This window comes from Rhodanobacter sp. FW104-R8 (assembly GCF_001617365.1).
Classification (GTDB): Bacteria; Pseudomonadota; Gammaproteobacteria; order Xanthomonadales; family Rhodanobacteraceae; genus Rhodanobacter.
In genome coordinates this window covers 1-56,600 of record NZ_LVJR01000015.1, presented here as the reverse complement: position 1 = coordinate 56,600, position 56,600 = coordinate 1, and the positions used below count along the sequence as shown (strand labels likewise).

Here is a 56,600-nt window from a genome sequence, read left to right as displayed (position 1 = left end):
GGGAGGAGCCAGAAGCGCGGCACCGGGCAACAAGAGGCCTGCACCCTGCTCCCTCCCCTGCAACGCAGGGGAGGGCTGAGGCTGGGTGCTCTTGCACTCCTGCTTCTGCTCGCCGTCCCGGTCGTCGCCGCCCAAACCGCCAACCCAACCTACGACAAGATCGTCGACGCGGCGATCGCCCGCTACCACCTGCCCGGCATCGCCGTCGGCGTGATCGAGAACGGGCAAGTCGTCTACGTGCGCACCGCCGGCGAAACCGTCGCCGGCTCGGGCCAGCCGATCACCCCGCGCACGCTGTTCAAGATCGCCTCCAACAGCAAGGCGATGACCACCGCGTTGCTCGGGCGTCTCGTCGATGCCGGCAAGCTGCGTTGGGACGACCCGGTGACGAAATACCTGCCGGACTTCCGCATGCACGACCCGTGGGTCACCGCGAACATGCGCGTGGCCGACCTGCTCACCCACTCCAGCGGCCTGCCCGAAGGCGGCGGCGACCTGATGCTGTGGCCGGAGCCGAACGCGTTCACCCGCGCCGACATCATCCACGGCCTTGCCTACATCAAGCCCGGCTACAGCTTCCGTTCGCAGTACCAGTACGACAACCTGCTCTACGTGGTGGCCGGCGAAGTGGCGGCCGCCGCGGGCGGCGCGTCCTACGAAACGCTGATGCGCCGCGAGGTGTTCGAGCCGCTGCACCTGGATCGCTGCCAGGTCGGCGCGTGGAACCGCGACACGGTGGGCGACGTGGCCACGCCGCATCGCCGCGACGGCGGCCGCAACGTGGCGATCCCCGAGGCCGCCGCGATTCCCGCGATCACCTCGGCCGCTGCCGGCGGCATCCGCTGCGACCTCACCGACATGCTGGCGTGGGCGCGCAACTGGCTGGCGCCCACCACGGCTCAGCTGAAGTGGCTGTCGCCGGTGCAGCGCGACGTGCTGCAGGCGCCGCACATGCTGATTCCGGTCTCCACGCAGCGCCGCAAGCGGGACAACACCCACGTGATGGCCTACGGCTACGGCTGGCGCATGGCCGACGCCGACGGCCAGTGGAGCGTATGGCACACCGGCACGCTGAACGGCATGTACTCGATGCTGGCCCTGCTGCCGGATCGCGGCAACGGCTTCGTGTTCATGATCAACGGCGACGCGGGCGACGCGCGCACCGTACTCGGCGAAGTGCTGATGAAGCACTTCACCGCACCCGGCGACCGCCGCGGCGTGGACTGGTACGCCGGCGCGCTGGAGCAGCAGGCGAAACAGCGGCCGGCCGCCTCGGGTGCGCCGGACACCTCGGCGCAGCAGCCGGCCTCGCCGGCCGAACTGGCGCGCTGGAGCGGGCAATACCGCGACCCGTGGTTCGGCGACATCACGCTGTGCCCGCGCGACGGCAGGATGCACTTCGCCGCCGCGAAATCGCCGTCGCTGGCCGGCACCATGATGCGCCTGGGCGAGCGCTATTTCGTGCACTGGGACGATTCGGCTGACCTCGACGCGTGGCTGGATTTCAACGCCGCGACCGGCGACCAGCCGATTACCCTGCGCATGGCCAAGCTCGACCCGCTGGGCGACTTCAGCTCCGACTACGAAGACCTCGACTTTCGCCGCGTCGGAACCTGCCCATGATCACCCGTCCGCCCATGACTACCCGTAGGAGCCCGCTGGCGGGCGATGCTCTTGCGAACTCCGAATCCCGGCTCTCAACGGACGAACGTCTGGTCATCCCGGCTTTCAACAGACGAATGTCTGGTCATCCCGGCAAAAAAAGCATCGCCCGCCAGCGGGCTCCTACGACAACCGGGTATCTGTTCGTGCTCGCCTTGCTCGCCGCCGCCGGCGGAATCGCCCACGCGGAGCAGGCGCCCGTGCTGTCGCCCGCCAAGACCGCCGCCGCCGCGAACCTGGTCGACATCCGCACGCTGGTGCCGGACATCGCCGAGGACATCAAGTACGCCGGCCACGACAACTTCGTGGGCGCGCCGGTGGACGGCTACCTGGCGCCGAAGTGCCTGCTGCTGCACCCGGTGGCCGAGGCGCTGGCGCGGGTCGAGCGCGAACTGCGCACGCAACACTTGCGCCTGAAGATCTGGGACTGCTATCGCCCCGCTCGCGCAGTGGCGCATTTCGTGCGCTGGGCACACGATCTTGGGGACCAGCGCACCAAGCCGCAACACTACCCCACGCTGGACAAGTCGAAGCTGCTCGGCGACTACATCGCGCCGGTCTCCGGCCACAGCCGCGGCGCCACCATCGACCTCACGCTGCAGCGCTGCGCCGCCGACGGCACGCGTTGCGAGCCGCTGGACATGGGCACCGACTTCGACTTCTTCGACGTGCGCGCGCACACCGACGCACCCGGCATCACTGCCGCGCAGCGCGCGAACCGCCTGCTGCTGCGCGATGCGATGGCCCGCGAGGGCTTCCGCAACTATCCGATGGAATGGTGGCACTACACCCTCGTGCCGGAACCCACGCCGCACACGCTCTACGACGTGCCGGTGCAATGACGCCAACACCGACATTCACACACCTGAACCGTAGGAGCCCGCTCGCGGGCGATGCTTTTGCTTTTGCGAATCCCGGCTCTGAGCAGACGAACGTCTGGTCATCCCGACTCCAAAAGCATCGCCCGCGAGCGGGCTCCTACGGGTGTTTGGCCATGACGAGGGAGTTTTGCCGTGTTCAAGAGATCTGCCATCTTCGCCGTGATCCTGCTGCTCGGCGGCTGCGCCTCCGGCACCAGGCCGGTAGACCCCACCGGCGCGATGATGCAGCGCTACGCCGGCGACGTGCCCGGCGCCTCGCTGCTGGTACTCAAGGACGGCAAGCCGGTCGTCCGCCGCGGCTACGGACTAGCCAATCTCGAGGACAACGAGCGCGCCACGCCCACGACCAACTACCGGCTCGCCTCGGTGAGCAAGCAGTTCACCGCCGCGGCGATCCTGCTGCTGGCCGAGGACGGCCGGCTCCGCCTGGACGACCCGGTGCGCCGCTGGCTGCCCACGCTGCCGGAGAGTACCGCGGCCGTCACGCTGCGCCAGCTGCTCAGCCACACCGGCGGCCTGGTCGACTACGAGGACCTGATCGCCCCCGGCACCACTGCGCAGGTCAGCGACGACGATGTGCTGCGCCTGCTGTCGGCCACGCCGAAGACCTACTTCACGCCAGGCACCGCGTACCGCTACAGCAACTCCGGCTACGTGCTGCTCGGCCTGGTGGTGGAGCGCGCCTCCGGCATCAGCCTGCCGCTGTACCTCCAGCAGCGTATCTTCCAGCCGCTGCACATGGGTCACACCCTGCTCTACGAGCACGGCAAGGGACCGGAAGTGGCGAATCGCGCCTACGGCTACAGCGAGGAAAACGGCCGCTGGACGCGCACCGACCAGAGCGTCACCAGCGCCACCCGCGGCGACGGCGGCATCTACTCCTCGATCGACGACCTGGCCAAGTGGGACGCCGCGCTGTACGACGACCGCCTGCTCAGCGCGGCCTCGCGCAAACTCGCCTTCAGCCCGCACGTGAAGGTCACCGGCGAGCCGTACGAAGCCAGCTACGGCTACGGCTGGCGCATCACCGGCGACACCCTGTGGCACTCCGGCGAGAGCATCGGCTTCCGCAATGTGATCGTGCGCTGGCCGCAGCAACACCTCACCGTGATCCTGCTCAGCAACCGCAACGACCCGGAACCGTACCGTACCGCGCTGGCGATCGCGGCGCCGTATCTGCAGTGACCACCCAGGGAGCCGCTGATAATGCGTGATCCGTTTTCCCGCGTGGCCCTGCTGGCGCTGCTCGCACTGCTCGCCGCCTGCACGCCGCTGCCGCCGCGCAACCCGCTGGCGACCTGGGTGCCGTCGCCGAACCACGACATCCGCCGGCCGGTGCTGATCGTGCTGCACTTCACCAACCAGCACTCGGTGCAGGAGAGCCTGGATACCCTGCGCACCGCCAACAGCGGCGGCCCGGTCAGCGCGCACTACCTGGTCGGCGCCGATGGCCGCATCTACCAGCTGGTGGCCGACCAGTTGCGCGCCTGGCAGGCCGGCCCGGGGCGCTGGGGCACCATCACCGACCTCAACTCCGCCTCGATCGGCATCGAGCTGGACAACGACGGCGCCGCGCCGTTCGCGCAGCCGCAGATCGACAGCCTGCTGCGCCTGCTCGCCGACCTCACCACGCGGCTGCACATCCCGCGCACGCAGATCATCGGCCACGAGGACCTCGCCCCCGGCCGCAAGGACGACCCCGGCCCGCTGTTCCCGTGGCGGCAACTGGCCGCCGCCGGCTTCGGCCGCTGGCCGCAGGGCGCGCTGGCCGATCCGCCCGCCGGCTTCGACCCGTGGCTGGCGCTGGCCGTGGTCGGCTACCCGCTGGAAGACCGCCCCGCCGCGGTGCGCGCGTTCCGCCACCACTTCCGCGGCATCGAGGGCGATGCGCTGGACGACGAGGACCTGCGCATCCTGTACAACCTGGCGCTGCAGATCACGGGGCGCAACTAGCCGCGGTCGGCCCGGCAACCGGACCTCACAACCCCTTCGCCGCCTGCGCCACCGCGCGGAACAGCGCGCGGCCCTTGTTCATCGTCTCTTCCCACTCGGCGGCGGGGTCGGAGTCGAACACGATGCCGGCGCCGGCTTGTACGTGCAGGCGGCCGCCGTGGATCACCGCGGTGCGGATGGCGATGGCGGTGTCGGCGTCGCCCCACCAGCCTATCCAGCCGATCGCGCCGCCGTAGATGTTGCGCTTGGCCGGCTCCAGCTCCTGGATGATCTCCAGCGCGCGCACCTTGGGTGCGCCGCTGAGCGTGCCGGCCGGAAACGTAGCCTTCAGCACGTCCATGTAGCCGAGCCCTTCGCGCACGGTGCCCTGCACCTGCGAGACGATGTGCATCACGTGCGAGTAGCGCTCGATCGCGAACGAGTCGCTCACTTCCACGCTGCCGGTCTCGCTGATCCGGCCCAGGTCGTTGCGGCCCAGGTCGATCAGCATCACATGTTCGGCGCGCTCCTTCGGGTCGGCCAGCAGCTCGGCTTCCAATGCCTGGTCTTCTTCTTCCGTGGCGCCGCGCTTGCGCGTGCCGGCCAGCGGGCGCACCACCACCTTGCCGTCCTTCAGCCGCGCCAGGATCTCCGGCGAGGAACCCACGATCTGCGTTTCGCCGAGGTCGACGAAGTACATGTACGGCGACGGGTTCAGCGCGCGCAGCGCGCGGTACACGTCCACCGGCCGCGCGTTGAAGCGCACGCTCAAGCGCTGCGACGGCACCACCTGGAAGATGTCGCCGGCGCGGATGTATTCCTTCGCCTTCTCCACCATCGCCTCGAACTCGTCCTTCGTGAACGAGGATTTGAAGTCACTCTCGTCCAGCGCGATCGACTGGGTCAGCTGCGGGTATGAGGCGCCGCCCTGGCGCAGCCGGTAGACCAGCGCGTCGAGCCGGCGCTGCGCCGCGGCGTAGGCCTGCGGCTGCGCGGGGTCCGCATGCACGATCAGGTACAGCCGGCCCTTGAGGTTGTCGAACACCGCCACTTCCTCGGCCAGCATCAGCAGCACGTCGGGCGTGCCCAGCTCATCAAAGCGGTCCCACCGCGCCAGCCGCGGCTCGATGTAGCCGATCGTCTCGAAACCGAAATAGCCGACCAGGCCGCCGCTGAATGCGGGCAGCTGCGGCAGCCGCGGCACGTCGTACTGCGCGCGCAGCTTTTCGACTTCCGCGAGCGGGTCGTCCAGATGGCGGCGCTCGGTGACCTCGCCGGAGTCCTCCACTTCCAGCTCATGCCCGCGCAAGCGGTATACGCGCTTCGCCGGCAGCCCGATGATCGAATAGCGCCCCCAGGTGGCGCCGCCCTCGACCGATTCGAACAGGAAGGTGTACGGGCCGTCGGCCAGCTTCAGGTACACCGACAGCGGCGTGTCGAGATCGGAAAACACCTCGCGCACCAGCGGGATGCGCGTATGCCCCTGGGCAACCAGCGCGTCGAATTCGTCTAGGGAGATCACGGATAAGCCATCTGTACGGGAACGGGCTGCCCAAGATAGCAGGCTGGAGCCGCGCGGGTATGGACGTCCAGAGCCAAAGCGCCCCTCACCCTCCACAAGGGATTCCCTCCGGTCACAGCCCTCTTCCCCGACTGCGCCGGAGGAGAGGAATATCAGAGCCGCTGGCGCGGCATGCCGCGCAGGCGCAGCGAGAACGCCACGCCGCTGCCGTCGTCGAGGTTGCGCGCGCTGGCCACGCCGCCGTGGCGTTCGGCGACCAGCCGCACCACGTACAGGCCCAGGCCCAGGTGCGGGGCGTCGCCGGGGGTGGCCTTGTCGCGCAGGCTGACCAGCGAGTCGAACAGCCGGCCCTGCATCGCCACGGGCAGCAGCGGGCCCTGGTTGGCCAGCTCGATCTCGGCGCCGTCCGGCGTGCTGCGCAAGGTAAGTCGCAGCCAGCCGTCAGGCGGGGTGAACGACAGCGCGTTGTCGAGCAGCTTGTCCAGCGCCTGCGCGATCAGTTCGGGCGCGCCGTGCAGGTACAGCGGCACGTCGGGCAGCGTGCAGTCGAGCCGGCGTGCGCCGACCAGCGGCCGGTAGGCTTCGGCGCAGCCGCGCACCACGTCGCGCAGGTCCACGTCCTCGGGTTCGGCGGCCAGGATCGAGCGCTCCATCCGGCTCGACTCGCTCATCGCGCGCACCAGCGCGCCCAGCCGCGCCACGCCGTCACGGGCACGCGCCAGGTACGGCTGCGCCTCGGCCGGCAATGCGGCATGCTCGAGATTGTCCAGTGACGACTTCACGATCGCCAGCGGCGTGTTGAGTTCGTGCGAGAGCTTCGAGGCCAGCGTGCGCAGGTAGTCGGTGTAGCTGCCGACCACCTCGAACAGCCGCTCGAAGCTGCGCGCCAGGTCGCCGATCTCGTCGGGCGCGTCGGTCATCGGGAACTTGCCGTGCTCGAACGAGCCGTCCAGACGCCCATCGTTGAGCTGCGCGCGTTCGGCCGCGTTGCGCAGGCGGCCCAGCCGGAGGCTGAGCCGGGTGGCGAACGCGAGCAGGATGCCGCCGGCCACCAGCAACACGCCGAAGCTGGTCAGCAGCAGGCCGAACAGCGCGCGGTTGGCCAGCAGCGGCACCGTGCGGCTGGCCTGCTCCAGCAGCAGCACGCCGTCGATCCGGCCGGCGTGCCCGATCGGCACCGCGGCGGCCAGCACCACGCTGCCGCGTTCCTCGCCGCTGCGCCATACCGATACCGGCTTGCCGGCGCCCGCCTCGGCCACTTCGCGGGTGTCCAGCCGCGGCACGTCCTGCGACCACAGGCCGGCATCCTCCAGCCGTGTCGCCAGCAGCGAGCGGTAGACCAGCGCGGCGAACCAGCCCGGCTGGCCGTCGCTGCCGGGCGCCGTGTTCAGGCGGCCGCTGCGCGCCAGCAGCCAGCCCCGCGACGCCAGCACGCGCGCCTGTACGCGATCGGGCACCAGCTGCGCCAGCTCGCCGGCGAGCTTGTCCGAATAGCCGAGCAGGGGCCGCGTGTCGGCGGCCATCCGGTCGCCACCGGCGGCCGCGTCGTACACGCCGACGCCGAGCGCATGCAGATGGAGATCGCGCGGCAGGCGCAGCTCGACCCGGTAACCGCTGCCGTCCTCCTGCCATTGCGCGGCGATCGTCTCCGGCAGACCGTCGACCGGCGGATCCAGCGGCCGCGCGGCGAACGGCCCCGGCGCCGCGCTGGCCAGCAGGTAGCGGCGTTGGCCGTTCGCGTCGCCCAGCGCAAGGATCAGGTGATCGGCCGCCAGCGCACCCGCATCGTCCGCATCGGCGCGGCTGCGCCGGGTGGCGCGCACGTCGGCGTACAGGTACAGCCAATCGTCGTCCGCGGCCAGCAGCAGCTTGCCGCGCGAGCCCAGCGGCTGGCTCCACGGCGTCAGCGGCGCCCAGTCGTCACCGTAGCCGTCCACGGTGATCGGGTTCGGTGCCTGCTGCACGTACCAGCCGGGGCCGGCGGATTCCGGCGCCACTGCGCCGGTCACCACCAGGCTGCGCGCCACCGCATTCGCCGACGCCAGCAGCGCCTGCGACTGCCCTTCGCGCAGCAGCGTTTCCATCTGCCGCACGTACAGCCAGCCGGCCACCGGCAACGCCAGCGTGCACAGCGCGACCAGCAGCAGCTTGCGGCGCAGCGTCATCGGGGCCGGCGCTCAGCGGCCATGCGCGGGCGCGGCGGCGTCCTTTGCCCAGCGCGAGGCCACCACCACGCGCATGAAGTCGTCGAGCAGCGCGCGGCGCGACGAGTCGGCGTCGTCGAACGCCATCGACCAGCTCAGCCGCACGCCGCTGGCCGCGCCCGGATCGCAGAACACCAGCACGTCGTCGACATGGTCGCTGCCCTGGTAGACCGAGGCCTCGCACGGCATGGCCGGATGCCGCACGGCGAAGCCGGACACCTTGCCGGCCGGGTCGTGCTGCAGGTAGCGCTGGTGGTCGGCCTGCACCTCGTCGGCCAGGGCGGGCAGCTGGCGCGGCCACACGTTGAGCACCATCACCCGCTGCGGCTTGCCGCTCCATTCGCCCTGGTACAGCACGGCGTTGACGCCGATCGCACGCGCATAGGTGCAGCAGTCGCGCGTCCAGCCGGCCGGCGTGGCGGCGCTGATCGCCCAGGCCGGCGCATTGCCGTCGCGGGCGCCGCGCGCCAGCACGCCGTCGTCCTTGCCGGCGGCCTGCGCCAGCGCGGCGAACGCGCACAGCGCCAACGTCAACCCGATGCGCAAGCTCACGGCTTCCACCGGTAGCCCACACCGTGCACCGTCTCGATCGCGTCGAACTCCGGCGCCACCGCGATGAACTTCTTGCGGATGCGCTTGATGTGCGAGGTGATGGTGGCGTCGTCCACTACCAGTTCGGCCTCGCGCATCAGCTGGTCGCGGTTCTTCACGTGCCCCGGGAAGCGGATCAGCGTGTGCACCATCCAGAACTCGGTGACGGTGAGCGGGATCTCCTCGCCGTTCCAGGTGATGCGCATGCGCTCGGACTCCAGCTTCAGCGGGCCGTGCTCGATCACCGTCTCGCTGCTGGCCGGCACCTTCAGCGATTCGATGCGGCGGAACAGCGCGGCGATGCGCGCGGCGAGCTGGTGCAGGCTGGTGTCCTTGCTGAGGTAGTCGTCGGCGCCCAGGCGCAGGCCGGAGATCACGTCGAAATCCGAGTCGCGCGCGGTGAGGAAGATGATCGGCAGCGTCGCCGACTTCGCGCGCAGCTCGCGGCACAGGTCGAAACCACCCTCCGGCTCGTCGCCCAGGCCGATGTCGATGATCACCAGCTCCGGCAGGCGCATCGCGAACGCGCCGGACGCCTCCTGCCGCGAACCGTAGCCGCGCGCGTCGTAGCCGAAGCGGTTCAGCGCCTCGACGTAGTTGGCGCGGATCAGCGGTTCGTCCTCGACGATGGCAATGCTGCGGCCCATGGCGCACTCCCTGATGACGGTGCGCGCAGCGTGCTATGCGAATCGCATGCGCGCAAGCCGCGCGGCGCGCTTGCCCGCGTTTTGCCACATGCCGGCAGCCGGCCGGCCCGATTGCGCCGGCGCCAGCGCCCGTGCCGGCGGTTTGATAGGCCCCAGGTAGCCGACCGGGAATGCCGCGATGCCCAGAACCGAATCCACCGAACGCGACCCCAACGCCGAACTGCGCGGCTTCGAGCCGCTGCGGGTGGCCCTGGCGCTGGGCGCCCTGCTGCTTGCCCTGCTGCTCAGCCTGTGAGGTGGACGCCAATGGACCCGCTCCGTCCCGACCCGAATTCGCTCGACCGGTTTGCCGTGGAAGGCCGCGTTGCGCCCGGCGCGAAGGGAACCGCGCCGGGCGCGGGGCAGGACGACCCCGACCCCGACTGGCAGCCCCTGTAGCGCCGCGCCTCCCATTCCGTCCGACATGGTGGTTCCTTTCCCCTCCCCGCGAGGGGATTTTTTCGGCCCTGGACCGGACAGGCTGCGGCTTGCGCCCGTTCATAATTCCGCCGGGAACCAAACCGGACCACCCCGGTCAGTATTACTGATTGGTACCGTTCCTCTTGCCGTGGAACGTGCCGGCACGGCAGTCGACTCTCCCCTGTAAAGCGGTCGTGCCGGCACACCAATCAATGGTGTTCCCTCTCACGTCCACGACGACGTTTGTCCCGGCGCAGCCCCCGCTGCGTCGGGATTTTTATGTGCGCGACCGGCCGGTCGCACGGCGGCGGGCTTGCCTAGCCAATCGCCTTGCGCATGGCGGCGGGATTGCCTATCCAATCGCCTTGCGCATGGCGGCGGGATTGCCTATCCAATCGCCTTGCGCATGGCGGCGATTTCGGCGCGGTAATCCTTCGCGTGGAAGATCGCGGAACCGGCGACGAAGGTGTCGGCGCCGGCCGCGGCGATCGCGCCGATGTTGTCGGCGGTGACGCCACCGTCGATCTCCAGCCGGATCGCGCGGCCACTGGCATCGATGCGCGCGCGCGCCTGGCGCAGCTTCTCCAGCGCGCCGGGAATGAATTTCTGGCCGCCGAAGCCGGGGTTGACCGACATGATCAGGATCAGGTCGAGCTTGTCCATCACGTAGTCGAGATAGTCCAGCGGCGTGGCCGGGTTGAACACCAGCCCGGCCTGGCAGCCCGACTCCCTGATCAGACCCAGCGTGCGGTCGATGTGCTCGCTCGCCTCCGGATGGAAGCTGATCAGGCTGGCGCCGGCCTTGGCAAAGTCCGGCACGATGCGGTCGACCGGCTTCACCATCAGATGCACGTCGACCGGCGCGGTGATGCCGTACTTGCGCAGCGACTGCAGCACCATCGGGCCGATCGTGAGGTTCGGCACGTAATGGTTGTCCATCACGTCGAAGTGCACCCAGTCGGCGCCGGCGGCGAGCGCCGCGGCGGTGTCCTCGCCGAGCCGGGCGAAATCGGCGGCGAGGATGGAGGGGGCAATGACGGGAGCTTGCTTGGGCATGGCTGATACCAAAAGGTCGAATGTGCCTATTGTAGGAGCCCGCTGGCGGGTGATGCTCCTCGGGTCGCATCAGAGCAGGAGCATCGCCCGCCAGCGGGCTCCTACTTGAAGCCGCGGGCTTCCTTGATCCGGTCGTACGCGGCGTTGATCTCGCTGGCGCGCGCCTCGGCGCGCTTGCGCATGTCCTCGGGCAGGTCGCCGAGGCGGTCGGGGTGGTGTTCGGAGATCAGCTTGCGGTAGGCGCGCTTCACCGCGCGGTCGTCGGCGTTGCGGTCGATGCCGAGCACCGCGTACGGATCCGGCCCCTGCGCGGCGCGCTGCGGCGGCACGTAGCCGCCGGTGCCGTAGGCTTGGCCGTAGCCGCGCGATCCGCCGGGGCCGGCGTTCCACGCGTAGCCCTTCATCGCCATCAGCGCCATCAGCTCCATGTCGCTGATCCGCAGCGCGAACGCCAGCTGGCGCAGGATCGCCATCTTCTCCGGCGGCGGGTTGCCCTCGGCCAACACCGTCTCGATCACCACGTCGAGCACCGGGAACGCGTGGTCGCGGCGCAGGCCGACCCAGTTGCGCAGCGCGGCGATGGTCTGGGTGACGTCGAACTCCGGCTGCTTGCCGGCGTTGAAGCTGGCCACCGCCTGCTTGCGCAGCTCGGCGTCCAGGTTCATCCGCGTCATCAGGCGTTCGGCAACCGCGATCTCCTGCTCCGACACGCGCCCGTCGGACTTCGCCACCGCACCGAGCAGGGTGAACAGCGGGCCGACGAAGCCGCCGGCTTCCGGCGTGGCGTTCTTGCGCTGGCTGTAGCGCATGTTGTCGAAGATGAAGCCGATCACCGCGCCGGTGATGGCGCCGGGCAAGTGCCCGATGATCAGGCCGAAGAACGCGAACCACAGCGTATAGGTATAACTCATGGGTTCCCCTGCGGCTGCGGCGACTGCGCGCTGTACCAGCGCGCCAGCGCGTCGAGTTCGGCGTCGCTGACCGGGCCGATCGCGGCGCGCATCACCGGCATGTTGCGGCGGCCGTCGCGGTACTGCTTCAGCGCGTCGCGCAGGTAGTCCAGCCGCTGGCCGGCCAAGTGCGGCACGCCGGGCACGCCGGCATGGCCGTTGGCCCCGTGACAGGCCGCGCACAGGCCCAGGCGGGCGGGCTGTGCCGGCGTCTGTGCGCGGATCGGGAGGGCGGCGAGCAGGCAGAGCGCCGCGATCAATGGAATACGCATCGGCAACAGATGGGGCCAGGGATCGCCAATTCTAGCAGCGCCCCCGGATTTCCTCGGGCGGCGTTTCCGGCGCCGCGGCCGCAGCGGCTAGAATGGGCGCTTCCCCACCACGTGGAACCCGCCGCCGTGCCCACCACCCTGCCGCAATCGAACCTGCCCGGCCTCGAGCTGATCCACCGCGGCAAGGTGCGCGATGTCTACGCGTTGTCCGACGATCGGCTGCTGATGGTCGCCACGGACCGGTTGTCGGCGTTCGACGTGGTGCTGCCCAACCCGATCCCGGGCAAGGGCGAGATGCTCACCCAGATCTCCAACTTCTGGTTCGGCAAGACCGCGCACCTGGTGCCGAACCACCTGCTCGACGTGCCGCTGGCCGAGGTGCTGCCGCCCGGCACCGACCTCAAGCTGTACGAGAAACGCGCGGTGGTGACGCGGCGGCTGAAGCCGGTGCCGGTGGAGGCGATCGCACGCGGCTACCTGATCGGTTCCGGCTGGAAGGACTACCAGGCCAGCGGTTCGCTGTGCGGCATCGCGCTGCCCCCCGGCCTCCAGCAGGCGCAGCGGCTGCCCGAACCGATCTTCACGCCCTCGACCAAGGCCGCGGTGGGCGACCACGACCAGAACGTCAGCTTCGACGCGGTGGTGGGCGTGGTGGGCGCCGGCCTGGCCAACCAGGTGCGCGACGCCACCCTGGCGATCTACCGCTGGGCCGCCGCCTACGCGGCCGAGCGCGGCATCATCATCGCCGACACCAAGTTCGAGTTCGGCACCGACGCCAACGGCAAGCTGTATGTGATGGACGAGATGCTCACGCCGGATTCCTCGCGCTTCTGGCCTGCCGACGAATACAAGGTGGGCATCAGCCCGCCCAGCTACGACAAGCAGTTCGTGCGTGACTGGCTGGAGACGCAGCACTGGAACAAGACCGCGCCCGGCCCGGTGATTCCGGACGAGGTGATCGCGCGCACCGCCGCCAAGTACGCCGAGGCCTTGCAGCGGCTGGCCGGCATCCGGCTCGACTGAAGCGTCCACTGAGAGGCTGTGACACCACAGCCTCTCAGCCCGGCCACGGATGGCCGGTCGCGAATTTGGCACGCAAGTGCCTGATTCGCGTGAGCGAGTCCGGACATGCGCCGGACTCGCGATTGAAAAAAACCACAGGAAGTGGTTTTTTTCACAAGCATCCGAAAGGGGAACGCCCATGCGCACCATGCAGGACTGGCTCGACAGCTACAGCGGCGACCATCAGAACCCGACCAACCAGGTGTTCCACTGGTTCTGCGTGCCGCCGATCGTGTGGTCGGTGATCGCGCTGCTGTGGGCGATCCCGGTGCCGGTCAGCCAGCTGCGCCCCGGTTCGTGGGCGGTGCTGGTGATGGTGCTGGCGTTCTACTGGTACTGGAAGCGCTCGCACCGGCTGGCGATCGGCCTGCTGATCGCATTCGCCCTGCTCGGCCTGCTCACCCACTTCCTGTACGGGCGGCTCGGCGCCGCGCAGTTGTGCTGGCTCGCGGCCGGCGTGTTCGTGGTCGCCTGGATCGGCCAGTTCATCGGGCACAAGTTCGAAGGGCGCAAGCCCAGCTTCCTCACCGACCTTTCCTACCTGCTGATCGGCCCGGCCTGGCTGATGGCCAAGCTGCTGCGCAAACTGGGATTCAAGCAAGTCACATGACCACCCTGCTCACCGTGATCAGCACCCTGCTGTGGTGGGTGCTGTACAGCAGCATCGCCGCACTGGCGTTCGCCCTCGTCGGCTGGTGCGTGCTGCGCTGGACCGAGCGCTGCGCGGTGGTGTTCAACCGCATCTACCTGGCCTGCCTGCTGTGGGCCATGGTCGGCCTGCTGCTGGTGGCCGGCGTGGCCGCCTACGAGGGCCACCTGCATCCGCCCTACGCCGCGCTGCTGAACTCCGGCCTGCTGCGCGCCGCGCTGGTGCTGGACATGCTGATCGGCAGCGTGCTGCTGTGGCGGCTGGTGCCGCGCATCGACGCCCATCGCATCCGCCCCGGCAGCGCGTGCATGGCGGTGGCGGTGATCACGGCGCTCGGCTTCGGCGTGGCCACCAGCCTGGCCTGAGCCAGCGGCAGCCCGCACGAACCGGGCGGCATGCAGCCGCCGGGTTTCGCATCCGCAGCGCCACGGCGCGCGGCTCCGCTCAGTGCATTCCCCATACGGCTGCGCCGAACAGCATCATCATGAGCAACCCGATGATCATGGCCACCACGGCGCCGATCACTAGATAGACCACCTCCACCAGGCACGCCTTGCCGAACCCGATCCGGCCGCCGGTCTGCGACGGCAGCCGGTGGTCCCTGAGACCTTGCCTTTCAACGGCCCGACGCACGCTCCGCCGGCGGCCGGCCCGGCTCACCGAAGTCGGGCCAGCCGCCGGCCGTCCAGCCGATCGGTTGGATCCGCGGCGCACGGCGCGCAGTGCACTTCCAGTCTGGCCCGCCATTGGCGTGATAGATGATCCAGTCGCGACCGTCCGGCCCTTTGAAGAAGCCATTGTGGCCAGGCGCATAGATGCCGCTGCGCAACGAGGTGGCGAATGACGGCCGGGGCGATTTGCGCCAGGATGCCGGGTCCAGCAAATCGGCACCGCTGTCGGCATGTAACAGGCCGAGGGCATAGTCGTCGGACCAGCATGCACTGGCCGAATAGCTGAGGAATACCTTGCCGTCCGGCCCCTGCAGGAACTCCGGCGCTTCGAGGATCCGGCGTCCACCCCGCATCTCCCAGGCGTATGTCGGCCTGGCGATGTCCACTTGGGGCGCCGCCAGCGTCCACGGATTGGCCATCGGCGCAATCACCAGGTCGCTGTGGTCGCCGACGTAGGCGGAGTAGACGAAATACCAGCGGCCTGCATGCTGGAACACGGTGCCGTCGATGCCGGTATGCGCGGTCTTGAGCATGCCGCGCTCGACCCAGTGGCCCTGGGTCGGATCGGGCGAGGCGCTCTCCAGCACGAACACGTGGCGGTGGGCGTCGTCATTGTGCCGCACGTCCGCCGCGGTGAAATACAGGTACCACTTGCCCTCGATGTAGTGGAGCTCGGGCGCCCAGACCGCGGTCGACGCCGGGCCGCTGGCCGGTGCGCGCCACACCACCACGGGCGCGGCATCGGCCAGGTGCCACAGGTCGATGGTCCTGCGCAGTTCGATACGGCCGCCCGAGGTACTGGTGTAGTAATAGACCCCGTCGCGCCGGATCACCCATGGGTCGGCCCCCGAAGGCAGCAACGGGGTAGCGTAGTCCTGCGTGTCGGCCGCGAGTGCCTGGATGCTGGCGAGCAGAAAGATCAGGCTTGCGAGCATCGGGCGGCAGTGCTTCGTGGGCATCGCGTCTCCAGAGCAGGCCCGCGCCGGCGCATGGCGCGGATGGAACGGCGGGGACCACCCGCCGCTCCGGCGGTGGCTTACTGCAGCACCCACTGCTGGGTACCCAGGCCGTTGTCGGTGTAGATCTGCAATTGGGTGCCGGCGGTAGTCGAGCCGGCAGGGTCGTCCAGCGCCAGCTCGCCCGAGGCCTGGGTCAGCAGCTTGTAGCTGCCATGGCCGACGTCGACCACCTGCCAGCTCTGGTTGGCGTTGCCGACGCAGCCCCACAGCGTGACCAGGTTGCCTGGTGTGGTGCTGCCGCCGGTGTTGTCCAGGCATAGACCGGTGGCTTCGTTCCGGAGACTGAAGAACCCGTTGCCCTGCGCGCGGAAGGTCCAGCGCTGCACGCTCAGCCCATTGCAGGTCCACAACTCCGCGCTGGTGTTGTTGGCGGTCGACCAGCCGGTGTTGTCCAAGCACAGGCCACGCGCGAACACGCTCTGCACGGCGTAGGTCGAGCCGTCGGTCGGCAGCCGGTTCCACGGCATGTGCCCGAAGTAGGTGATGCAACCGCCGTTGAGGTAGTCCGAGGCGAGTTCCAGGATGCCCGAGCCGTCGGCTTCGGGCAGCAACGCCGAGGAATAGTTCGGGCAGTAGTTGTCGTAGGCGCCCGGCACCTGCACCGGCGCATCAATCGTGAACCAGTGGCCCACACCATCGGCCTGCGTATTGACGAACAGGACCTTGCCGTTGGACGGCGAGACGCTGCCGTTGGATTCGTACATTACCTGGCTGACCAGCAGGATCGCGCCGTTGGCGACGGACAGCACCGAAGGCGTCCAGTGGTTGAGCGGCGCATGCTCCAGATACTGCCCGGTGGCGGTCTGCACCTTGGTGCCCATGTTGGTGGGATCGCCGAAATACCAGCCGTCCACCGACACGCGCGAGAACACCGTGCACGCCGCCGGTCCGCACAGCTCGTAGCTCATGAAGAAGTGCCCGTTCGGCAGTTGGCTGACCGTGATCATGCCGGGCCGGTCGCCCGGAATCGCGCTGCGCACCGTATCGGTCGGGTTCTGCCAGCTCACGCCATCGTAGCTGCGGATCTGCGCCAGCTTCTGGCTGCAGCAGGGATCGGTCTCGTCGGACCAGAACATCGCCAGCGCGCCGTCATTGGCGACCTCGAACTCCGGCTCCCACAGACCGTGGCTTGCGTCGCCCGCGCGCACCGGCGTGCTGTGGTAGCTCCAGTGCGCGCCTTGGTCGGTGCTGGTATAGACCTCGATCGCCGGCATGCCGCCGGAGAAGTAAGAGGCGGCGGACAACAGCGTTCCCGCGGCGAGATTGCCCACCGCGCGCGGCAGCTCGTACAGCGTCGCGCAACAGCGTTCGCTGCTGCCGCCGATGGTGGGCACGGGCCCAAGCGCGCTCCAGCTCGCGCCGTCGTCGACGCTCTGGAAAATGATGCCGTTGGTGCTGGCGATCAGGCGCCCGTTGACACCCGCCGGTCCGTGCGCCAGGCGCACCACGCGCGGGTATAGCGTACTCCCCTGCAACACGGTGCCCGAGGCCGCCCACGCGCTGTGCGCGATGACCATCGCGCACAGCGCGAACACCAGCCGTACCAGGGCTTGTCCGAAAATCCGATCCAACGCTTGCATGTCTCCTCCCAGGCCGCGCTCGCGGCCGCGATGGCGCCGGTAGCGCCGGCGTGCGCTTTCCCCTGTCGCAACAATCGCCCGCATCAGCCGCCCGGCGTTGCCGGGTCGAGCTGCACGTAGTCCACGTCGGCCGCATGCCGGGCGCCCTCAAGCACGACTGTGTTATCGCCCTTGCGCAAGCCGCCGCTGGCGGTGGCCACATGCCAGCCGTCGCGGTCGGGGCGATCGGTCGTTTTCCAACCGGTGCCGTTGACGCGCAACACCGGCAGCGCAGGCCGGAAGCCCAGGTCCTGCCAGCGGACCGTGGCGCGATACATGCCGCCGGCTTCGACGTGCACCGGGAAGGAAAGGCGCCCGCCCGGCGCCGAGGCCATGCGCGCCTTGGCGCCGTTGGATGCCGTCGGATCACCGATGCGCACCGCCCATTGCCGCACGGCGTCCTCGGCTTCGTAGCGATCGAACCGCGCAGGTGCGCCGGCATGCATGACCACATTCCTGCCCGCGTCGGCGGGGGCGGCGGCGATCGATGAGGTGGTCGCATGCCAGAGGAGGTCGCCAGGCATGTCCAGCAGGGCCTGGGTCCAGCCGGCGTGGATATTGCCGGTAAGTTTCCGCACCGGCGCTTCGGCCTCCCACCACGGCCCGCGCCCGCCGGTGTTGTTCCAGTACAGGCCGCGCCCGGAGGGATCGCCGTCGCCGCCAGCGCGTTCGGCCAGCACCGCCACGACGCCATGCCCGCCACGCCAAGGCAGCCAGCGCACGAACGGCGAGGCAGCCGGCCACGCCCCGGCCGGCGTGTGCACCGGTGTGCCGCGATCGTGCGGATCGCCCCAGTGCATGCCGTCGGTGCTGAATTTCAGGTAGACCTGCCCGTTGCGGGGACCGTCGATGTCCTCGTAACTCATGACGTAGCTGCCGTCGGGCAGGCGGTCGACCACCGCCATGCCCGGACGCTCGACGCCACCGGAGATCGCCACGTCGACCGTCTCCTCGCCCCAGCTTCGGCCGCCGTCGGCGGAGACCTTGTGCGCGAGCAACTGGTTGTAGCCGGCCTCCTTGTGCCCCTCGCTGGAGTAATAGGCCACCAGTCGCCCGTCATCCAGACGATGGATGTTCGGTTCCCACACGCCGTGGTTGTCCTTGTCGCCGGGGTTGCCTCCGCCCTTGACGATCGAGCCCCGGTAGCGCCAGCTGCGGCCGGCGTCGGTGGATACGTAGAGCTGCAGGTCTTCGGCGACCAGGCGTCCCTGCGCGTCGTTGCCGGTGGCGTTGGCGGCCAGCAGCAGCGTGCCGGCCTGCAGGTCGGCACTGGCTTTGGACAGCTCGGAAAGGTGTGGCTGCCAGCGCAGTTGCCAGCGTGCGTCGCTGGCGTGCGCCTGGTCGGTGACGTTGGCAACGAAGCGCCAGCACGCACCCTGGTCGCGGCTTTCGTAGAGCGGCAGACCGCCCATGCCGTCGCGCTCGAAAGTCATGAGCATCCGTCCGGACGCCCCGGCCTCCGACTGGTGGGCCAAGCGAACCACTGAGACGTAACCGACGCCATCGGCCACCACCTCGCCGCACATGGCGGACGGCGCCGACGCCGCATGGCTTGCCACGCCGGCATAGCCAAAGGCCACGGAAAGACCCAGGAGCAAGGGACGCATCATGGAACACCTCCGGATCCGGGACGGATATACGCACCCGCGGCATCGTGCGGCCGACGCCGGCATCGAGCGGTGCCGGGGCCGCCGCACCCCAGTACGGCACGGAAGGCCCCGCCGCCGCCCGGCATGCTCATGCGCGCACGCCACCAGGCACGGATGAGGAGGAGGCGACGACGGCAACGGGGAGGGGTGCTGCCATCGTCGCCTCCGCTCAAAACTTGAAGCGCACGCCCAAGCCCACGGTACGGTCCTGGTAACGGATATCGCGCGGCCGTGTGTTGCCGCCGCCCCAGTACTGGTGCAGATCCTCGCCGGTCAGGTTGGTCGCCGACAGCACCATCGTCGTATAGGGGTTGACGTCATAGCCGATCGACAGGTCCAACTGGTTGGCCGGCTTGATCTCGTCGTGGTTGCCGGCCACGGTCGGCTGGGTGAAGAAGTCGATGAACCGGCTGCGGTAGTTATAGGCCAGCCGCGCCGAGAAGCCGTACTTCTCGTACATCAGCACCGCGTTGTAGTTGTTCTTCGACACGTTCTGCAGCGGCGAGGCCACTTCCGGGCCGCCGATATACTGCGGCGAGCGGGTCGAGCCGTCGATGTAGGTGTAGTTGAGCTGCACGCCCAGGCCGCTGAGCGCGCCCGGCAGGAAGTCGAAGAACTGCTGGTAGGCCACCTCGGCGCCGTTCAGGTGACCGCTGCCGGCGCTCTGCGGCGAGGACAGCTGGTAGGCCGCGCCGTTGATCGTCACGTTGGTCACGTAGTTCTGGATGTAGCCGTTGATGTCGCGGTAGAACACGCCGCCGCTGATATAGCCGGAAGGCGCGAAGTACCACTCCAGCGAGGCGTCGTAGTTGTTCGACTTGATCGGCTTGAGGTTCGGATTGCCGCTGGCGGCCGCACCCGCCCGGTTGATCGTGCCGGGATTGAGCGAGATCGACGGGTTGAGCTGGCCAAAGCCCGGGTAGGTCACGGTCTTGGCGGCCACCAGGCGCAGTTGCAGGGCATCGGTGAAGTGCAGGTTGAAGCTCAGGTTGGGCAGGTACACCGGTTTGCTGGTACCCACCGACAGGGGCGAGTAGAGGCTGGTGGCGGCGTTGAAGGAGAACGCGTCGAGGTTGCGCTTGGTGCGCTCGATGCGCACGCCCATCAGGCCATCCACCGGCAGGCCGAACAGCGTAGTGTCGTAGCCCGCCTGCAGGTAGCCGGCCAGGGTCTTCTCGTCGATATGGTAGAAACGGCCCGGGTTCTCCGGCGCCAGGCCCGCGGGCAGTCCGTACAGGTTGCGAATCGCGTCGGCGTTGGCGGTGAGGTAGTTGAAGCAGCCGGTCAGCCAGGACACCGGGATCGCCGAGGTGGTCGGCATAGCGCAGAAATAGCTGTCCGGGAAACGGGCGGTGACCTGATTGGCCGGATTCGGCGTCTGCACGATGTTGCCGGTGCCCGCGCCGCCCGGCGGCGGCGTGGAAACCTCCACGCTGCCGGTGTACCTGGCCTTGTGGTCGGCATAGCGCAGGCCGAAGTCCAGATAGCTGAAGAAGCCGCCGTTGATGTCCCAGGTACCATCGCCGCGCCAGGCGTACTGCTTGCCGCGCTCGGTATGCCAGGTCTGGAACAGTCCATTGAGGTAATAGTTGTTCGGGTTGAGCTGCTGGTTGCCGCCCAGCGACCAGTTCTGCTGGTCGCCGGAAGTGCCGTTCCAGACCGTCGTGACCGGCCCCTTGAGGAAGGTGTCGATGATGAAGGTGTGGTCCTTGAACGACGTCGATCCATAGGACAGGTCCGAACTCAGGCGCAGTCGGTCCCCATGCCACTTCACGCCGATCGCGTGCTGCATGTCCTGGCCATGCTGCAGGTGGGCCTGGGTGCTGGTCGCCGCATAGGTGTTGCCGGTCCAGGTGCCGCTGGCGGCATCGCAGATGGTCTGGCCCTGGAACGGCGAGCCGGTGAGCTGGTCGGCGTAGCAGTGGTTGCTGACGGTGAGGTTGCTCGGCGTGACCGCGCCCACCGGGAAGGAGAAGTAGAACGGCTGGTTGTATTTGTCGGACACCCAGTCGTACAGCCCCTCGGCATAGAACTCGGTGTTGTCGTTGGGCTTCCACTGCAATGCGTAGTTGAGCTCCGGGCGCTGGCGGTAGCCGATGTTGTAGTCGGCGCCGAAGCCGTTCGGCGCCGCGATCAGGTTACCTGTGCCGGTGCGCATCGGCTGGCCCGTGCCGTCGGTCAGCACCTTGGGAAAATCGCCCCAGACCGCGTTGTACTGGTAGTGCTGCGCCATGAAACTGGCGTTGACCAGCGCGCCGACCTCGCCGATGCCAGTCTGCCAGCGATCGCTCGCCAGCACACTGAAGTTGGGATCGGTGCGGCCGCCGTACTTGCTGTGCGTGGCGGTATAGGTCACCGCAGCCTTCGGCCCGTCGAAATCGAACGGCCGATACAGCTGCATGTCGACCACGCCGGCGATGCCGCCGTCGGGCAGGCTCGCTTCGCTGCTCTTGTAGACCTGCACCGTCTTGACCGCGGTCGCCGGCAGGTTCTGGAACGCGAAGGCGCGGCCCACGCCACTGAAGATTTCGCGGCCGTTGAGCGTGGTGATCACGTTCGGCAAGCCGCGCACCACTACCGAACTGGTCTCGCCCTGGAAACCCTGCGCCACCTGCACGCCGGTGATGCGCTGCATGGCGTCAGCCACACTGTTGTCCGGCAGCTTGCCGATGTCCTCGGCGACGATCGAGTCGACCACCATGCGCGAGTCCTGCTTGAGGGACTGTGCGCTTGCCAGGCTCTGGCGAAGCGGCGTCACGGTCATCTGCGAGAGATCGACCACATGCTTCTTGGCGTCGTGGTCGGCGATACCTTTCTTGCGTGTCTTGGCCTGACCATCCTGGGTCGAAGCCTTGGCGGATTGCTGCGTTCCGGTGCCTTCGGTCGCCTGCGCGTCCTGGGCATGCGCCGGGGCGAAGGCAGCAGCGATCGCGGCCGCGAGGATCGTCAAGGAAATGCGGTTGCGGTACATGAATGGAAACCTCCCGTCAGAAGTGGGTTGGCCACCGGCCCTGCCGGCGCCATCGTTGGGTCATGCCGTCGGCGGGTTGGCCGCGCGGCTGGAAAACCTTGGGTGCGTGTCGCTCTAGGGGCGTGGCGCATCGGCCGGTGCGGGGAAACTGACTGCCGCTGCCGGAACCACGCCGCGGGGCGCATGCGAGAGCGCGCGCAGAATGTCGGCCTCGCGCTGGCGATACGGCGTGCCGTCCCCGTGCAGCAGATCGTGGAACCAGAGCGTTGGCGGCTGCAGCGTATAGGGGCGTTGCCAGGAATCCCACGGCAGCGTGGTCTGCGTGCGTCCTTCGACGAAACCCCAGTTGACCATGCCCACGTCGAGCTTCTTGGCCAGCGGCAACACGCCGTCGATGGTGGAACCGGCACCGCGTGCCATGTATTCGGTGCAGATCAGCGGGCGGCCGTAGCGGGCGAGCTGGCGCACGCGGCCGGCGAACTCCTCTGGCCAACCGTAGCTGTGGAAGCTGATCACGTCGGATTGCTCCAGCTGCGTACGCTCGACCGCGTTGAGCTTCGCGGGATCGGACCAGTCGTCGTCGTGCCAGAGGCCACTGGTGAGCGGCTGCATCGGCGCTGCGCTGCGCGCCCAGGCGAACACCTGCGGCAGCAGCCCGGCGACCAGCGCCACTTTGTTCTTCGGTTCGCGGGCGTCGTAGTCGCCGCCGCCGGGATTGTCCGGCTCGTTCCACACGTCCCAGGCGAGTACGCGCGGGTCCTTGGCAAAGCGGCCGACGACATCCTTCACGTAGTGTTCCAACCGCGGGTACTGGCCGGGATCAGCGAGCGCGACGCCAGGGCTCTGCACCCACCCGGAGTTGTGCACGCCGGGAATCGGCGGATGCTGCGGACCGAGCCTTGGCTCGGGATCCCAGCATGAATCGAACAGCACGAAGATCGGCTTGATGCCGTGCCTGCTCGCGATCGCCAGGAACTGGTCGACGCGGCGCTTGAAGCCTTCCGGATCCTGCTTCCACAGCAGATCGTGCAGGAATACGCGCATGGTATTCATGCCCAACTGCTGCGCCCAGCCCAGCTCCTTGTCGATGCGCGCCGGGTCGAAGGTGGGCGCCTGCCACATTTCCAGCTCGTTGATGGCATCAGCCGGAACATAGTTGCTGCCCAGCGGCCAGGGCTGATGTTCGTACCAGGCATGCGCCTGGGCCGGCGTCCAGCGCGCCGGGGCGTCCGCAGCCGGCGCGCGCGCGGAGAACAATGCGCTCACGCCGAATGCCAGGGCCAACAGTGCGTACTTCATGCGATCTCCTCATAGTGTGCGGACGCTTGCGCGGGGCAAGCGCTTCCCGTGACACCCGTTCCGGGCGCCGTGCAGCGCGAGCGGCCGGGTCAGCGCGCGCCGCGCGCCGGCTCGGCGGTGAAGCGATAGACGATCAAGTTGCGGTAGATTTGGCCGGGATCGAGCCGGGCCGATCCGAAGCTCGGGTGATTGGGAGTGTCCGGAAACAGTTGCGGCTCGAGCACGAACGCGTCGCCCTGCCGGTACACGTGCCCGCCGGTGCCGACCGTGGTGCCGTCGAGGAAATTGCCCGAGTAGAACTGCAGGCCCGGCTGCGCCGAGCTGAGCGTGAGCACGCGGCCCGAATGCGGATCCTCCACCCGCGCCACGGTGCGCGGCGCCGACGCCGGTGCGCGACTGATCACCCAGTTGTGATCGTAACCGTGGCCGTCGAGCAGTTGCGGGTCGTTGACGCGTATGTCGTGGCCGATCGGCTTGGCCTGGCGGAAGTCGAATGGCGTGCCGTCGACCTTGCGCTGCTCGCCGGTAGGAATGGAAGTGGCGTCAACCGGCAGGAACACGTCGGCCGGGATGGTCAACCGCTGGTCCATCACGCTGCCCGAGCCCTCGCCCGCCAGGTTCCAGTAGGCGTGGTTGCTGAGGTTGACGATGGTCGGCCGGTCGGTGGTCGCGCGGTAGCCGATCGATAGTTGATTGTCGTCGTCGAGCGTGTATGTCGCAGTGACCGACAGCTGTCCCGGATAACCCATGTCGCCGTCCGGGCTGGTGTAGGTGAGTGTCACGCTCGCCTTGCCCGCGTCATGGCTGACCTCGCTGATGCTCCACAGCACCTTGTCGAAGCCGCGGGTACCGCCGTGCAGTGAATTGGGGCCGTCGTTTACAGGCAGCTGGTAGGCATGACCGTCGAGTACGAAGCGCCCCTTGGCGATGCGGTTGGCGTAGCGACCGACCGTGGCGCCGAAGTACTGCGGCCTCCCCAGGTAGCCCTTGAGCGACGGGTAACCGAGCACGATGTCGGCGAAATGGCCCTCCCGGTCGGGCACGCTGAGCGACTGCAGGCTCGCGCCGAGCGCGATCACCCGTGCCGACAGTCCGTGCGCGTTGGTCAGCACGACCGCATCCACGCTCCGGCCGTCGGGCATCGCACCGAAAGTCTCCCGTCTTGCCATGGTCCCGGCGTGAACCGTCATCGACAGTGCCGCCAGGCCGAGCATCGAACCCATCCATCCTGCACGCTGCATGTCCCCCGAACCCCTTGCCGCCATCGAAGTGCAACCATGCAAACACATTGTATGATTATCGTGCAAGTGTCCGCAGGAATGAATTTTTTCTTTGTGCGGCGCGACATTGCGGGGGCGCCGGTCTGCAAGAGAGCATTCCCGGCATCGCCACGCCGCGTGACCGGTGGACAACGACGCTGCCGCGAGCCCAAACATTGAGTGCAATTCCTGCAGCGCATCATCGATGCTTCTGCGAACTGCTGCGGAGGAACGAAAAAAAGTTCTGCTGCACCTTGGCAGGACACGTGCCAAGTGCTTATAGTGATTTGTATGACAAACAATCAGGGCTCCAGCAGAGCCCGGCAGCATGGTTCGACCAACGCCACCTGGGGCCGCAGTACATGAGGAAGCCAATCGCAGTCCGCAGCCTGTACGGGCACGTCATGCACGAGCTCGGGCAACGCATCGTTGGCGGCAAGGTCAAGCCCGGCGAGGTGCTGCCCCGCGAGGAGACGCTCGCCGAAAGCCTTCAAGTGAGCCGCACTGCATTGCGCGAAGCACTCAAGGTGCTCTCGGCCAAGGGGCTGATCGAATCACGCACCGGCGTCGGTGCCCGGGTGCTGGAGAAACGCTGCTGGAACCAACTGGACGCCGACGTGCTTGCCTGGCGCTGCGCCTCAATGCCGACTGACGATTTCGTCGACAAGCTGGTGGAGATGCGCGAGGTCATCGAGCCGGCCGCCGCCGCCAGCGCCGCGCGCCGCCGCACCGCGGAGCAGCTCGCCGCGATCGATACCGCCTACCGCGCGATGGACGAGGCGCAGACTCTCGACGACTGGACCGTGGCCGATCTGCAGTTCCACGACGCGGTGCTGCAAGCCACCGGCAACGAACTGCTGCAGTCGCTGTTCTCGGTGGTCGAGACCGCGCTGGGGACATTCTTCACCCTGTCCGCCCGTACCGCAGCCAACTTCAAGTACTCGCTGCCGCATCACCAGAAGGTACTCGAGGCGATCCGCCGCAAGCAGCCGGAAGTGGCACGCAAGGCGATGCAGGCGATGATCGCCGACTCCCAGGCCAACCTGCAGCAGAGCCGCGGCCGCCGCCGCAAGAAGGCCGGTTCGTGAGTACGCCGTTGCTCGGTCTGGATTGGGGCAGCACGCGACTGCGCGCGTTCCGTTTTGGCGTGGAGGGTCGCGTGGAGGAGGCGCGCGCGCTGCCCTGGGGCAGCCGGCACCTGCCCGAAGGAGGCTTCGCCGAGGCATTCGAACTCGCGGTCGATGGCTGGCCCCGGGCGCCTGTACTGGCATGCGGTATGGTCGGCAGCCGTGGCGGCTGGCATGAAGTGCCTTACCTCGACACACCGTGCCGCCTCGAGCGGCTGGCGGACGCGCTGACCACGATCGACGCGCCCGGCGGACGCCAACTCCACATCGTGCCGGGCCTGCGCGATCCGGCGGGGCCGGACGTCATGCGCGGCGAGGAGACCCAGATCGCCGGCCTGCTCGCGCAACGGCCCGCCCTGTCCAGCCAGGCCCGCCTGCTGCTGCCCGGCACGCACAGCAAATGGGTACGCGTGCACGACCACGCCGTCACCGGCTTCAACACTGTGATGACCGGTGAGCTGTTTGCCGTGCTGCGCAGGCATTCGATCCTCGGTGCTTCCCTTCCTGACGGCGCGGCCGACGACGACAGTGCCTTCGCGCGCGGTGTCACGGCATCGCGCAACGCTGGTGCGGCCGGCGCCCTGTCACGCCTGTTCTCCGCACGCGCCTTGATGCTCGAGGGAGCGCTCGCGCCGTCCGCGGTCGCCGATTTCCTTTCCGGCCTGCTGATCGGCGACGAATTGCGTATGGCGCTGGCCGCAAGCTGGGCCTCGCCGGACGAGCCCGTACAGGTGATCGGCGAGGACGCGCTGTGCGCGCGCTACCTGCAGGCGGCCGGGCTGCTCGGCCTTTCCTTCCTCGCCACCCCCGGCACGACCACGGCGCACGGCCTCTGGCAGGTCGCCGTGGCGGCCGATCTCACCACCGGATACGCCTGTCCATGACCGACTTCAAGACCTGGCTCGACCCGCTTCCGCTGGTCGCGATCCTGCGTGGCCTGAGCCCCGACGAAGCGGTTGACGTCGGCAACATGCTGGCCGACGCGGGCTTTCGCGTCCTGGAAGTGCCACTCAACTCGCCCGCACCACTGGATAGCATCCGGCGGCTGGCCGAGCGCTTCGGCAGCGAGCGCCTGATCGGCGCCGGCACCGTGCTCGACCCGGCGCAGGTGCGCGGCGTCGCGGACGCCGGCGGACGGCTGGTGGTGATGCCGCACGCCGACGTGGCAGTGATCCGCGCCGCCAAGCGGGCCGGTCTGTACTGCGTGCCCGGCGTGGCAACGCCGACCGAAGCGTTCGCCGCGCTCGCCGCGGGCGCCGATGCGCTCAAGCTGTTTCCGGCCGAGCAAGCCTCCCCGGCCGTGCTCAAGGCATGGCGCGCGGTGTTGCCCGCCGGTACGGCGGTACTGCCGGTCGGTGGCATCGCACCGGACACCATGGGCCCATGGTTGGCCGCCGGTGCGGCCGGCTTCGGCATCGGCTCTTCGCTCTACGCGCCGGGACGCGCGGCCGACGATGTCGGTGCGCGCGCCCATGCCTTCGCCAAGGCCTGGCGACGCCACCTCGATTCGCAAGGATCCCACGCATGAAGATCACCCGCCTGACTACGTTCATCGTGCCACCGCGCTGGCTGTTCCTGCGCATTGATACCGATGCTGGCATCAGCGGCTGGGGCGAGCCGATCGTCGAGGGTCGCGCCCACACCATCGCCGCGGCGGTGGGCGAACTCTCGGACTACCTGGTCGGCAAGGATCCGCGCCACATCGAAGACTTGTGGAGCGTGATGTACCGCGGCGGCTTCTACCGCGGCGGCCCGGTGCTGATGAGCGCGATCGCCGGCATCGACCAAGCATTGTGGGACATCAAGGGCAAGCATCTGGGCCAGCCGGTGCACGCGCTGCTCGGCGGACCGGTGCGCGAGCGCATTCGCGTGTATTCGTGGATCGGCGGCGACCGGCCGGCCGACACCGCGCGCGCCGCGAAGGACGCGGTGGCGCGCGGCTTCACCGCGGTGAAGATGAACGCCACCGAGGAGATGCAGTACGTCGATACCCACGCCAAGGTCGAGCAGGTGCTGGCAAATGTGCAGGCGGTACGCGACGCGGTCGGTCCGCATGTCGGGCTGGGCCTGGATTTCCACGGCCGGGTGCACAAGCCGATGGCCAAGGTGCTGATGCGCGAACTGGCTCCGTACAAACTGATGTTCATCGAGGAGCCGGTGCTGTCCGAGCACCTGGAGGCGTTGCCCGAGCTGGCCGCGGTCTCGCCGGCGCCGATCGCACTGGGCGAACGGCTGTACTCGCGCTACGACTTCAAGCGCGTACTGGCGATCGGCGGCGTGGACATCCTGCAGCCGGATCCCTCGCACGCCGGCGGCATCACCGAGACGCGCAAGATCGCGGCGATGGCGGAAGCCTACGATGTGGCGATCGCGTTGCACTGCCCCCTCGGCCCGATCGCGCTGGCCGCGAACCTGCAGCTGGACGCGGTCTGCCACAACGCCTTCATCCAGGAGCAGAGCCTGGGCATCCACTACAACGCCGGCAACGACCTGCTCGACTATGTCAGCGACCGCAGCGTATTCGCCTACCAGGACGGCTTTGTCGCCATCCCCGGCGGTCCGGGCCTGGGCATCGAGGTCAACGAAGCCTACGTCGCCGAGCGCGCTTCGGCCGGTCACCGCTGGCGCAATCCGGTGTGGCGGCACGCCGACGGCAGCGTGGCGGAGTGGTGAGCATGTCCATGTTCGCCACCTACCCCAGCCTGGTCGACCGCACGGTATTCGTCAGCGGCGGCGCGACCGGCATCGGCGCCGCCTTCGTCGGGCACTTCGCGCACCAGGGCAGCCGCGTCGCGTTCATCGACATCGACCGGGAGCACGGGGAACAGCTCGCCTCGGAGCTTGGCGACGCGCGCCACCGTCCGTTGTTCCTTCCCTGCGACGTGACCGACCTCGACGCACTCGCCGCCAGCATCGCAAAGGCACGCGCCGCGCTGGGGCCGATCGGCGTGCTGGTCAACAACGCCGCCAACGATGTACGGCATGCGTTCGGCGACACCGGTGCAATCGAGTTCGACCGCAGCATGGCGGTCAACCTGCGCCACCAGTACTTCGCCACGCAGGCGGTACGCGAGGACATGCAGCGACTGGGCGGCGGCTCGGTGATCTGCCTGGGCTCCACCGGCTGGATGAAGAAGAACGCGGGCTATCCGATGTATGCGATGGCCAAGGCCGCCGTGCGCGGCCTGGTCAATGGTCTGGCGCGCGAGCTGGGGCGCGACCGCATTCGCATCAACGCGCTGGTGCCCGGCTGGGTGATCACCGAGAAGCAGCAGCGCCTGTGGCTGGATGCCGACGGCGAGGCGGAAATCGCTCGCGTGCAGTGCCTGCCGGGCCATCTGATGGCCGACGATCTCGCCCGCGCCGCACTGTTCCTGGCCGCCGACGACAGCCGCATGTGTACCGGGCAGGACTTCATCGTGGACGGCGGCTGGGTATGAACGTGCACGCCACGGTCGTCTTCCAGGCGCGCAACACGCTGGGCGAAGGCATCGTGTGGTGCGAGCGCGAGCAGGCGCTGTACTGGACCGACATCCATGCCGCGACTCTTTGGCGCTACCGTCTGCTCGACGCCCGTGCGGATCAGTGGCCGATGCCCGAGCGGCTGGCCTGCCTGGCACTGTGCGAGGCCGACGGCTGGCTGCTGCTAGGATTCACTTCGCGACTGGCGTTTTTCCACCCGGTCAGTGGCACGTTCGCGCCCATCACTACGGTGGAAGCCAGCCTGCCGACGCGCCTGAACGACGGCGCCTGCGATCGCCAGGGCCGCTTCGTGTTCGGCACCCTGCACGAACCGCCCGCGGGCAGAGCCCGACAACCGGCCGGCAGCTTCTACCGCCTCAACGCGGAACTCTCGCTCGAGCGCCTCGATCTGCCCGGTGTGGCGATCAGCAACAGCATCGCGTTCAGCCCCGACGGCCATACGCTGTATTACTGCGATTCGCCCGCCCGCACGATCCAGTGCTGCGACTACGGCGAGCGCTGCGGTCCCTCGCGCACCTTCGCCCGCCTCGACGATCCGCGCGGCGAGCCGGACGGCTCGGCGGTGGACGGGGCCGGCAATCTGTGGAATGCGCAATGGGGGCTGGGACGCGTGGCGTGCTACACGCCGGACGGCCGACTGGACCATTGCATCGACATGCCCGTCTCGCAGCCGACCCGCCCGGCCTTCGGCGGCCCTGACCTTGCGACGCTCTACATCACCAGCGCGCGCGATGGCCTCGATGCCGGGGCGCTCGCCACCGAACCTTCCGCCGGCGCGCTGTTTGCAGCACCGGCGGGCAGCACCGGCCTGCCGGAACCACGCTTTGCCGGCACGCCGCCGCGAATATCCACCACATAGGCGGCACCAGCCGCCGCCCTCCATACCGCCTACCGGGGAAACACACCCTATGAACACCCACGTCATCGCAGCTCCAGCCATGCAGTCCAGGACCACGGTCGTCTTCACCTGCGTGCTCGCCGCGCTGGCGGGGCTGATGTTCGGTCTGGACATCGGCGTCATCTCGGGCGCCACCCAGTTCATCCAGAACGATTTTTCCGTAAGCGACCACGTCATCGAATGGATCGTGAGTTCGATGATGTTTGGCGCGGCGGTCGGCGCAGTCGGGGCCAGCTGGCTATCCGCCGCGCTGGGGCGCAAGCGCTCGCTGATCCTGGGTGCGGTGTTGTTCGTGCTGGGTTCGCTGCTGTCCGGCCTGGCCTGGTCGCCCGACACGCTTATCGCCGCACGCCTGGTGCTGGGCCTTGCGATCGGCGTGGCCACCTTCACCGCACCGTTGTACCTGGCCGAGGTGGCACCGGAACGCATCCGCGGCGCAATGATCTCCACCTACCAGCTGATGATTACCATCGGCATCCTGGTGGCGTTCCTCTCCGACACGGCGCTGAGCTACACCGGAGCCTGGCGCTGGATGCTCGGCGTAATCGCGATCCCGGGCGCATTGTTCCTGCTCGGCGTGCTGCTGCTGCCGGATAGCCCACGCTGGCTGATGATGCGCGGCCGCCGCGATGAAGCCATCGGCGTGCTGCGTCGCCTACGCGGCGACGAGGCCGTGGTTCTGCGCGAGGCGGCCGACATCGAGGAGCAGCTGAGGACGCCCCAGCGCGGCTGGCACCTGTTCCTGGAGAACCGCAATTTCCGCCGTTCGGTCGGGCTCGGCGTGTTGCTCCAGCTCATGCAGCAGTTCACCGGCATGAACGTGGTCATGTACTACGCGCCGCGGATTTTCCAGACGATGGGCTACGACACGGCCGCACAGATGTGGTTCACCGCGCTGGTGGGCCTGACCAACGTCCTGGCCACTTTTATCGCCATCGCGCTGATCGACCGCTGGGGCCGCAAACCGATCCTCTACACCGGTTTCGCGGTGATGGCCGCGGGCCTGGGCGTGGTCGGCGCAATGATGCATGGCGGCATCGGCAGTCATGCCGAGCAGATCTTCACGGTGGCGATGCTGCTGATGTTCATCGTCGGCTTCGCCATGTCGGCCGGCCCGCTGGTGTGGACGCTGTGCTCGGAGATCCAGCCGCTCAAGGGTCGCGACTTCGGCATCGGCTGCTCCACCTTCACCAACTGGATCGCCAACATGATCGTGGGCGCCACCTTCCTGAGCCTGCTCAACGGCATCGGCAACGCCCATACATTCTGGCTCTATGCCTCGCTCAACATCCTGTTCATCGGCCTCACCCTGTGGCTGGTGCCGGAGACCAAGGGTGTGACGCTGGAGCAGATCGAACGCAACCTGATGCACGGCAAGCCGCTGCGCGAGATCGGTCGCTAACAGGCTGTTGAAATTCGCCGTTGTCAGGCCTGGTGTTGCGGTATGCGAATGCGCGGAGCGGGTATCACCCGGGAATCGTTGTTCACGATAGCGAAGCAGGACGATTCCGTACCGGCGCACCATCCGCTGCGCGGCGTGCGCGCACCGGTTGATGCCGCACACGAAAGAAGCGATTCATGGTGCAAGAGTCACGCGCGATGACACCCCATCGCGGCGAACGGCGTGCCACCCTGCCTCCACCACGCGAATTTCGACGGCTTGCCAGGGGATGCAACCGCCAGGCGGCATTCCCATGCCGTCGCTCTCCCCAGGGAGCGCCAGCGTAGCCGGCTCCGCCGCAACCGGCGCGGCGTCTCCCACAGCGAGATCCGCCCGCGCTATATCATCGGGCCGCTTACGAGACGTGCCATGAGCCTGCGCAGCCTGTTCGTCGACTTCAACAGCTACTTCGCCTCGGTCGAGCAGCACGAGGAGCCGTCGCTGCGCGGCCGCCCGGTCGGCGTGGCGCCGGTGGCCGCCGAAACCACCAGCCTGATCGCCGCCAGCTACGAGGCCAAGGCATTCGGCGTGGGCACCGGCACCATGGTGCGCGAAGCGCGCCGGCTGTGCCCCGGCATCGTCATCCGCGTCGCGCGGCCGGAACGCTATGTGGTCTGGCACCACCGGCTGATCGAGGCGATCGACCACGCCATTCCGATCGCCCGCGTCGGCTCGATCGACGAGGTGGCCTGCGAGCTGGTCGGCCGCCAGCGCCGGCGCGAAGTCGCCGAGCAGATCGCGCAACAGGTGAAAGAAGAGATCGCACTGGCCGCGCCGGGCGGCGCGATCCGCTGCTCGATCGGCATCGCCCCGAACGACTTCCTCGCCAAGACCGCCTCGGACATGCGCAAGCCCGACGGCCTCACCGTGATCGAACAAGCCGACCTGCCGCACGCGCTGCATGGGTTGGCACTGCGCGACCTGTGCGGCATCGGCCCGTCGATGGAAGCGCGCCTGCATGACGCCGGCATCACCACCGTGGCCCAGCTCACCGCCGCTTCGAAGCTGGTACTGCGCCGCGTCTGGGGCGGCATCGAGGGCGAGCGCATGTGGGGCCTGCTGCGCGGCGCCTGGCTGCCGACCGCGCCCACCGAACGCGGCTCGATCGGCCACTCGCACGTGCTGGGCCCGGAACTACGCACCCCCGACGGCGCCCGCGCGGTCCTGAAGAAGCTGCTGGTGAAGGCGGCCATGCGCATGCGACGCGAAGAGATGCTCAGCGGTGCGATGGCCGTGCGCATCCGCTTCATCGGCCACGACCAGCGCTGGGAACGCGACCTCGCCTTCGACCCCACCGACGACAGCCGCGAACTGCTGCGCCTGTTGAACGGTATGCTCGACAGCGGCAATCGTCGCCGGCCGCTACCGCTGGGCATGGATGCCCGAGTGCCACGAGCGCAGGATGCGCGGGAGTGGCCTGGTCCGGTGAACACCACGCCATTATCGGTCAGCGTGACTTTGATGCGTCTGGTGCCGCGCACGCAGAGCAGTGGCTCGCTGTTCGCGCCGACGCACGACACAGGTCGCGTCGACGCGCTCGTCGACCGCATCAATGCGAAGTTCGGCTACAACAAGCTCTACTTCGGCAGCATGCAGCTGGCGCTGGAACACGACGCCGCGCCGATGCGCATCCCGTTCAACCGCGTGCCCGATGCCGGCAGCGAGAACGAGGCCAGCCATGACGCACTGTGGCTGCAATCACTGAATCGGTTCAAGGCGATGACCGAGCAGACGCACCGGCAGCGCGAACGTTCGCGCCACGGACCAGACAAATCATCACCGTGATTACCCGCGGCACAACCGATACCAGCTGATATAGCACCCAACATTCGCACCCAGTCACTTGCTCAAATAGAGTTCGTGGACGACCTGATGGATTGCCTGTATGGAACAAAATGCCTGCCCCCTCAGATATTCAGGAAGCAGCATAATGTGCTCTCGATCTTTTCTTGGATGGAGCGTTCTGTTGCCTGCCTCGACAATCTGCTCCATTGCGTTCTTGAGCTCAGGCCGACTTTCGGCAACTTCTTCCACCAACCTGCCGAGTCTTTTGTATTCTGGTTTCTGTTGATCCTGCTTCTTTGGGTTGATCCCAAGTTTCGAAGCTCGATCAATGAGGGCGTACTCAAGAATCGCCCGAGCAAGCGCAATGACCGAAAGGTGGTTGTCGAACAGGTAGCACCGAGTTAGCTCCTCGATTCGAATGCGCAAGGAACTAGGCATCACCTGTTTTGCTTTTGGGCCTAATACCGGCAAGACCTTGGAAGCATTCTGAATCCAACGATCAGGAGCAAACCATGGAGCCTGAAGCACCTGTTCAACCTCATCGAGCTCCTGTTCCGTGTACTCGCTGTCATCCAAGCGCCAATAATCAAGGCCACTGAATAGGATATTAGCGACCTTGTCGCCCTTGCCGCCCAACTCGATGTGTTCTTGCCTGATGTCATAGCCGATGGCTTGCAATATGTCAGATGCTAGCCGGGCGATATGACTCTTATTGGGCTCAATGACCTCCCGATAGAACTTCCATGGTCCCGACGCCACTTCACCTATTGCCTCGGATAGGTTCTTGGCGACAAGGAGGCGGCCCAAAGCGATGAGGGCAAGAGAGAGACTACAAACGTCATTGGCAAACGCAACGCGTCGATCCGTAGGGATGTCCGAAACCCTTAGGCCAGCCAAGTCCCCTGCCATGCCAATCACTCGTTGGTAAATCTGCTGGCACTCTTGAAGCCGGCTGTTCAATTCGGCTATCTGGGTCACGCTTTGCCCCCTTGAGATCCAAGCAATATCAGACTCACTTTACTCCCACGACACACTGCAGACCGCCTCGCTGAGTACCCCTGGTCATGGTCGCACTCGTCGGTTCGCCAGCGTCACCGCCTCCACGAACCCGCCGAACGGAATGTCGGTGATGCCCACCAGGCCGATATGCGAATTCTCGCCATCAAGCAGGCGCCCGGTGACCGGCTGATCCACGTAGTCGAACCAGTGCGCGCCGACGATGACGGGATCGCTTGCCGCCGCGGCGATGAACTTCGCATAGGCTTCACCGCGCTGCTGCTCGTTCCATACCGACACCACGCCCTTGCCGAACGGGCCGCGATCATCGGAGCCGAAGTGGAACTCGCCGATCAGCACCGGCTTGTCCAGTTGACGCATCGCCACCGCGTCGAAGCCGTGCTGCGGCAGGTCGGCGTAGACGTTGAAGCTGACCACGTCGCAGTACTGCGCGCAGGCCGCGACGGCTTCGGGCGTGTTCACCGCGAAGCGGCCGCCGAGGAACAGGTGGTGCGGGTCGTGGCGGCGGATCGCTTCCGCCACGGTGCGGAAATAGGTGTCGGCGTAGCGGCGCAGCCACGCGCTGTAGTCGCGCTCGATCGCCGGGTGCGCCTCGTTCGGCGCGGGTGCGGCGAAGCCGGTGGCGTCGAGCGTGTCCCATGAGGTGAGTGCGATGCCCCACGCCGCGGCCAGCGTTTCCGGCGCCACGTACTGTTGGCGCAGCAGCGCGATAAAGGCCTGCTTGGCGGGACTCTTCGCGTCGCCAGCCAGCGTGCCCAGCGCCAAGCCCCAGCGGCCTTGCGGGCCGCTGCCGGCCCAGGCCAGTTCGTTGTCGGCGAAGTAGCCGAGCAGCCAGGGATCGTCGCGCACGCCTTCGCTGGCCTTGACCGCTGCACGCTCGGCGGCCTGCACGAAGCGCGGGTCGAACGGATCGGGCATGCGGCCCCAGTAGTCGTAGCCGCTGGCGACATTGGCGTAATCGCCGGCGACTTCGATCGAGCGCGTGTACGGCAACCGGTGCGCCTGGCCCAGCGCGTCGTCGCTCCAGTTGCCGATGGTGTTGAAGCCCCAGGCCTGCAGCCGGTCCAGCGTGCGTGTGCGCCATGCGGCGAGCCAGTTGCTGCCATCGACGCGATACAGGTTCGCCGCGTAGAAATCGAACCAGCGGCCGTGGTTGTAGCCGATGCCACGGCTGGCGCCCTGCTCCTGGCGGCGGCTGTCGTCGCTGCCGTAGAACGCGGCCCACCCGCCACGGTCGGGCGGCAGTCCGTCGAACATGAACCCGCGCCCCTCCACGTAGCTGCGCCCGCCGTCGGTGATGGCCACATTGACGCCGAGCGAGAAGAAGGCGTGGCCGCCGGGTGTCACCAGGCGCCAGCGGCCGTCCCGCTTCTGCGTGTGGAACCAGCCGGTACGATCGAGGCTCTGGACGTCCAGACGTCCTCCATACGCATCCAATCCGGCGTTCTGCACCACGGCCGGCTTCGCCTGCACCGCCGTGCGCAGCGCGGCGTCGGAACCGATCTTCTCCGGCCAGCGGCCGCGGGTGTATTGCCCGTAGCGGTCGACGATGCCGGCGTAGGCGTCGCGCAGGGTGGCCGCGCCCGGCGCCACGTCGATGCGGCCGAACAGCAAAATCTGCGCGGCCTGCGGCGCCGGCACGCCGAGCCGGATCGCGCCGACCTTGCGCAGGTCCAGCCTGCCCTGCACCGTGGTCGCCAGCAGGGTCGGCCGGCCGTGCTCGTCGAACGGCATCGGCGGCCCCACCTGCATGCCTTCGCCGCGCGGCGACGTCGCCTGCAGCGGAACCACCAGCGTCTGCGCCGGCCCGGCCGGCACGCCCACCGTCGCGTGCAACTGCTGGCCCGGCGCCGCGCCGTCGATCGCCACGTCGAGCGTCACCGCCCACGGCATGGCGTTCTGTACGCGCAGACGAAGTTCGCCCTGCCCCGACCAGTCCCATGCGCCGCTCGTCGGCGCGATCACGACCTGCGGATGCGCCGCCGGCTGGAACGCGTAGCGCTGCTGCGCCACGCCGTCGCCGGCGCGCTCAGTGTTGCCGACGCGCCGCACGTGCTCGAGAGTGACACGGGTCGCCGCATCCGGCGCTGTCAGATCGGCCACGCCCGGCGCGGTCGATGCGTGGCAGGCGCCGAGACCGCACAGGCACAGCCAGATCCATGCATGGCATTTCTTCATCAGCATCCTCACGTGGACCCGCTTCGCAGGGCGGGCACCGCCCGCTGGCCTTGGGCCGCATGGCGCAACAGCGGCGGGCAGTGCCCGCCCCACAAAGCTGGTCACCTTACGCCGGGCGATTCCGCGTCCAGCGCTGCCATCCGTAGTACACCGGCACGCCGAGCGCGATGATCAGCAGGCTCATGCCGGCGTCGCCCGGCGCGTGGATGGCGCTGGCCACGATCACGCCGAACACGGTGATCACGAAGACCAGCGGCAGCAGCGGGTAGAACGGCACCCGGTACGGCGCCGGATCGTCGATGAAGTGCTTGCGGTACCAGAACAGCGTGCCGATGCCGAACACATGGCCCAGCCACTCGCCCACCGTGGTGTAGTTGAGCAGTTGGTTGAAGCTGCCTGACACGGTCAGCACGATTGCCCATGCGCCGAGTACGGCCAGCGCGATCTGCGGCGCCCGCGTGCGCGGATCGACGCGCCCGGTCGCGCGAAAGAACACGCCGTCGGCGCCCATCGTCTGCAGCACGCGGGCGCCACCGGCGATCGCGATGCTGCAGTAACCGAAGGTGGAACAGGCGATGCCGACCTCGATCACGGTAGCGCCGTGCGCGCCGAACAGCTTCTGCATCAGGTCCGCCGCCGGCGCGATGCTGGTGGCGAGGCCGGCGTGGCCGAGCCCGGCCAGGTACGCGAAGTTGACCAGCACATAGCACAGCACCACGCCGGCCATGCCCATGCCCAGCGCCCGCGGCAGGGTGCGTTGCGGGTCGCGCACTTCGCCGGCGAGGTCGTTGAGGTAATGAAAACCGCCGTAGGCGAACAGCACCGGCAGCAAGGCGCCGGCAAAGGCCCACGGCGACACCGGATGCGTGGTATCCGGCGCCAGTGCCACTCCGAACTGGCCCTGCGCCAGCACCAGGCCGGCCACCACCAGCAACGCGATCGCCAGCACCTTCAGCACGGTGAAGATGTTCTGCATCCATGCACCGGCGCGGATACCGAACAGGTTGATGCTGACGATGAACACGATCGCACCGACCGCTACCGGCATTTCGTAGAGCCGGCTGAGGCCCAGCGCCCGGCAGAAATAGACGGCGAATTTCGTCACCACCGCGGCCACGCTGCCGGGGTAGTTGATCAGCGCCATCGTCCAGCCGAACAGGAACGCCGGCAGCAGGCCGAACGCCTCGCGCAGGTACACATAGATGCCGCCCGCCTGCGGCCGCCGCGCGCCGAGCTCGCCATAGCACAGCACGCCAGCCAGGGTCAGCAGGCCGCCGATCGCCCATAGCGCCAGCACCTGCATACCGGACGAGGTGTTCTGCGCCACCGTGGCCGGCGTGATGAAGATGCCTGCCCCGATCACGCCGCCGATGACGATCATCGCAGCGTCCCAGGTGTTCAGGCGGCGGGCATAGGCGTTGGCGGGTTCGATCGGCATGGCGGCTACCTTGCCATTGTCCGTGCGGTTTCCACCAGTCCCGCATGGCGCATGGCCGTGCCCGGCGGCATGCCATCCGGCAAATTGACAAGCCGCAGCCGCACCGGAAGACTGTCGCCGGCAGTGCGTCATGTGCTGCCGGTTCATGGCGCCGCGACGATCGCGCGGCGCCATCGCTGCCGAGGGGTGCTGCAGCGGACGCCGTCCGCCACGCTCGGCCTGCGATTCCGTCGCAAGGGCGCCCTTTCCGCCTGCTGGAGATGCCGCCATGCCCGTTCCCGTCGCCCCTCGCCGGCTCGCCCTCGCCACCTCCATCGACCATGCGTCGATCCAGCCCGACGACGCGCACCTGGCCGCCACGCTGGAACGGCTCGGGCTGCCGCCGGTGGTCTGCGTGTGGAACGACCCGACGGTGGATTGGTCGGCGTTCGACGCGGTGCTGATCCGCACCATCTGGGACTACTTCAAGCATCAAGCGGCATTCCTGCACTGGCTGGACCGGCTCGATGCGCTGGGCGTCCCCACCATCAACGACAGCGCGCTGCTACGCTGGAACAGCGACAAGCGCTACCTGCTCGAACTGGCGCAGCACGGCGTCGCCATCATCCCCACCCGGCTGGCCGGCGCGGCCGCGCTGCCCGACACGCTGGCGGCGATGGCGGGGCAATCGGTGGTGATCAAGCCCAGCGTCAGCGGCAGCGCCTGGCACACGCTGCGCGGCACCGCCGGCGACGCGGCGCTCACCGATGCCGCAGCGCAACTGCCGCGCGAACGCGACTACCTGGTGCAGCCGTTCGTGCCGGAGATCGTCAGCGACGGCGAATGGTCGCTGCTGTACTTCGCCGGCGAGTTCAGCCACGCGGTGATCAAGCGCCCCGCCGCTGGCGACTACCGCGTGCAGGGCGAGTACGGCGGCCGCACCGAGCCGGCGCAACCCGACGCCGCCATCCTGGCCGCCGCCGACCGCGCACTGGCCGCGCTGGCGGCGCTCGGCCACGGCGGGCACGCCTACCTGCGCGTCGACGGCGTGGTCAGCGGCGGCCGCTTCCTGGTGATGGAGCTGGAACTGATCGAACCGTTCCTGCACCTGGCCGCGCACCCGGCGGCGGCGGAGCGGCTGGCACGAGAGGTGGCCGCGCGGATCGGCCGGCCGGATGCGGCCGCAATGGCCCGTGCGCGCTGAGCCGCCGCGCCGGCACGACGATGCCGCACGTTCCCCGCGCTGGCTGCGCCTGGCCTCGTGGGGCGGATCGCTGGCGGCGTTCGCGCTGGCGGCGTGGCTGCTGCGGCGCTACGTCACCGGGCTGTCGTGGCGCGAGGTGGCGGCCGCCTGGGCGCAGCTGCCGGCGCGGCACATCGCATCCTCGGTCGCCGCCGCGGCGGTCAGCCTGACGATGCTGGCGCTGTTCGACGTGCTGGCGGCGCGCACGGTGGTGGGCGATCGCGTCTCCGCACGGCTGGCGGCGTTCGCCGGCGCGGTTACCCAGGGCATCTCGAACACGCTGGGCTTCCATGCGATCACCGGCGCCGCGCTGCGCTACCGCATCTACGCCACCGCCGGGCTGGGCGCCGGCGACATCGCGCGCATCGTGGCCCTGGCCGGGCTCGGCGTGGGACTGGGCTTCGCCGTGGTGGTCGCCGGCGCGCTGTGCTGGCAGCCGCAGATCACGCAGGGCTGGGGCCGCTGGCCGGGCATGGCGCTGGCCCTGCTGCTGCTCGCCCTGCTCGGCTGGCTGGCCCGGCCGCGCACGCTCGCGCTGGGCCGGCTGACGCTGCCGCTGCCGGGCGCCGGCACCGCGGCGGCGCAGATGCTGATCGGCGGCGTGGAGATGCTGGCCGCGATCAGCGCGCTGTACGTGCTGCTGCCGGCCGGCGCGGCGCCGCCGTTCGTCGATTTCCTGCCGATCTACGTCGGCGCGGTACTAGCCGGCATCGTGAGCCACTCGCCGGGCGGGCTGGGCGTATTCGAGACGATCATGCTGGCCTCGTTCCCGCCCGAGGCACGCGCCGACCTGCTCGCCGCGATGCTGTGCTACCGGCTGACCTACAACCTGCTGCCGTTCGTGCTGGCCAGCGCAGCGCTGGCCGGCTTCGAATGGCGCCTGCGGCGGTCGGCGCGACATCACTGCTGACACCCGCCGGCGGCGCGCGCCTCTAGAATCGGCGCATCGCCCCGCCATGGTTGTCCGCGTTGTCCGCCTCGCCGCGCAAGATCCTCCACGTCGACATGGACGCGTTCTACGCGTCGGTGGAGCAGCGCGACAACCCCTCGCTGCGCGGCAAGCCGGTGGCGGTGGCCTGGCGCGGCGCGCGCTCGGTGGTGTGCGCGGCCAGCTACGAGGCGCGCGTGTTCGGCGTGCGCTCGGCGATGCCGGCGATCCGCGCCGAGCGGCTGTGCCCGCAGCTGATCTTCGTGCCGCCGGATTTCGCGCGCTACAAGGCGGTGTCGCGGCAGGTGCGCGAAATCTTCGCGCGGCACACCGAGCTGATCGAGCCGCTGTCGCTGGACGAGGCCTACCTCGATGTCACCGTGACCCGCAGCGGACTGGGTTCGGCCACCGCCACCGCCGAGGCGATCCGCGCGGCGATCCGCGCGGAAACGCAGCTGACCGCTTCGGCCGGGGTGGCGCCGAACAAGTTCCTGGCCAAGATCGCCTCGGATTTCCGCAAGCCCGACGGCCTGTTCGTGATCCGGCCGCACCAGGTCGAGGCCTTCCTCACCCCGCTGCCGGTGGGGCGTCTGCCCGGCGTGGGCAAGGTGATGGAGGCGAAGCTGGCCGCGCTCGGCATCGCCACCGTGGGCGAGCTGCGCGCGTTCGCGCAGGCGGAGCTGGAGCAGCGCTTCGGCCGCTGGGGCCGGCGCCTGCACGAGCTGGCGCGCGGCATCGACGAGCACCCGGTGCAGCCGGAACGGCCCACCCTGCAGATCTCCGCCGAGGACACCTTCGAGCACGACCTGCGGCTCGACGAACTCGAACCGCACATCCGCCGGCTTGCCGAGAAGGCCTGGGCCGGCCACCAGCGCGAGCGTGGCCGGGTGGCGCGCACCGTGGTGCTGAAACTGAAGACCGCGGACTTCCACACGCTGACCCGCAGCCTCACCCCGTCGGCGCGGCCGATGTCCGCCGGCGAACTGGCCGACCTCGCCTGCGCCCTGCGCGAGCGCGTCGAGCGCCCGGCCGACAGCCGCTACCGCCTGGTCGGCGTGGGCCTGGCCGGCTTCGTCGACCGCGACAGCTACCAGGCGCAAACCGACCTGTTCGATGATGTTTGACGCGGTGCACAGGCCGGCCGTCGCCCGGGCACCGCCGTGTGACAGGGTTCTCACGCAGTTTCTTGCGCATATCCACCATTCATCCTGCCGCCCGGACCCGGCCCTATCGTGGATGCGCCATGCACCGCCTGGCCCACTACCTACTGGAGATCACGCCATGACCAAGACCATCACCGCCATCCTGATTGCCGCCGCCTTCGCCCTGCCGATCTCGTTCGCCATCGCCGCCCCGCAGCATGGCGCGGGTGGTGGCCACACCCCGCCCAGCGCACCGTCCATGCCGATGAACCACGACGCGCATGGCGACGCGGTGTCCAACGCTGCGCACACGGCGAAGGCGGACGATACCAATGTCGGCAAGGCCGTCAGCCCGGTCGCCAGCGACAAGAACCAGGGCAAGCACGAGGCCAAGGGCCACTCGAAGACCCATCACCATCACCACTGAGCATCCTGCGCACCCATGTGCGGCGAAGGGCCGGATCGCATGATCCGGCCCTTCGTTTTTGTCCGCCGCGCGGTCGACTGCAGCCAGTTGCGGAAAAACGTGCGGCGCGGCCACCGACCCGCTTCGCACGCATGCCGGCGACGCGGTGGGCATCCGCCGGCGGATCTAGCCGATGCGCCGCGAGATCGCGAAGAACGCCAGGTTGCCCAGCCCGGTCATGCCCGCCAGCACGGCGATCAGGCCGGGGGTGACGTCCTGCCAGCCGAACCACTGGATCAGGCCGAAGCCGAGCGCCAGCGCGACCAGCACGATGCCCCAGCGCAGCGAGGAGTGGCGCCGGCGCAGCTCCTCATCGCGCAGCAGCGAGTTGACCAGCTCCTCCGAGCCGCCGGCGTTGACCATCTGCCGGCGCACCCTCGCGTCCACTACCACCTTGATCGCGTAGGCGATGCAGACGAACAGGCTGATCGGGATCAGGATTTCGAAATTCATGGCGGCTTTCCTTGTGGCGGGTACGGGATGGTGGACGTTCGAGACCTTGGATACAGGCAGCCCGCGAACGGTTGCAACAAAGTGCTTGCAACCGTTTCCCGCCTGCGCGTATCCCTTGCACCATGGATGACACCCGCAGCAGCCCCGACCGCGACCTGGTCGACGCCGTGCTGGCCAACCGGCAGGGCGCGTTCGAACGCCTCGTGCGCGAACACCAGGGGCTGTGCTGGCACATCATCCAGCGCATGGTGCGCAACCCGGAGGACGCGCGCGAACTGTGCCAGGACACCTTCCTGCGCGTGCACCAGTGCCTGCATCAGTACCGCTACGAGAGCGCGCTGAAATCCTGGATCGGGCGCATTGCCTACACCATCGCGCTGCGCCACCTGCAGCACAAGCGCATCCCGCTGGTCGACCACGGCGGCGACAGCGACGACTACGCGCTGGTGGAAAACATCGGCGACGGCTTCGACCTGGAAGCGGCCTGCGCCGACGAGGAAACGGCCCGGCACCTGCACGCCGCGATCGAACAGCTGCCGCCCTTGCAACGCACGCTGCTGACCCTGTATTACCTCGAAGAAACGTCCATTCCTGAAATCGCCCGGATCACCGGACTGGCCAGCGGCACCATCAAGAGCCACTTGTTCCGCTCACGTTTGCGCCTGCGCAGCGCGCTCGAAACGCGGACCGGAGTTGCAGCATGATTCAGCACATCGACGACCCCATTCCCTCCTTCGACGACGCGGCGCACGAGCGCGAATGGCTGGCGCAGGAAAACGCGATGCGGCGCGAGCGCCTGCAGCTCGATCCCGCCGGCGACGATGCGCGCAGCCGGCGCTACCGGCTGCTCGCGCGCGCCTTGCGCGAACCGTTGCCGGATACGTTGCCGGCGGATTTCGCGCAGCGGCTGGCCGCACGGGTCGCGGCTGCCCCGGCCCCGCGGGCGGTCTCCGGCAGCTCGTTCGAATCCACGTTGACGCTGGCGCTGGCGATCGTCCTGGCCGTCGCCGCGGGCGTCGTGGTAGCGATCTACGGCAGCACGTGGCTGCCGTCGTTCGCCACCTTCCTGCCGACCCCGCACGCACCGACCACCCGCTGGCTGCTGGCGCTGGCCGGCTGCCTCGGTGCGTCCTGGCTGCTCGGGCAGTGGCAACGGCACGCTCAAGGGAATGCGGGCTGAGCTACCCGTCTCTCGCGCACCGCATGCAGGCCCGGCCGCGTAGGGCGGACACTGTCCGCCGGCTTTTCGGTGGCGCATCACGAGATGGGTGGCCAAGAGCGGCGGGCAGTGCCCGCCCTACAGGACCATCCGAAGGAGCGGTGCGCGCTACAAGTCCAGCACGGCATCCAGCCCGCGGTGCAGGCCGACCAGGCCGGACACCTTGCGGATCGCCAGCAGCGCGCCGTCCACGTAGGGTTTCGCGCTGCTGCCGGCATTGTGGCGGATCGTCAGCGTCTGGTCCGGCAGGCCGAAGATCGCCTCGGCACCGAGTACAAAGCCAGGCAGGCGCACCGCGTGCACCTGGCTGCCGGCCAGCGTGCCGCCACGCGTCTCGCGCATGCCAACGGTGCGTTCCAGCGGCACTTCCAGCTGCGGCTGGCGCTGCCGGCCCATGCGCATGGCCAGCTCGCGTACGGTGCCGCTGGGCGCGTCCGACTTGCCGGCGTAGGCGTAGTCGATGATCTCCCACTGCGGCAGCAGCTTCGCCGCCATCTCGGCGAACTTGATCAGCAGCACCGCGGTCAGCGCGAAGTTGCCGCAGGCCAGCACGCCGCGTTGCCGCTCGCGCGCCAGCGCGTCGATCTGCGCGTAATCCCCGTCGGTGAGGCCCGAGGTGCCCACTACCACGTGCGCACCATGCTCCAGCGCGGCGAGGATGTTCGCCTTCGCGCTGTCCGGATGGGTGTACTCGACGAACACGTCGCAGGGCGTGGCCAGCGCCTCGGCCGTACTGGCGAACACCGGCGTGGCGATGCCGGCATCACCCAGCGCCGCGCCCAGCGGCTGGCCGGCGTGCCGGCGCGATACCGCGGCGACCAGTTCCAGATCCGCGCCGGCAGCGATGCCGCGCGCCAGCTCCGAGCCGGCCCAGCCGGTGGCGCCGGCAAGACACACCTTCAACGACATGGCCACCTCCTCGTCATGCGTGTGCCGCGACGCAGCGCGGCGGGCGTCACTTCTTCTTCGGCATGTACAGGTCGGTGATCGTGCCTTCGTACACTTCCGCCGCCATGCCGATCGATTCGCTGAGCGTGGGATGCGGGTGGATGGTGAGGCCGATGTCGGCCGCCTCGCTGCCCATCTCGATCGCCAGTGCGATCTCGGAGATCAGGTCGCCCGCATGCACGCCGACGATGCCGCCGCCGACGATGCGATGGGTTGCCTCGTCGAAGACCAGCTTGGTGAAGCCTTCGGTGCGGTCGATGCCGATCGCGCGTCCGCTGGCGGCCCACGGGAACTTGCCCACGCCGACCTTCAGGCCCTTCTCCTTCGCCTCGCGCTCGGTCACGCCGACCCAGGCGATTTCCGGATCGGTGTAGGCGACCGACGGAATCACCCGCGCGTCGAAGTGGCTCTTCATGCCGGCCACCACTTCCGCGGCGACCTTCGCCTCGTGGGTGGCCTTGTGCGCCAGCATCGGCTGGCCGACCAGGTCGCCGATGGCGAAGATGTGCGGCACGTTGGTGCGCATCTGCGAGTCGACGTTGATGAAGCCGCGCTCGGTGACGGCCACGCCGGCCTTGTCCGCGCCGATCTTGCCGCCGTTCGGCGAGCGCCCCACCGACACCAGCACGCGGTCGAACAGCGTGGTCGCGGGGATGCTGTCGCCTTCGTAGCCGACCTCGATGCCCTTCTTGGTGGCCTTCGCCTCGACCACCTTGGTCTTCAGGTGCACGCCCTTGAGCCGGCTGCCCAGGCGCTTGGCCAGCGGCCGGATCAGGTCGGCGTCGGCGCCGGGAATGAGCTGGTCCATGAACTCGACCACGGTCACTTCGCTGCCCAGCGCGGCATACACGGTGGCCATTTCGAGACCGATGATGCCGCCGCCGACGACCAGCAGTTGCTTCGGCACGTCCTTCATTTCCAGCGCGCCGGTGGAGTCCATGATGCGCTCGTCGTCCCACGGGAACGCCGGCAGCTTCACCGACTGCGAGCCGGCGGCGATGATCGCGTACTCGAAGCGGACCAGCTTCGCGCCGTCCTTCGTCTGGACTTCCAGCTCGTTGGGCGACACGAACGTGCCGATGCCCTCGAGCGTGCGCACCTTGCGCTGCTTTGCCATCGAGACGAGGCCGCCGGTGAGCTGGCCGACCACCTTGCCCTTGAAGCTGCGCAGCTTGTCGATGTCGATTTTCGGCGCACCGAAGCTGACGCCGTGCGCGGCCATCGCGGCGGCCTCGTCGATCACCGCCGCGGCGTGCAGCAGCGCCTTGGACGGGATGCAGCCCACGTTGAGGCAGACGCCGCCGAGGCTGGCGTAGCGCTCCACCAGCACAGTGTCGACGCCGAGGTCGGCGGCGCGGAACGCGGCGGTGTAGCCGCCGGGACCGGAGCCGAGCACGACCAGCTTGCATTCGATGTCGGCCTTGCGGCCGGAGGCACCCGCGGCCTGCGGTGCCGGCGCACTCCCTCCCCTGCTGGCAGGGGAGGGTTGGGGAGGGGTAGCCGCCGGTGCAGCCTGCTTGGGCGCCTCGGCTTTCGGCGCCGCGGCATCGCCAGCCACTTCCAGCACGGCGATCACCGCCCCCTCGGACACCTCATCGCCCACCTTGAGCTTAAGTTCCTTGATCACGCCGGCGGCGCTGGAGGGAATCTCCATGGTCGCCTTGTCCGACTCCAGCGTGATCAGGCTCTGCTCCTTCGCCACCGTGTCGCCGGCTTTCACCAGCACTTCGATCACCGGCACGTTGTCGTGGCCGCCGATGTCGGGAACCTTGATCTCGATCGTGTTCGCCATCGTCATCGCCTCCGGTCAGAGCAGCAGCCGGCGGATGTCGCCGAGCTGGTTGGCGAGGAAGCTGGCGAAGCGCGCGGCGAGCGCGCCGTCGATCACCCGGTGGTCGTACGACAGCGACAGCGGCAGGACCAGCCGCGGCGCGAATTCCTTGCCGTTCCACAGCGGCTTCATCACCGACTTGGAAACGCCGAGGATGGCGACTTCCGGCGCGTTGACGATCGGCGTGAAGTAGGTGCCGCCGATGCCGCCGAGCGAGCTGATCGAGAAGCAGCCGCCGGACATCTCGGCCGGGCCGAGCTTCTTGTCGCGCGCCTTCTTCGAGATCTCGGCGAGGTCGCGCGCCAGGTCGAGCAGGCCCTTCTTGTCGCAGTCGCGGATCACCGGCACCACCAGGCCGTCGGGCGTGTCCACCGCGATGCCGATGTGGAAGTACTTCTTCAGGATCAGCTTCTCGCCCGACTCGTCGAGCGAGGCGTTGAACTGCGGGAACGCCTTCAGCGCGGCCACGACCGCCTTGATCTGGAACACCAGCGGGCTGATCTTCAGCTCCTTGTTCTCGGCGCCGAGCTGCTTGCGGAACGCCTCCATCTCGGTGATGTCGGCGTCCTCGTGCTGGGTGACGTGCGGGATCATCGCCCAGTTGCGCGCCAGGTTCGCGCCCGAGATCTTCTGGATACGCGACAGCGGCTTTTCCTCGATCTCGCCGAACTTGGCGAAGTCGACCTTCGGCCACGGCAGCAGGTTCAGGCCGCCCACCGAGGCAACGGCGCCGGCCACCGGGCGCGCGCCGGAAGCGAGCGCGTGCTTGACGTAGGCGCTGACGTCCTCGCGCTGGATGCGGCCGCCGCGGCCGCTGCCCTTCACCTGCTGGATGTCCACGCCCAGCTCGCGCGCGAACGCGCGGATCGCCGGGCTCGCGTACGGCGCGTCGCCGGGCATCACGATGCTGGCGTCGAGCGGCCGGCGCGTGCTCGGCGGCAGATCGCCCTCGGGCACGTTGCCGGGCTGCACGCCTTGGCCGGCGATCGGCGTGGGTTTCGGCTCGGCAGGGGCGGGAGCTGGTGGCTTCACCGCTTCGGACGCACCCTCACCCCTGCCCTCGGCAATTGCTCCCTGCATTGCTCTACCTCCCGCATCCTTGCGGTCGTCTCCCGCGGCGGGAGAGGGGGACGTGGAGACGGCTGCACCATCGGCTTCGATGACGGCGATCACCGCGCCCTCGGAGACCTCATCGCCCACCTTCAGCTTCACTTCCTTCACCGTGCCGGCGAACGGCGAAGGCACTTCCATAGTCGCCTTGTCCGATTCCAGCGTGATCAGGCTCTGCTCCTTCTCCACCCGGTCGCCGGCCTTGACCAGCACTTCGATGACGGGAACGTCCGCGTGGCCGATATCGGGGACGCGGGCTTCTTTGAGGTCGGCCATGGTGACTCCTGCTGGCGATGGCGTACCGCTCGGGGATGGCGGCCGCATACAAGACCTCAATCATAGCGAAGGCGGGCCGGTTTCGTATGCCCGGATCGGGCTTTCCGGAAGGCCGAGCGGCTACCATGCGCATGCGTATGCATGACCTTGAGCGCACGCAAACCGGGGATTCGTCCCGTACCCTGAAAGCCGATGAACCGGCCGCGCGGACGGCCCAGGAAGGAAGCCATGCTGACGATTCGCGACCTGTCGAAAACCTACGCCAACGGCGTGCGGGCGCTGCGCGGCGTATCGCTGGACATTCCCAGCGGCATGTTCGGCCTGCTCGGCCCGAACGGCGCCGGCAAGTCGTCGCTGATGCGCACGATCGCCACGCTGCAGGACCCGGACGAAGGCACGATCCGGCTGGACGGGATGGATCTGCTCGCCGACAAGCAGGCCACCCGCCGCCTGCTCGGCTACCTGCCGCAGGAGTTCGGCGTGTACCCGAAGGTCTCGGCCGAGGCGATGCTGGAGCACTTCGCCGTGCTCAAGGGCGTCACCGTCAAGGCCGAGCGGCGCGAGCTGGTGGAATCGCTGCTGCGCCAGGTGAACCTGTGGGACGTGCGCAAGCGCAAGCTCGGCACCTATTCCGGCGGCATGCGCCAGCGCTTCGGCATCGCGCAGGCGCTGATCGGCGACCCGCGCCTGGTGATCGTCGACGAACCCACGGCGGGGCTCGATCCGGAGGAGCGCAACCGCTTCCTCAACCTGCTGGCCGAGATCGGCGAGCGGGTGGTGGTGATCCTGTCCACGCATATCGTGGAAGACGTCACCGACCTGTGCTCGCACATGGCGATCATCGGCCAGGGCCAGGTGCTGCTCAGCGGCGAACCGGCCGAGGCGATCCGCTCGCTGGATGGCCGCGTGTGGCGGCGCACGGTCGACAAGGCCGAGCTGGACGGCTACCGCGCCCGCATGAACATCCTCTCCACCCGCCTCGCCGGCGGCCGCACCCTGCTGCACGTGCTGGCCGATGCACTGCCGGAAGAAGGCTTTGAGCCCGTCGCGCCCGACCTGGAAGACGTCTACTTCGGCCGCCTGCGCGCGCAGGCCGTCGCCCGCGCCGCCTGAGCGCACCCGATACCCCGCCGTAGGAGCCCGCTCGCGGGCGATGCCGTTGCCTTGACGCCTCGATGAAAGATCAGAGCAACAGCATCGCCCGCGAGCGGGCTCCTACGGCAGCCAGACAGGGATCATTGATGTTCTCGCAGTCGACATTCTTCGAAATCCTCCGTTTCGAACTGCGCCAGCAGCTGAAGGCGCCGCTGTTCTGGATCATCGCGGCGGTATTCGGCGCGCTGGCCTTCGCGCTGGCCAGCACCGACGCGGTGGTCGTCGGCGGCGCCAGCGGCAACGTGCTGCGCAACGCGCCGCTGGTGATCGCGCGGCTGCTCGGCGTGCTCACCGTGCTCAGCATCTTCCTGGTGACGGTGTTCGTGGCCGGCGCAGCGCTGCGCGATTTCGACCACCGCACCGCGGAGCTGTTCTTCACCACGCCGATGAGCCGCGGCGCCTACCTCGGCGGTCGTTTCGCCGCCGGCTATCTCGCCGCGCTGGCGGTCATGCTGGCCTGCGCGCTGGGCCTCGCCGTCGGCGGCCTGATGCCGTGGATCGACGCGACGCGGCTGGGGCCGGCGAGCTGGCATGGCTACGCATGGGCGTTCGGCGTGATGGTGGTGCCGGACATGCTGTTCATCGCCGCGCTGCTGTTCCTGCTCGCCACCACCACGCGTTCGCTGCTGGCCACCTACATCGGCCTGATCGCCTACTTCGTGCTGAACTCCGTCGTCGGCCTGCTGACCCGCGACGTCAACAATCATTTCGTCGCCGCCATGCTCGACCCGTTCGGCGGCCGCACCCTGGCCCTGGTCACGCGCTACTGGTCGGCCGACCAGGCCAACCACGACCTGCCCGCGCTGAACGGCGTGCTGCTGTTCAACCGGGTGCTGTGGAGTGCGGTCGGCGTGGCCATGCTGGGCGTCGCCATGGCGCTGTTCCGCCCGAATCGCGAAGGCCTGCAGCTGCCGCGACGCAGGAAGCGGGCCGAGCCGCCGCTGCTGCGCCCGCAAGCCGGCGCCGCCACGCCGACCTTGCCGAAGGTGCGCCTGGCCGACGACCTGCGCGCGCACCTGCTGCAGCTGCGCACGCAGGTCGTGTTCGACACCCTAGGGGTACTGCGCGGGGTGCCGTTCCTGGTCATGCTGGCGCTCGGGCTGTTCAACCTGATCTTCGCGCTCGCGCTGTCCAGCCAGATCTACGGCACCGCCACCTGGCCGGTGACGCACCAGGTCCTGGAGAACGTGCGCGGCGGCTTCCAGTGGCTGCTGTACATCATCATCACGTTCTACGCCGGCGAGCTGGTGTGGCGCGAACGAAGCCAACGCTCGGCCGAGGTCAGCGACGCGTTCCCGGTACCGGACTGGGTGCCGCTGACCGCCAAGCTGGGCGCCTTGCTGGCGGTGATCGCCACGTTCCTGCTGATTGGCGCGGTCGTGGGCATCGGCTGGCAGCTGGGCCATGGCTATACGCACCTGGAACCCGGGCTGTACCTGGCCACGCTGGCATTGAATGCGATGCCGTTCGCGCTGCTGGCGGTGCTGGCGCTGTTCCTGCAGGTGCTGTCGAACAACAAGTTCCTCGGCTACCTGCTGACCATCGTGTGGTTCGTCTGCCAGATTGGCTTCGGCCTGCTGCACTGGGAGCAGAACCTGTACAACTACGGCAATGCCCCCGCCACGCCGTATTCGGACATGAACGGTTTCGGGCATTTCCTCGAGGCTGCGCTGTGGTTCGACTTCTACTGGGCCAGCTGCGCCGTGGCGCTGCTGGTGCTGGCGGCGCTGTTCTGGGTGCGCGGCACCGAGCAGTCGTGGCGCGGGCGCCTGCGCGAGGCGCGCGCACGGCTGCACGCGCCGGCGAAGGCGGTGCTGGCCGCGGCGCTGCTTGCGTTCGTCGGCAGCGGCGCGTGGATCTACTACAACACCAACGTGCTGAACCACTTCCGGAACAGCACCTCGAAGACGATCCAGCGCGCCGACTACGAGAAGAAATACGCGAAGTACAAGAATCTGCCGCAGCCGCGCATCACCGCAGTGAAGGCTGATGTCGACATCTTCCCGTACCGGCGCCGGCTGGATATCCGCGGCCACTACACGCTGGTCAACCAGCACGACGCCCCGATCAGCGAGCTCCACGTGAACTTCAACGACGAGTTCGCCGTGAAGTCGCTCGCCTTCGCGCCGCACGACACGATCAGCGCGGACAGGGATCTCGGCTACACCATCTACCGGCTGAAGGCGCCGCTGGCGCCGGGCGCGTCGATGGACTTCGCATTCACGCTGGAATACGCACCGAAGGGTTTAACCAACAGCCCGGAAGGCCAGTTCCTCGTCCACAACGGCACCTTCTTCAACAACAGCGTGATGCCGCAGTTCGGTTACCAGACCCAGGCGCAGCTCACCGACCGCAACGACCGTCGCAAGTACGGGCTTTCCGCCGCGGTGCCGCGGATGCCGAAGCTGGGCGACGAGAAGGCGCGCGCGAACACCTACATCAGCAACGACGCGGACTGGGTCAGCTTCGATACCACCGTGTCCACCGCCGCCGACCAGATCGCGGTGGCGCCGGGTTATCTGCAGAAGGAATGGACCGCCAACGGCCGGCGCTATTTCCACTACACCATGACCCAGGACGGCAAGAACCAGCCGATGCTGCCGTTCTTCTCGTACCTGTCGGCGCGCTACGCGGTGAAGCACGAGCACTGGAAGGGCGTGGACATCGCGGTGTACTACAACCCGGCGCACGCGTGGAACGTGGACCGGATGATCCAGGGCGCGAAGGATGCGCTGGACTATTACGACGCCAACTTCACGCCCTACCAGTTCAAGCAACTGCGCATCCTGGAATTTCCGAACTACGCCAGCTTCGCGCAGTCGTTCGCCAACACCATCCCGTACTCGGAGTCGATCGGCTTCATCGCCGACCTGCGCGACAAGAGCAAGATCGACTATGTCTACTACGTCACCGCCCACGAAGTGGCGCACCAGTGGTGGGCGCACCGGGTGATCGGCGCGAACATGCAGGGCTCGACCATGCTCAGCGAATCGCTGGCGCAGTACTCGGCGCTGATGGTGATGAAGCACAAGTACGGCGCCGACCAGATGCACAAGTTCCTGAAATACGAACTGGACGGCTACCTGGCCGGCCGCGCCACCGAGAAGCTGGCCGAGGAGCCGCTGGCAAAGGTGGAGAACCAGCAGTACATCCACTACAGGAAGGGCTCGCTGGTGTTCTACGCGCTGCAGGACTACATCGGCGAAGGCACGCTGAACGCGGTGCTGAAGCAGTTCCTGCTCGACAAGGGTTTCCAGCCGCCGCCCTACACCACCTCGCAGGAATTCATGGACGCGCTGGCGGAAGCCGTCGATCCGAAATGGCAGGGGCTGCTGGATGACTTTTTCTGGAAGATCACCCTGTTCGACAACCGCCTCACCGACGCCACTGCGAAAAAACTACCGGATGGCAAGTACGAGGTGACCCTGAAGGTGCACGCCGGCAAGGTCTACGTCGACGGCACCGGCAGGGAAACCGCGGCGAAGCCGGACATCCCGATCGAGGTCGGCGTGTTCGCTGCCTCGCCCGGCGACGGCAGGGACGGCAGGCCGCTGTACCTGGAGAAGCGCCTGCTGCCCGACGGCGACAGCACGCTCACCGTCACCGTGGATGGCAAGCCCGCATTGGCCGGCATCGACCCTTACAACGAACTGATCGACAAGGTGTCCAGCGACAACCGCTGCGCGGTGACCGTGCCGTAGGCTCAGTCGGCCTTCGGCGCGCCCCGCACCAGGGTGACTTCCTGCGGCCCCACCGGGACGCTGATCCGGCGCGCGTCGATCTGCCGCTTGATCGCGTGCAGCAGGTCGGTCTGCGTGCTCCAGTTGTCGGCGCTGCGGGTCCAGCCGCGCAGCACCAGGTTCACCGTTTGCACAGCCAGGCTCTCGATCCACACGCCGGGGGCCGGCTCTTTCAGGACACGCGGGTCCGCGACCATCAGCTGCGTGATCGTCGCCATCACCCGGTCCGTGTCGTCGCGGTAGGCGATGCCGAGCTTCACTTCGAAGCGCCGCGTGCCCAGGCGGTTGTAGTTGACGATGACATCGCCGCCGATCTTCGCGTTCGGCAGGATCGCCTCGCGGTTGTCCGGCAGGACCAGCTGGGTGTGCATCAGGTTGATGGCGTGCACGGTGCCTTCGCTGCCGCCGGCGCTCACGTAGTCGCCGACCCGGAACGGCCGGAACACCACCAGCAGCACGCCCCATGCCAGGTTGCTGAGCGAACCCTGCAGGGCCAGGCCGATCGCCAGCCCGGCGGTGCCGAGCGCGGCGACCATCGGCGCCGACGGCACGCCCAGCACGCCCAGCGCGGTCACCAGCAGCAGGGCGACCAGCACGCCATAGGTGAGGTTGCGCAGGAAGCCGCTGAGCGTGGAATCGAAACTGGCGCGGCCCAGCGCGCGCTGCACGACATTGGCGAGCCGGCGCGCCACCCACATGCCGACCAGCAGCACCAGCAGGGCGCCGAGCAGGCGCAGACCGATCTGCACCGCCTGGTCGGTATAGGCGGACATCGCACGGGTCGCTGCCGGCGCGACGGAAACATCGAACATGGCTTGCCTTCCGCAAAAAAACCGGAGGCCAGCCTAGCAGGAGAGCCGCGCCGACAGCGCCGGTGCCGGCGGCCGGCGCCGCCACGAACGGCTAGAGCCGGCGGTCCTCGATCTCGCTGACCCGGCCGTCGACCATCGTCACCACGGTGACATGGCCGTCCCGGCGGTAGCGCCACTGTTCGCCGCCCTGCTTGTCGTCGACTACCCGGACCCCGCCGCCGCGGCGGCTGCCGTGGCTGCGCGACTTGCGCGCGTGCGATTTCGACGAGGGCTTGCCCAGCAGCTCGACCACCCGTTCGCGGCTGTCGCCGGCGCTGAGCACCTGGTTGCCGATGCGCAAGGTGCTGGAGGCGTGCACGGCGGCACTGAACGCGAACAACGCAATGACGAGACGAATGCGCATGACCTGCTCCCTGGTCTGATTGGAATGGCCTGATTGGAATGGCCTGGTTGGAATCGCGGGATCCGCCGACCGCCCCCGCGCCTCAGAAACCGGTGCCCGCCTGCGCCAGGTAGTGCACTTCTTCCGGTGTTCCGGGGCGACCGAGTGCGGCGTTGCGATGAGGAAAGCGGCCGAAGCGCGCGATCACCTCGCCATGGCGCCGAGCATAGTCCAGGAAATCCTCGAACCGCAGGCGCTGTTCCGCCGGCACGTCGGCACGCAGCGCTTCGAACAATGCCACCGAGCGCTGCTGCAATGCCCGGTCCTCCGCGTGTTCCAGCGGCAGGTAGGCGAATACGCGCCGCAGGGGCGGCAGTTGCCGGTCGTCGCCGCGGGCCAGGCCCGACAACGCGACGCGCTGCGCCCTGACGTCCTGTGTCCATGCGCGCGCATCGCCGCGATACAGGTTGCGCGGGCACTGGTCGAGTAGGATCAGCAGGGCCAGCCAGCCGGCCGGCGTGGCCGCCCAGTCGTCCAGCCGGCCGGCCGCGGCGGCTTCCACCGCGGCGCCGAAGCGCGTGCGGATCCGCGCGTCGAACGCGGCATCGGCGGCGAACCAGTGGGCCTGGTTCGCTTCGTCGAACCAGAAATCGAGAACGTCCTGCGCGGTAGCGGGCATCGTCGCTCCGGTCAGTAGCGGGCGGTGCCGGCCAGGCTGTGCATGTCCAGGTGGATGCCGAGCAGGCGCGGCAGCTGCCGCCGCAGGACCAGCGCCAGCGCCGGCGGGGCGATGGCGATGGCGATGGCGCGCTCGAAACGGTGCAGCAGGCCGCTTTCGCCATGGGCCAGCACGCGCAACCAAGCCTGGTCGCGGCGGCCGGCGCTGTGCACCAGCCATCCGGCCAGGTGCCGGTGCGCGACGCCGCACCAGCTGCCGCGCACGCAGGCCCGGCCGCCGCCGGCGCGCGACTGCGCCTGCAGGTCGGCGATCAGCAGGTCCAGCGTCCGCACGTTGTCGTTCAGCACCATGCGCAGGCCCGGCTCGCACGCCTTCGCGGCATGCCGGTACAGCTGGCGCAGATCGATGCTGCGCCGGGTCAGGGCATGGCAGGTGGATGCTTGCAGGTGCCGCGGCATGGCCGCCTCCGGGCGGTGGGTGGCTCGACGGCGGCCATCCTCGTCCCTGCCCACTTAGCGGGAGATTAACCCGACGCGCTTCGCCACCGGCCAGTCAGCCGCGAGTGGGCCGGCCATGCTTCGCGCGGCTCACGGCTGGATCTGCAGCAGGTCCAGCGGTCGTCCGTTGCTGCCGCGCACGCCCTGTTGCAACGACGCCAGTTGCCGGATCGACGGACACAGCGCCTCGATCTGCGGACGCAGCGCCTGCAGGCGGGCCTGCACGCGCGGCTGCAGCCCGGTGGCCAGCGCGGCGGCACGGTCGCGCAGGCCGGCCGCCGCCTGCAGGTCGCCCGCCAGCGCCGCGCTGACCGCCTGCTGGCCGAGGTCGCCCGCGAGCAGCGGCAGCAGATCGCCGGCGACCTGGTTCATCAGCTGGTTGGCGGCGTCGCCCTGCCAGTCGCGCGTGCTCTGGCTGACCGAAATGCGGCGCTTCAGCTCGCTCGCGTGCGCCGCCAGCCGGCGCTCGAACTCGGCGCGGGTGGCGGCATCCAGCTGCATGCCGTCGGCCTCGGCGCGCAGCGCCTGCACCGCCATGTCCACGCCGTTGCGCGCCACCGTGCGCACCCGCGGCGCCAGCGCGCGCAGCTCGCGCTCGAACAGCACCAGGCGGTCCTCGTTCTCCGCATTCTGGGGTACCACGGCACCGTCGGTGCGCAGCACCCCGTGCTGTAGCTCGACATGGAACGGCGCCGGCGTGGCCCGGTCGAACAGCAGGCTGTCGGGTTTCAGGGTGACGTCGTAGCTGCTGCTGGCGTGGCAGGTCGCCGCCAGGTCCTGCGCATGCAGCGAGGCGGCGGCGAAAGGCAGGACGAGCAGCAAGAGCAATCGTGGCAGGCGCATGGATGGCTTCCGGATGGGCTCCTCCAGCGATAGCCGACGCCGACGCAACCGCCGCTGAACTGGCCGCTCAACGGCGGCGCGGGTGGAACTGCGCGCGCACCGCCGGCCGCCCCAATTGCCAGGCCAGCCACAGCAGCAGCGGCAGCGCGGCCCCCTTGAGCGCGAGACCGACTTGCCAGGTGCGTTCGGCCCGCGCGATCATCCACAGCGCCACCTCGCCCAGTTGCGGTTGCGCCTGCGCATGTTGGCGCGCGATGTCGAAATCGCCGGTGTGCTGCAGCATCAGCACGCCGGTGACCAGCGTCCACACCGCCAGCAGCAGGGCCAGCACCCGCATCGTCGGCCGCGCCCATGCCTGGCGCAGGATGCAGCCGGCGCACGCGGCGATCACCGCCAGCGCGGCCGCCAGGTAGGCGTATTCGGCGTGCTGCAGGTACTGCACGAACCCCATCGCGGCGAACAGCAACAGGATCCACACGGCGCTCGTCCACGCCGAAAAGCGCCTCGCCAACGCGGGGCCGGTACGCATCGCCAGCGACATCAGCGGGCCGCCTTCAGGCCGGTCAGGTCGCCCAGCACCTGGGCCGAGTTCTTCTCCGGATCGACGTCCACGTAGACCTTCGCGACCTTGCCCTGCGGGTCGACCAGGAAGGTGGTGCGCCTGGCGTAGTGCATGCCCAGGTGCGAGGACAGCACGCCGTAGGCGGTGGCCACGCTGCGATCCGCATCGGACAGCAGCGGGAACGGCACGTGGTATTTCGCGGCGAACTCGGCATGCGACTTCACGTCGTCGAGGCTCACCCCGACCACCTCGGCGCCAGCCTTGCGCAGCTTCGCGATGTCGTCGCGGAAGGTGCATACCTCGGTGGTGCAGCCGGGAGTGAAATCCTTCGGGTAGAAGTACAGCACCAGCCAGTGGCCGTGGAAATCGGCCGGCGTGCGCCAGTGGCCGTTCTGGTCCTGCAAACGGAACGCCGGGGCGGCATCGCCGGCCTGCGGCGCGGCGGCGGACGCCGGGGCGACGAAGGCGCAGAGCAGGCCCAACACGAGCAGGCGGGAAAAAAGATGACGCATGGCGGTGGCGACTCCAGTTCGGGAAGGAAAACCGGGGGGGGGCAGCCGCCACAGTCTACGCGTCGCGGCGGGGGGGGGGGGC

Annotated in this window: 50 protein-coding genes and 1 riboswitch; of the genes, 23 read left to right on the top strand and 27 right to left on the bottom strand. The window is 68.5% G+C overall.

Going from position 1 to position 56,600, the window contains the following annotated elements:
- Positions 1-75: 75 nt before the first annotated feature.
- The 4 genes from RHOFW104R8_RS03700 (at position 76) to RHOFW104R8_RS03685 (ending at position 4,496) form a co-directional block, all read left to right on the top strand.
- Positions 76-1,623, top strand: a complete 1,548-nt coding sequence (locus RHOFW104R8_RS03700) for a serine hydrolase (protein WP_082823511.1) — start codon at positions 76-78, stop codon at positions 1,621-1,623.
- A 185-nt stretch (positions 1,624-1,808) separates the two neighbouring features.
- On the top strand, positions 1,809-2,504 hold the full coding sequence (locus RHOFW104R8_RS03695; protein ID WP_068092457.1) for a M15 family metallopeptidase: 696 nt from the start codon (positions 1,809-1,811) through the stop codon (positions 2,502-2,504).
- Between the two features lie 198 nt (positions 2,505-2,702).
- The gene (locus RHOFW104R8_RS03690) at positions 2,703-3,728 is read left to right on the top strand and encodes a serine hydrolase domain-containing protein (protein ID WP_201028684.1); all 1,026 of its coding nucleotides are present in this window, start codon (positions 2,703-2,705) and stop codon (positions 3,726-3,728) included.
- A 21-nt stretch (positions 3,729-3,749) separates the two neighbouring features.
- Positions 3,750-4,496 (top strand): N-acetylmuramoyl-L-alanine amidase, encoded by a 747-nt coding sequence (locus RHOFW104R8_RS03685; protein WP_068092452.1) that lies wholly within the window; start codon positions 3,750-3,752, stop codon positions 4,494-4,496.
- Positions 4,497-4,521: 25 nt separating this feature from the next.
- Here RHOFW104R8_RS03685 and trpE read toward each other — a convergent pair whose 3' ends face one another.
- The 7 genes from trpE to RHOFW104R8_RS03650 form a co-directional block, all read right to left on the bottom strand.
- Positions 4,522-5,997 carry an anthranilate synthase component I gene (gene trpE, locus RHOFW104R8_RS03680; protein WP_068092450.1) on the bottom strand — a complete coding sequence of 492 codons (1,476 nt, stop codon included), beginning with the start codon at positions 5,995-5,997 and terminating at the stop codon, positions 4,522-4,524.
- Between the two features lie 152 nt (positions 5,998-6,149).
- Positions 6,150-8,162 carry an ATP-binding protein gene (locus tag RHOFW104R8_RS03675; protein WP_068092448.1) on the bottom strand — a complete coding sequence of 671 codons (2,013 nt, stop codon included), beginning with the start codon at positions 8,160-8,162 and terminating at the stop codon, positions 6,150-6,152.
- Positions 8,163-8,174: 12 nt separating this feature from the next.
- Entirely contained in the window at positions 8,175-8,753 is a 579-nt protein-coding gene (locus RHOFW104R8_RS03670; RefSeq protein ID WP_068092689.1) for a hypothetical protein, read from the bottom strand.
- A complete protein-coding gene (gene pdsR, locus RHOFW104R8_RS03665; RefSeq protein ID WP_068092446.1) occupies positions 8,750-9,439 on the bottom strand; it encodes a proteobacterial dedicated sortase system response regulator in 690 nt (229 codons plus the stop codon). Before pdsR ends, RHOFW104R8_RS03670 begins: the two co-directional genes overlap by 4 nt.
- 846 nt (positions 9,440-10,285) lie before the next feature.
- The gene (gene rpe / locus RHOFW104R8_RS03660) at positions 10,286-10,954 is read right to left on the bottom strand and encodes a ribulose-phosphate 3-epimerase (protein WP_068092445.1); all 669 of its coding nucleotides are present in this window, start codon (positions 10,952-10,954) and stop codon (positions 10,286-10,288) included.
- Positions 10,955-11,055: 101 nt separating this feature from the next.
- Positions 11,056-11,865, bottom strand: a complete 810-nt coding sequence (djlA, locus tag RHOFW104R8_RS03655) for a co-chaperone DjlA (protein ID WP_068092437.1) — start codon at positions 11,863-11,865, stop codon at positions 11,056-11,058.
- The gene (locus RHOFW104R8_RS03650) at positions 11,862-12,176 is read right to left on the bottom strand and encodes a c-type cytochrome (RefSeq protein ID WP_068092434.1); all 315 of its coding nucleotides are present in this window, start codon (positions 12,174-12,176) and stop codon (positions 11,862-11,864) included. Before RHOFW104R8_RS03650 ends, djlA begins: the two co-directional genes overlap by 4 nt.
- Positions 12,177-12,302: 126 nt before the next feature.
- Between RHOFW104R8_RS03650 and RHOFW104R8_RS03645 the strand changes: the two genes are divergently transcribed.
- The 3 genes from RHOFW104R8_RS03645 to RHOFW104R8_RS03635 all read left to right on the top strand — a co-directional run bounded on the left by RHOFW104R8_RS03645 (position 12,303) and on the right by RHOFW104R8_RS03635 (position 14,252).
- Complete coding sequence (locus tag RHOFW104R8_RS03645; RefSeq protein WP_068092684.1) at positions 12,303-13,199, top strand: phosphoribosylaminoimidazolesuccinocarboxamide synthase; 897 nt, start codon at positions 12,303-12,305, stop codon at positions 13,197-13,199.
- Positions 13,200-13,377: 178 nt separating this feature from the next.
- Positions 13,378-13,848: a DUF962 domain-containing protein gene (locus tag RHOFW104R8_RS03640; RefSeq protein ID WP_068092432.1), complete on the top strand. Its 471-nt coding sequence runs from the start codon at positions 13,378-13,380 to the stop codon at positions 13,846-13,848.
- A complete protein-coding gene (locus RHOFW104R8_RS03635) occupies positions 13,845-14,252 on the top strand; it encodes a hypothetical protein (protein WP_068092429.1) in 408 nt (135 codons plus the stop codon). Before RHOFW104R8_RS03640 ends, RHOFW104R8_RS03635 begins: the two co-directional genes overlap by 4 nt.
- Before the next feature lie 251 nt (positions 14,253-14,503).
- On the opposite strand, the gene RHOFW104R8_RS03625 is transcribed toward RHOFW104R8_RS03635, so the two are convergent.
- From RHOFW104R8_RS03625 to RHOFW104R8_RS03600, 6 genes are all read right to left on the bottom strand, one after another.
- On the bottom strand, positions 14,504-15,517 hold the full coding sequence (locus RHOFW104R8_RS03625) for a family 43 glycosylhydrolase (protein WP_068092422.1): 1,014 nt from the start codon (positions 15,515-15,517) through the stop codon (positions 14,504-14,506).
- Between the two features lie 77 nt (positions 15,518-15,594).
- A complete protein-coding gene (locus RHOFW104R8_RS03620; protein WP_068092419.1) occupies positions 15,595-17,157 on the bottom strand; it encodes an RICIN domain-containing protein in 1,563 nt (520 codons plus the stop codon).
- An 83-nt stretch (positions 17,158-17,240) separates the two neighbouring features.
- Positions 17,241-18,629 carry an exo-alpha-sialidase gene (locus RHOFW104R8_RS03615; RefSeq protein ID WP_235604444.1) on the bottom strand — a complete coding sequence of 463 codons (1,389 nt, stop codon included), beginning with the start codon at positions 18,627-18,629 and terminating at the stop codon, positions 17,241-17,243.
- A gap of 385 nt (positions 18,630-19,014) precedes the next feature.
- Positions 19,015-21,816 (bottom strand): TonB-dependent receptor, encoded by a 2,802-nt coding sequence (locus tag RHOFW104R8_RS03610; RefSeq protein ID WP_068092417.1) that lies wholly within the window; start codon positions 21,814-21,816, stop codon positions 19,015-19,017.
- A 114-nt stretch (positions 21,817-21,930) separates the two neighbouring features.
- Positions 21,931-23,115, bottom strand: coding sequence for a 1,4-beta-xylanase (locus RHOFW104R8_RS03605; RefSeq protein WP_068092407.1), 1,185 nt, complete (start codon positions 23,113-23,115; stop codon positions 21,931-21,933).
- Positions 23,116-23,204: 89 nt separating this feature from the next.
- The gene (locus RHOFW104R8_RS03600; protein ID WP_255373070.1) at positions 23,205-24,284 is read right to left on the bottom strand and encodes an aldose epimerase family protein; all 1,080 of its coding nucleotides are present in this window, start codon (positions 24,282-24,284) and stop codon (positions 23,205-23,207) included.
- A 452-nt stretch (positions 24,285-24,736) separates the two neighbouring features.
- On the opposite strand from RHOFW104R8_RS03600, the gene RHOFW104R8_RS03595 reads away from it, so the two are divergent.
- The 8 genes from RHOFW104R8_RS03595 (at position 24,737) to RHOFW104R8_RS03560 (ending at position 33,108) form a co-directional block, all read left to right on the top strand.
- Complete coding sequence (locus RHOFW104R8_RS03595; protein WP_068092404.1) at positions 24,737-25,462, top strand: FadR/GntR family transcriptional regulator; 726 nt, start codon at positions 24,737-24,739, stop codon at positions 25,460-25,462.
- Positions 25,459-26,385, top strand: a complete 927-nt coding sequence (locus tag RHOFW104R8_RS03590) for a 2-dehydro-3-deoxygalactonokinase (RefSeq protein ID WP_068092402.1) — start codon at positions 25,459-25,461, stop codon at positions 26,383-26,385. The genes RHOFW104R8_RS03595 and RHOFW104R8_RS03590 overlap by 4 nt, the downstream gene beginning before the upstream one ends.
- Positions 26,382-27,029, top strand: coding sequence for a 2-dehydro-3-deoxy-6-phosphogalactonate aldolase (locus RHOFW104R8_RS03585; RefSeq protein ID WP_068092400.1), 648 nt, complete (start codon positions 26,382-26,384; stop codon positions 27,027-27,029). The genes RHOFW104R8_RS03590 and RHOFW104R8_RS03585 overlap by 4 nt, the downstream gene beginning before the upstream one ends.
- The gene (gene dgoD / locus RHOFW104R8_RS03580; RefSeq protein WP_068092399.1) at positions 27,026-28,174 is read left to right on the top strand and encodes a galactonate dehydratase; all 1,149 of its coding nucleotides are present in this window, start codon (positions 27,026-27,028) and stop codon (positions 28,172-28,174) included. Before RHOFW104R8_RS03585 ends, dgoD begins: the two co-directional genes overlap by 4 nt.
- Positions 28,175-28,176: 2 nt before the next feature.
- Positions 28,177-28,941 carry an SDR family NAD(P)-dependent oxidoreductase gene (locus tag RHOFW104R8_RS03575; protein WP_068092674.1) on the top strand — a complete coding sequence of 255 codons (765 nt, stop codon included), beginning with the start codon at positions 28,177-28,179 and terminating at the stop codon, positions 28,939-28,941.
- On the top strand, positions 28,938-29,843 hold the full coding sequence (locus tag RHOFW104R8_RS03570) for an SMP-30/gluconolactonase/LRE family protein (protein WP_082823507.1): 906 nt from the start codon (positions 28,938-28,940) through the stop codon (positions 29,841-29,843). Before RHOFW104R8_RS03575 ends, RHOFW104R8_RS03570 begins: the two co-directional genes overlap by 4 nt.
- Positions 29,844-29,892: 49 nt before the next feature.
- The gene (locus tag RHOFW104R8_RS03565) at positions 29,893-31,284 is read left to right on the top strand and encodes a sugar porter family MFS transporter (protein ID WP_068092397.1); all 1,392 of its coding nucleotides are present in this window, start codon (positions 29,893-29,895) and stop codon (positions 31,282-31,284) included.
- Positions 31,285-31,692: 408 nt separating this feature from the next.
- The gene (locus RHOFW104R8_RS03560; protein ID WP_068092394.1) at positions 31,693-33,108 is read left to right on the top strand and encodes a hypothetical protein; all 1,416 of its coding nucleotides are present in this window, start codon (positions 31,693-31,695) and stop codon (positions 33,106-33,108) included.
- Positions 33,109-33,162: 54 nt separating this feature from the next.
- On the opposite strand, the gene RHOFW104R8_RS03555 is transcribed toward RHOFW104R8_RS03560, so the two are convergent.
- From RHOFW104R8_RS03555 to RHOFW104R8_RS03545, 3 genes are all read right to left on the bottom strand, one after another.
- Positions 33,163-34,086 carry a hypothetical protein gene (locus RHOFW104R8_RS03555; RefSeq protein ID WP_068092392.1) on the bottom strand — a complete coding sequence of 308 codons (924 nt, stop codon included), beginning with the start codon at positions 34,084-34,086 and terminating at the stop codon, positions 33,163-33,165.
- 84 nt (positions 34,087-34,170) lie between these two features.
- Positions 34,171-36,303, bottom strand: a complete 2,133-nt coding sequence (locus tag RHOFW104R8_RS03550; protein WP_068092389.1) for a beta-agarase — start codon at positions 36,301-36,303, stop codon at positions 34,171-34,173.
- Positions 36,304-36,409: 106 nt separating this feature from the next.
- Entirely contained in the window at positions 36,410-37,741 is a 1,332-nt protein-coding gene (locus RHOFW104R8_RS03545) for an APC family permease (protein WP_068092386.1), read from the bottom strand.
- 175 nt (positions 37,742-37,916) lie between these two features.
- Positions 37,917-37,992: riboswitch (S-adenosyl-L-homocysteine riboswitch) on the top strand.
- Between the two features lie 17 nt (positions 37,993-38,009).
- On the opposite strand from RHOFW104R8_RS03545, the gene RHOFW104R8_RS03540 reads away from it, so the two are divergent.
- The 4 genes from RHOFW104R8_RS03540 (at position 38,010) to RHOFW104R8_RS03525 (ending at position 41,460) form a co-directional block, all read left to right on the top strand.
- Positions 38,010-38,924: a RimK family alpha-L-glutamate ligase gene (locus RHOFW104R8_RS03540; protein WP_068092383.1), complete on the top strand. Its 915-nt coding sequence runs from the start codon at positions 38,010-38,012 to the stop codon at positions 38,922-38,924.
- Positions 38,914-39,873 (top strand): UPF0104 family protein, encoded by a 960-nt coding sequence (locus RHOFW104R8_RS03535; protein WP_235604446.1) that lies wholly within the window; start codon positions 38,914-38,916, stop codon positions 39,871-39,873. The genes RHOFW104R8_RS03540 and RHOFW104R8_RS03535 overlap by 11 nt, the downstream gene beginning before the upstream one ends.
- A gap of 95 nt (positions 39,874-39,968) precedes the next feature.
- Complete coding sequence (gene dinB, locus RHOFW104R8_RS03530; protein ID WP_068092671.1) at positions 39,969-41,015, top strand: DNA polymerase IV; 1,047 nt, start codon at positions 39,969-39,971, stop codon at positions 41,013-41,015.
- A gap of 157 nt (positions 41,016-41,172) precedes the next feature.
- A complete protein-coding gene (locus RHOFW104R8_RS03525; RefSeq protein ID WP_068092378.1) occupies positions 41,173-41,460 on the top strand; it encodes a hypothetical protein in 288 nt (95 codons plus the stop codon).
- 165 nt (positions 41,461-41,625) lie between these two features.
- Here RHOFW104R8_RS03525 and RHOFW104R8_RS03520 read toward each other — a convergent pair whose 3' ends face one another.
- On the bottom strand, positions 41,626-41,952 hold the full coding sequence (locus tag RHOFW104R8_RS03520; RefSeq protein WP_068092374.1) for a DUF6249 domain-containing protein: 327 nt from the start codon (positions 41,950-41,952) through the stop codon (positions 41,626-41,628).
- A gap of 122 nt (positions 41,953-42,074) precedes the next feature.
- On the opposite strand from RHOFW104R8_RS03520, the gene RHOFW104R8_RS03515 reads away from it, so the two are divergent.
- Positions 42,075-42,656 carry an RNA polymerase sigma factor gene (locus RHOFW104R8_RS03515; protein ID WP_068092372.1) on the top strand — a complete coding sequence of 194 codons (582 nt, stop codon included), beginning with the start codon at positions 42,075-42,077 and terminating at the stop codon, positions 42,654-42,656.
- The gene (locus tag RHOFW104R8_RS03510) at positions 42,653-43,132 is read left to right on the top strand and encodes a hypothetical protein (RefSeq protein ID WP_068092371.1); all 480 of its coding nucleotides are present in this window, start codon (positions 42,653-42,655) and stop codon (positions 43,130-43,132) included. Before RHOFW104R8_RS03515 ends, RHOFW104R8_RS03510 begins: the two co-directional genes overlap by 4 nt.
- A gap of 147 nt (positions 43,133-43,279) precedes the next feature.
- Here RHOFW104R8_RS03510 and dapB read toward each other — a convergent pair whose 3' ends face one another.
- From dapB to aceF, 3 genes are read right to left on the bottom strand one after another with little or no spacing between them, the layout of a single operon-like run.
- On the bottom strand, positions 43,280-44,080 hold the full coding sequence (dapB, locus tag RHOFW104R8_RS03505; RefSeq protein WP_068092370.1) for a 4-hydroxy-tetrahydrodipicolinate reductase: 801 nt from the start codon (positions 44,078-44,080) through the stop codon (positions 43,280-43,282).
- 46 nt (positions 44,081-44,126) lie between these two features.
- Positions 44,127-45,911, bottom strand: coding sequence for a dihydrolipoyl dehydrogenase (gene lpdA, locus RHOFW104R8_RS03500; protein WP_068092669.1), 1,785 nt, complete (start codon positions 45,909-45,911; stop codon positions 44,127-44,129).
- 15 nt (positions 45,912-45,926) lie between these two features.
- Positions 45,927-47,384: a dihydrolipoyllysine-residue acetyltransferase gene (gene aceF, locus RHOFW104R8_RS03495; protein ID WP_082823505.1), complete on the bottom strand. Its 1,458-nt coding sequence runs from the start codon at positions 47,382-47,384 to the stop codon at positions 45,927-45,929.
- A gap of 180 nt (positions 47,385-47,564) precedes the next feature.
- Here aceF and RHOFW104R8_RS03490 point away from each other — a divergent pair, with 180 nt between their 5' ends.
- The gene (locus RHOFW104R8_RS03490; protein WP_068092367.1) at positions 47,565-48,449 is read left to right on the top strand and encodes an ABC transporter ATP-binding protein; all 885 of its coding nucleotides are present in this window, start codon (positions 47,565-47,567) and stop codon (positions 48,447-48,449) included.
- A gap of 128 nt (positions 48,450-48,577) precedes the next feature.
- A complete protein-coding gene (locus tag RHOFW104R8_RS03485) occupies positions 48,578-52,192 on the top strand; it encodes a M1 family aminopeptidase (protein WP_068092363.1) in 3,615 nt (1,204 codons plus the stop codon).
- 2 nt (positions 52,193-52,194) lie between these two features.
- On the opposite strand, the gene RHOFW104R8_RS03480 is transcribed toward RHOFW104R8_RS03485, so the two are convergent.
- The 7 genes from RHOFW104R8_RS03480 to RHOFW104R8_RS03450 form a co-directional block, all read right to left on the bottom strand.
- Positions 52,195-53,043 (bottom strand): mechanosensitive ion channel family protein, encoded by an 849-nt coding sequence (locus RHOFW104R8_RS03480; protein ID WP_068092362.1) that lies wholly within the window; start codon positions 53,041-53,043, stop codon positions 52,195-52,197.
- A gap of 91 nt (positions 53,044-53,134) precedes the next feature.
- On the bottom strand, positions 53,135-53,446 hold the full coding sequence (locus RHOFW104R8_RS03475) for a DUF2845 domain-containing protein (RefSeq protein WP_068092358.1): 312 nt from the start codon (positions 53,444-53,446) through the stop codon (positions 53,135-53,137).
- An 82-nt stretch (positions 53,447-53,528) separates the two neighbouring features.
- Positions 53,529-54,104: a DUF924 family protein gene (locus RHOFW104R8_RS03470; RefSeq protein WP_068092357.1), complete on the bottom strand. Its 576-nt coding sequence runs from the start codon at positions 54,102-54,104 to the stop codon at positions 53,529-53,531.
- 11 nt (positions 54,105-54,115) lie between these two features.
- Complete coding sequence (locus RHOFW104R8_RS03465) at positions 54,116-54,562, bottom strand: hypothetical protein (RefSeq protein WP_068092354.1); 447 nt, start codon at positions 54,560-54,562, stop codon at positions 54,116-54,118.
- 129 nt (positions 54,563-54,691) lie between these two features.
- Positions 54,692-55,444, bottom strand: a complete 753-nt coding sequence (locus tag RHOFW104R8_RS03460) for a DUF2884 family protein (protein WP_068092347.1) — start codon at positions 55,442-55,444, stop codon at positions 54,692-54,694.
- A gap of 67 nt (positions 55,445-55,511) precedes the next feature.
- Positions 55,512-55,922, bottom strand: a complete 411-nt coding sequence (locus RHOFW104R8_RS03455; protein WP_235604447.1) for a hypothetical protein — start codon at positions 55,920-55,922, stop codon at positions 55,512-55,514.
- Between the two features lie 62 nt (positions 55,923-55,984).
- Positions 55,985-56,518 carry a peroxiredoxin gene (locus RHOFW104R8_RS03450; RefSeq protein ID WP_068092342.1) on the bottom strand — a complete coding sequence of 178 codons (534 nt, stop codon included), beginning with the start codon at positions 56,516-56,518 and terminating at the stop codon, positions 55,985-55,987.
- Positions 56,519-56,600 lie beyond the last annotated feature (82 nt).

Excerpts from the sequence above, each read along its gene's own strand:
- RHOFW104R8_RS03610 (WP_068092417.1), bottom strand. The coding sequence starts at position 21,816 with ATGTACCGCAACCGCATTTCCTTGACGATCCTCGCGGCCGCGATCGCT.
- rpe (WP_068092445.1), bottom strand. The coding sequence starts at position 10,954 with ATGCCCAAGCAAGCTCCCGTCATTGCCCCCTCCATCCTCGCCGCCGAT.
- RHOFW104R8_RS03540 (WP_068092383.1), top strand. The coding sequence starts at position 38,010 with ATGCCCGTTCCCGTCGCCCCTCGCCGGCTCGCCCTCGCCACCTCCATC.
- RHOFW104R8_RS03635 (WP_068092429.1), top strand. The coding sequence starts at position 13,845 with ATGACCACCCTGCTCACCGTGATCAGCACCCTGCTGTGGTGGGTGCTG.
- lpdA (WP_068092669.1), bottom strand. The coding sequence starts at position 45,911 with ATGGCGAACACGATCGAGATCAAGGTTCCCGACATCGGCGGCCACGAC.
- RHOFW104R8_RS03620 (WP_068092419.1), bottom strand. The coding sequence starts at position 17,157 with ATGCAAGCGTTGGATCGGATTTTCGGACAAGCCCTGGTACGGCTGGTG.
- RHOFW104R8_RS03575 (WP_068092674.1), top strand. The coding sequence starts at position 28,177 with ATGTCCATGTTCGCCACCTACCCCAGCCTGGTCGACCGCACGGTATTC.
- dapB (WP_068092370.1), bottom strand. The coding sequence starts at position 44,080 with ATGTCGTTGAAGGTGTGTCTTGCCGGCGCCACCGGCTGGGCCGGCTCG.
- RHOFW104R8_RS03460 (WP_068092347.1), bottom strand. The coding sequence starts at position 55,444 with ATGCGCCTGCCACGATTGCTCTTGCTGCTCGTCCTGCCTTTCGCCGCC.
- RHOFW104R8_RS03675 (WP_068092448.1), bottom strand. The coding sequence starts at position 8,162 with ATGACGCTGCGCCGCAAGCTGCTGCTGGTCGCGCTGTGCACGCTGGCG.
- RHOFW104R8_RS03595 (WP_068092404.1), top strand. The coding sequence starts at position 24,737 with ATGAGGAAGCCAATCGCAGTCCGCAGCCTGTACGGGCACGTCATGCAC.
- RHOFW104R8_RS03550 (WP_068092389.1), bottom strand. The coding sequence starts at position 36,303 with ATGAAGAAATGCCATGCATGGATCTGGCTGTGCCTGTGCGGTCTCGGC.
- RHOFW104R8_RS03570 (WP_082823507.1), top strand. The coding sequence starts at position 28,938 with ATGAACGTGCACGCCACGGTCGTCTTCCAGGCGCGCAACACGCTGGGC.
- RHOFW104R8_RS03600 (WP_255373070.1), bottom strand. The coding sequence starts at position 24,284 with ATGGCAAGACGGGAGACTTTCGGTGCGATGCCCGACGGCCGGAGCGTG.
- aceF (WP_082823505.1), bottom strand. The coding sequence starts at position 47,384 with ATGCGGCCGCCATCCCCGAGCGGTACGCCATCGCCAGCAGGAGTCACC.
- RHOFW104R8_RS03490 (WP_068092367.1), top strand. The coding sequence starts at position 47,565 with ATGCTGACGATTCGCGACCTGTCGAAAACCTACGCCAACGGCGTGCGG.
- RHOFW104R8_RS03510 (WP_068092371.1), top strand. The coding sequence starts at position 42,653 with ATGATTCAGCACATCGACGACCCCATTCCCTCCTTCGACGACGCGGCG.
- RHOFW104R8_RS03640 (WP_068092432.1), top strand. The coding sequence starts at position 13,378 with ATGCGCACCATGCAGGACTGGCTCGACAGCTACAGCGGCGACCATCAG.
- djlA (WP_068092437.1), bottom strand. The coding sequence starts at position 11,865 with ATGAGTTATACCTATACGCTGTGGTTCGCGTTCTTCGGCCTGATCATC.
- RHOFW104R8_RS03560 (WP_068092394.1), top strand. The coding sequence starts at position 31,693 with ATGAGCCTGCGCAGCCTGTTCGTCGACTTCAACAGCTACTTCGCCTCG.
- RHOFW104R8_RS03465 (WP_068092354.1), bottom strand. The coding sequence starts at position 54,562 with ATGCCGCGGCACCTGCAAGCATCCACCTGCCATGCCCTGACCCGGCGC.
- RHOFW104R8_RS03515 (WP_068092372.1), top strand. The coding sequence starts at position 42,075 with ATGGATGACACCCGCAGCAGCCCCGACCGCGACCTGGTCGACGCCGTG.
- RHOFW104R8_RS03685 (WP_068092452.1), top strand. The coding sequence starts at position 3,750 with ATGCGTGATCCGTTTTCCCGCGTGGCCCTGCTGGCGCTGCTCGCACTG.
- RHOFW104R8_RS03605 (WP_068092407.1), bottom strand. The coding sequence starts at position 23,115 with ATGAAGTACGCACTGTTGGCCCTGGCATTCGGCGTGAGCGCATTGTTC.
- RHOFW104R8_RS03450 (WP_068092342.1), bottom strand. The coding sequence starts at position 56,518 with ATGCGTCATCTTTTTTCCCGCCTGCTCGTGTTGGGCCTGCTCTGCGCC.
- dgoD (WP_068092399.1), top strand. The coding sequence starts at position 27,026 with ATGAAGATCACCCGCCTGACTACGTTCATCGTGCCACCGCGCTGGCTG.
- RHOFW104R8_RS03485 (WP_068092363.1), top strand. The coding sequence starts at position 48,578 with ATGTTCTCGCAGTCGACATTCTTCGAAATCCTCCGTTTCGAACTGCGC.
- dinB (WP_068092671.1), top strand. The coding sequence starts at position 39,969 with ATGGACGCGTTCTACGCGTCGGTGGAGCAGCGCGACAACCCCTCGCTG.
- RHOFW104R8_RS03585 (WP_068092400.1), top strand. The coding sequence starts at position 26,382 with ATGACCGACTTCAAGACCTGGCTCGACCCGCTTCCGCTGGTCGCGATC.
- pdsR (WP_068092446.1), bottom strand. The coding sequence starts at position 9,439 with ATGGGCCGCAGCATTGCCATCGTCGAGGACGAACCGCTGATCCGCGCC.
- RHOFW104R8_RS03520 (WP_068092374.1), bottom strand. The coding sequence starts at position 41,952 with ATGAATTTCGAAATCCTGATCCCGATCAGCCTGTTCGTCTGCATCGCC.
- RHOFW104R8_RS03475 (WP_068092358.1), bottom strand. The coding sequence starts at position 53,446 with ATGCGCATTCGTCTCGTCATTGCGTTGTTCGCGTTCAGTGCCGCCGTG.
- RHOFW104R8_RS03615 (WP_235604444.1), bottom strand. The coding sequence starts at position 18,629 with ATGACTTTCGAGCGCGACGGCATGGGCGGTCTGCCGCTCTACGAAAGC.
- RHOFW104R8_RS03565 (WP_068092397.1), top strand. The coding sequence starts at position 29,893 with ATGAACACCCACGTCATCGCAGCTCCAGCCATGCAGTCCAGGACCACG.
- RHOFW104R8_RS03625 (WP_068092422.1), bottom strand. The coding sequence starts at position 15,517 with ATGCCCACGAAGCACTGCCGCCCGATGCTCGCAAGCCTGATCTTTCTG.
- RHOFW104R8_RS03525 (WP_068092378.1), top strand. The coding sequence starts at position 41,173 with ATGACCAAGACCATCACCGCCATCCTGATTGCCGCCGCCTTCGCCCTG.
- RHOFW104R8_RS03470 (WP_068092357.1), bottom strand. The coding sequence starts at position 54,104 with ATGCCCGCTACCGCGCAGGACGTTCTCGATTTCTGGTTCGACGAAGCG.
- RHOFW104R8_RS03480 (WP_068092362.1), bottom strand. The coding sequence starts at position 53,043 with ATGTTCGATGTTTCCGTCGCGCCGGCAGCGACCCGTGCGATGTCCGCC.
- RHOFW104R8_RS03545 (WP_068092386.1), bottom strand. The coding sequence starts at position 37,741 with ATGCCGATCGAACCCGCCAACGCCTATGCCCGCCGCCTGAACACCTGG.
- RHOFW104R8_RS03650 (WP_068092434.1), bottom strand. The coding sequence starts at position 12,176 with ATGCGTATTCCATTGATCGCGGCGCTCTGCCTGCTCGCCGCCCTCCCG.